This window comes from Runella sp. R5_40 (assembly GCF_057652295.1).
In genome coordinates, this window is the sequence record NZ_JBYFCH010000007.1 from 203,998 (window position 1) to 261,668 (window position 57,671).

Annotated in this window: 57 protein-coding genes (2 of these 57 only partly in view); 53 read left to right on the forward strand and 4 right to left on the reverse strand. The window is 45.3% G+C overall.

Translation table 11 applies throughout. The annotated features are described in order from the left end of the window. The 10 genes from AC23N5_RS15085 to coaE all read left to right on the forward strand — a co-directional run. Nucleotides 1-326, forward strand: partial view of a BT_3928 family protein gene (locus AC23N5_RS15085; protein WP_487756230.1) — the end only. 763 nt of this gene lie to the left of the window's left edge; the window shows 326 of its 1,089 coding nt (coding positions 764-1,089); its start codon lies beyond the left edge, outside the window; it ends in the stop codon at nucleotides 324-326. Between the two features lie 90 nt (nucleotides 327-416). After that, nucleotides 417-926: a shikimate kinase gene (locus AC23N5_RS15090; protein ID WP_183979052.1), complete on the forward strand. Its 510-nt coding sequence runs from the start codon at nucleotides 417-419 to the stop codon at nucleotides 924-926. After that, nucleotides 923-2,194 (forward strand): hypothetical protein, encoded by a 1,272-nt coding sequence (locus AC23N5_RS15095; RefSeq protein WP_487756231.1) that lies wholly within the window; start codon nucleotides 923-925, stop codon nucleotides 2,192-2,194. Before AC23N5_RS15090 ends, AC23N5_RS15095 begins: the two co-directional genes overlap by 4 nt. Nucleotide 2,195: 1 nt before the next feature. After that, complete coding sequence (locus AC23N5_RS15100) at nucleotides 2,196-3,440, forward strand: hypothetical protein (protein ID WP_487756232.1); 1,245 nt, start codon at nucleotides 2,196-2,198, stop codon at nucleotides 3,438-3,440. Nucleotides 3,441-3,511: 71 nt separating this feature from the next. Continuing rightward, nucleotides 3,512-4,681, forward strand: coding sequence for a transcription antitermination factor NusB (gene nusB / locus AC23N5_RS15105; protein WP_183979057.1), 1,170 nt, complete (start codon nucleotides 3,512-3,514; stop codon nucleotides 4,679-4,681). Nucleotides 4,682-4,692: 11 nt separating this feature from the next. Then, a complete protein-coding gene (locus tag AC23N5_RS15110; RefSeq protein ID WP_028526765.1) occupies nucleotides 4,693-4,995 on the forward strand; it encodes a YtxH domain-containing protein in 303 nt (100 codons plus the stop codon). A gap of 24 nt (nucleotides 4,996-5,019) precedes the next feature. After that, nucleotides 5,020-5,463 (forward strand): DUF1573 domain-containing protein, encoded by a 444-nt coding sequence (locus AC23N5_RS15115; RefSeq protein WP_028526766.1) that lies wholly within the window; start codon nucleotides 5,020-5,022, stop codon nucleotides 5,461-5,463. 46 nt (nucleotides 5,464-5,509) lie between these two features. After that, nucleotides 5,510-5,815, forward strand: coding sequence for a preprotein translocase subunit YajC (yajC, locus tag AC23N5_RS15120; RefSeq protein WP_183979058.1), 306 nt, complete (start codon nucleotides 5,510-5,512; stop codon nucleotides 5,813-5,815). A gap of 2 nt (nucleotides 5,816-5,817) precedes the next feature. After that, a complete protein-coding gene (locus tag AC23N5_RS15125) occupies nucleotides 5,818-6,588 on the forward strand; it encodes a YbbR-like domain-containing protein (protein WP_183979059.1) in 771 nt (256 codons plus the stop codon). 37 nt (nucleotides 6,589-6,625) lie between these two features. Further along, nucleotides 6,626-7,222, forward strand: coding sequence for a dephospho-CoA kinase (gene coaE / locus AC23N5_RS15130; RefSeq protein WP_487756233.1), 597 nt, complete (start codon nucleotides 6,626-6,628; stop codon nucleotides 7,220-7,222). 14 nt (nucleotides 7,223-7,236) lie between these two features. Here the strand turns inward: coaE and AC23N5_RS15135 are convergent, their stop codons facing one another. Continuing rightward, nucleotides 7,237-7,647, reverse strand: coding sequence for a helix-turn-helix domain-containing protein (locus AC23N5_RS15135; protein WP_183979061.1), 411 nt, complete (start codon nucleotides 7,645-7,647; stop codon nucleotides 7,237-7,239). A gap of 394 nt (nucleotides 7,648-8,041) precedes the next feature. Between AC23N5_RS15135 and AC23N5_RS15140 the strand changes: the two genes are divergently transcribed. From AC23N5_RS15140 to AC23N5_RS15150, 3 genes are all read left to right on the forward strand, one after another. Further along, nucleotides 8,042-8,278: a hypothetical protein gene (locus AC23N5_RS15140; protein ID WP_183979062.1), complete on the forward strand. Its 237-nt coding sequence runs from the start codon at nucleotides 8,042-8,044 to the stop codon at nucleotides 8,276-8,278. 72 nt (nucleotides 8,279-8,350) lie between these two features. Then, a complete protein-coding gene (locus tag AC23N5_RS15145; protein WP_487756234.1) occupies nucleotides 8,351-9,520 on the forward strand; it encodes an HlyD family secretion protein in 1,170 nt (389 codons plus the stop codon). After that, nucleotides 9,504-11,732: a peptidase domain-containing ABC transporter gene (locus tag AC23N5_RS15150; RefSeq protein ID WP_487756235.1), complete on the forward strand. Its 2,229-nt coding sequence runs from the start codon at nucleotides 9,504-9,506 to the stop codon at nucleotides 11,730-11,732. The genes AC23N5_RS15145 and AC23N5_RS15150 overlap by 17 nt, the downstream gene beginning before the upstream one ends. Nucleotides 11,733-11,742: 10 nt before the next feature. Here the strand turns inward: AC23N5_RS15150 and AC23N5_RS15155 are convergent, their stop codons facing one another. Next, nucleotides 11,743-13,398, reverse strand: a complete 1,656-nt coding sequence (locus AC23N5_RS15155) for a sodium/sugar symporter (protein ID WP_487756236.1) — start codon at nucleotides 13,396-13,398, stop codon at nucleotides 11,743-11,745. 257 nt (nucleotides 13,399-13,655) lie between these two features. Here AC23N5_RS15155 and AC23N5_RS15160 point away from each other — a divergent pair, with 257 nt between their 5' ends. From AC23N5_RS15160 to AC23N5_RS15345, 38 genes are all read left to right on the forward strand, one after another. Continuing rightward, nucleotides 13,656-14,111: a DUF5004 domain-containing protein gene (locus AC23N5_RS15160; RefSeq protein WP_183979068.1), complete on the forward strand. Its 456-nt coding sequence runs from the start codon at nucleotides 13,656-13,658 to the stop codon at nucleotides 14,109-14,111. Nucleotides 14,112-14,114: 3 nt separating this feature from the next. Then, a complete protein-coding gene (gene miaA, locus AC23N5_RS15165) occupies nucleotides 14,115-15,029 on the forward strand; it encodes a tRNA (adenosine(37)-N6)-dimethylallyltransferase MiaA (RefSeq protein ID WP_487756237.1) in 915 nt (304 codons plus the stop codon). A 45-nt stretch (nucleotides 15,030-15,074) separates the two neighbouring features. Then, nucleotides 15,075-16,844, forward strand: a complete 1,770-nt coding sequence (locus tag AC23N5_RS15170) for a helix-hairpin-helix domain-containing protein (RefSeq protein WP_487756238.1) — start codon at nucleotides 15,075-15,077, stop codon at nucleotides 16,842-16,844. 242 nt (nucleotides 16,845-17,086) lie between these two features. Next, the gene (locus tag AC23N5_RS15175) at nucleotides 17,087-17,887 is read left to right on the forward strand and encodes an MbnP family protein (protein ID WP_487756239.1); all 801 of its coding nucleotides are present in this window, start codon (nucleotides 17,087-17,089) and stop codon (nucleotides 17,885-17,887) included. 6 nt (nucleotides 17,888-17,893) lie between these two features. After that, on the forward strand, nucleotides 17,894-18,973 hold the full coding sequence (locus AC23N5_RS15180; RefSeq protein ID WP_487756240.1) for a cytochrome-c peroxidase: 1,080 nt from the start codon (nucleotides 17,894-17,896) through the stop codon (nucleotides 18,971-18,973). 245 nt (nucleotides 18,974-19,218) lie between these two features. Further along, nucleotides 19,219-19,617, forward strand: a complete 399-nt coding sequence (locus tag AC23N5_RS15185) for a hypothetical protein (protein ID WP_487756241.1) — start codon at nucleotides 19,219-19,221, stop codon at nucleotides 19,615-19,617. A 128-nt stretch (nucleotides 19,618-19,745) separates the two neighbouring features. Next, nucleotides 19,746-20,546, forward strand: coding sequence for an MbnP family protein (locus tag AC23N5_RS15190; protein WP_183979101.1), 801 nt, complete (start codon nucleotides 19,746-19,748; stop codon nucleotides 20,544-20,546). A gap of 4 nt (nucleotides 20,547-20,550) precedes the next feature. After that, entirely contained in the window at nucleotides 20,551-21,594 is a 1,044-nt protein-coding gene (locus tag AC23N5_RS15195) for a cytochrome-c peroxidase (RefSeq protein WP_487756242.1), read from the forward strand. Continuing rightward, the gene (locus AC23N5_RS15200; RefSeq protein ID WP_487756243.1) at nucleotides 21,591-22,598 is read left to right on the forward strand and encodes a hypothetical protein; all 1,008 of its coding nucleotides are present in this window, start codon (nucleotides 21,591-21,593) and stop codon (nucleotides 22,596-22,598) included. Before AC23N5_RS15195 ends, AC23N5_RS15200 begins: the two co-directional genes overlap by 4 nt. Nucleotide 22,599: 1 nt before the next feature. After that, nucleotides 22,600-23,121, forward strand: a complete 522-nt coding sequence (locus AC23N5_RS15205; RefSeq protein ID WP_183979105.1) for a DinB family protein — start codon at nucleotides 22,600-22,602, stop codon at nucleotides 23,119-23,121. Nucleotides 23,122-23,154: 33 nt separating this feature from the next. After that, nucleotides 23,155-23,586, forward strand: coding sequence for a hypothetical protein (locus AC23N5_RS15210; RefSeq protein WP_487756244.1), 432 nt, complete (start codon nucleotides 23,155-23,157; stop codon nucleotides 23,584-23,586). A gap of 116 nt (nucleotides 23,587-23,702) precedes the next feature. Further along, nucleotides 23,703-25,139 (forward strand): c-type cytochrome, encoded by a 1,437-nt coding sequence (locus AC23N5_RS15215; protein ID WP_487756245.1) that lies wholly within the window; start codon nucleotides 23,703-23,705, stop codon nucleotides 25,137-25,139. A gap of 28 nt (nucleotides 25,140-25,167) precedes the next feature. Further along, nucleotides 25,168-26,499, forward strand: a complete 1,332-nt coding sequence (locus tag AC23N5_RS15220) for a c-type cytochrome (protein WP_487756246.1) — start codon at nucleotides 25,168-25,170, stop codon at nucleotides 26,497-26,499. A 326-nt stretch (nucleotides 26,500-26,825) separates the two neighbouring features. Further along, the gene (locus tag AC23N5_RS15225) at nucleotides 26,826-27,215 is read left to right on the forward strand and encodes a hypothetical protein (protein ID WP_183979115.1); all 390 of its coding nucleotides are present in this window, start codon (nucleotides 26,826-26,828) and stop codon (nucleotides 27,213-27,215) included. 610 nt (nucleotides 27,216-27,825) lie between these two features. After that, on the forward strand, nucleotides 27,826-30,210 hold the full coding sequence (locus AC23N5_RS15230; protein WP_487756247.1) for a TonB-dependent receptor: 2,385 nt from the start codon (nucleotides 27,826-27,828) through the stop codon (nucleotides 30,208-30,210). A gap of 11 nt (nucleotides 30,211-30,221) precedes the next feature. After that, complete coding sequence (locus tag AC23N5_RS15235; protein ID WP_487756248.1) at nucleotides 30,222-30,869, forward strand: SCO family protein; 648 nt, start codon at nucleotides 30,222-30,224, stop codon at nucleotides 30,867-30,869. A gap of 85 nt (nucleotides 30,870-30,954) precedes the next feature. Then, nucleotides 30,955-32,343 carry an alkaline phosphatase gene (locus tag AC23N5_RS15240; protein ID WP_487756249.1) on the forward strand — a complete coding sequence of 463 codons (1,389 nt, stop codon included), beginning with the start codon at nucleotides 30,955-30,957 and terminating at the stop codon, nucleotides 32,341-32,343. A gap of 234 nt (nucleotides 32,344-32,577) precedes the next feature. Then, nucleotides 32,578-32,904: a hypothetical protein gene (locus tag AC23N5_RS15245; RefSeq protein WP_487756316.1), complete on the forward strand. Its 327-nt coding sequence runs from the start codon at nucleotides 32,578-32,580 to the stop codon at nucleotides 32,902-32,904. Between the two features lie 208 nt (nucleotides 32,905-33,112). Next, a complete protein-coding gene (locus AC23N5_RS15250) occupies nucleotides 33,113-35,431 on the forward strand; it encodes a TonB-dependent receptor (protein WP_487756250.1) in 2,319 nt (772 codons plus the stop codon). Between the two features lie 133 nt (nucleotides 35,432-35,564). Next, entirely contained in the window at nucleotides 35,565-36,713 is a 1,149-nt protein-coding gene (locus AC23N5_RS15255) for a DJ-1/PfpI family protein (RefSeq protein WP_487756251.1), read from the forward strand. A 14-nt stretch (nucleotides 36,714-36,727) separates the two neighbouring features. Continuing rightward, complete coding sequence (locus tag AC23N5_RS15260; protein WP_487756252.1) at nucleotides 36,728-37,525, forward strand: DUF4198 domain-containing protein; 798 nt, start codon at nucleotides 36,728-36,730, stop codon at nucleotides 37,523-37,525. Then, nucleotides 37,522-38,655 (forward strand): PepSY-associated TM helix domain-containing protein, encoded by a 1,134-nt coding sequence (locus AC23N5_RS15265; protein ID WP_487756253.1) that lies wholly within the window; start codon nucleotides 37,522-37,524, stop codon nucleotides 38,653-38,655. The genes AC23N5_RS15260 and AC23N5_RS15265 overlap by 4 nt, the downstream gene beginning before the upstream one ends. After that, a complete protein-coding gene (locus AC23N5_RS15270; protein WP_487756254.1) occupies nucleotides 38,652-39,431 on the forward strand; it encodes an MbnP family protein in 780 nt (259 codons plus the stop codon). The genes AC23N5_RS15265 and AC23N5_RS15270 overlap by 4 nt, the downstream gene beginning before the upstream one ends. Before the next feature lies 1 nt (nucleotide 39,432). Beyond that, nucleotides 39,433-40,977 carry a cytochrome c peroxidase gene (locus tag AC23N5_RS15275; protein ID WP_487756255.1) on the forward strand — a complete coding sequence of 515 codons (1,545 nt, stop codon included), beginning with the start codon at nucleotides 39,433-39,435 and terminating at the stop codon, nucleotides 40,975-40,977. A 72-nt stretch (nucleotides 40,978-41,049) separates the two neighbouring features. Further along, entirely contained in the window at nucleotides 41,050-41,649 is a 600-nt protein-coding gene (locus AC23N5_RS15280; RefSeq protein WP_487756256.1) for a Crp/Fnr family transcriptional regulator, read from the forward strand. A gap of 161 nt (nucleotides 41,650-41,810) precedes the next feature. Beyond that, entirely contained in the window at nucleotides 41,811-42,275 is a 465-nt protein-coding gene (locus AC23N5_RS15285) for a c-type cytochrome (protein WP_487756257.1), read from the forward strand. A gap of 110 nt (nucleotides 42,276-42,385) precedes the next feature. Next, nucleotides 42,386-44,422: a Sec-dependent nitrous-oxide reductase gene (nosZ, locus tag AC23N5_RS15290; protein ID WP_487756258.1), complete on the forward strand. Its 2,037-nt coding sequence runs from the start codon at nucleotides 42,386-42,388 to the stop codon at nucleotides 44,420-44,422. Between the two features lie 70 nt (nucleotides 44,423-44,492). Further along, a complete protein-coding gene (locus AC23N5_RS15295) occupies nucleotides 44,493-45,533 on the forward strand; it encodes a nitrous oxide reductase accessory protein NosL (protein WP_487756259.1) in 1,041 nt (346 codons plus the stop codon). 40 nt (nucleotides 45,534-45,573) lie between these two features. Further along, the gene (locus AC23N5_RS15300; RefSeq protein ID WP_487756260.1) at nucleotides 45,574-46,839 is read left to right on the forward strand and encodes a nitrous oxide reductase family maturation protein NosD; all 1,266 of its coding nucleotides are present in this window, start codon (nucleotides 45,574-45,576) and stop codon (nucleotides 46,837-46,839) included. A 4-nt stretch (nucleotides 46,840-46,843) separates the two neighbouring features. Next, nucleotides 46,844-47,596 carry an ABC transporter ATP-binding protein gene (locus AC23N5_RS15305; protein WP_487756261.1) on the forward strand — a complete coding sequence of 251 codons (753 nt, stop codon included), beginning with the start codon at nucleotides 46,844-46,846 and terminating at the stop codon, nucleotides 47,594-47,596. A gap of 53 nt (nucleotides 47,597-47,649) precedes the next feature. Beyond that, a complete protein-coding gene (locus AC23N5_RS15310; protein ID WP_487756262.1) occupies nucleotides 47,650-48,717 on the forward strand; it encodes a hypothetical protein in 1,068 nt (355 codons plus the stop codon). Next, the gene (locus AC23N5_RS15315; RefSeq protein WP_487756263.1) at nucleotides 48,710-49,477 is read left to right on the forward strand and encodes an ABC transporter permease; all 768 of its coding nucleotides are present in this window, start codon (nucleotides 48,710-48,712) and stop codon (nucleotides 49,475-49,477) included. The genes AC23N5_RS15310 and AC23N5_RS15315 overlap by 8 nt, the downstream gene beginning before the upstream one ends. Before the next feature lie 95 nt (nucleotides 49,478-49,572). Beyond that, complete coding sequence (locus AC23N5_RS15320; protein ID WP_487756264.1) at nucleotides 49,573-50,124, forward strand: fasciclin domain-containing protein; 552 nt, start codon at nucleotides 49,573-49,575, stop codon at nucleotides 50,122-50,124. Between the two features lie 8 nt (nucleotides 50,125-50,132). Beyond that, nucleotides 50,133-50,423, forward strand: a complete 291-nt coding sequence (locus tag AC23N5_RS15325; RefSeq protein ID WP_487756265.1) for a cupin domain-containing protein — start codon at nucleotides 50,133-50,135, stop codon at nucleotides 50,421-50,423. 34 nt (nucleotides 50,424-50,457) lie between these two features. Then, on the forward strand, nucleotides 50,458-50,847 hold the full coding sequence (locus AC23N5_RS15330) for a hypothetical protein (protein ID WP_487756266.1): 390 nt from the start codon (nucleotides 50,458-50,460) through the stop codon (nucleotides 50,845-50,847). 88 nt (nucleotides 50,848-50,935) lie between these two features. After that, nucleotides 50,936-51,376, forward strand: a complete 441-nt coding sequence (locus AC23N5_RS15335) for a hypothetical protein (RefSeq protein ID WP_487756267.1) — start codon at nucleotides 50,936-50,938, stop codon at nucleotides 51,374-51,376. After that, nucleotides 51,373-53,739 carry a TonB-dependent receptor gene (locus tag AC23N5_RS15340; RefSeq protein ID WP_183979150.1) on the forward strand — a complete coding sequence of 789 codons (2,367 nt, stop codon included), beginning with the start codon at nucleotides 51,373-51,375 and terminating at the stop codon, nucleotides 53,737-53,739. Before AC23N5_RS15335 ends, AC23N5_RS15340 begins: the two co-directional genes overlap by 4 nt. Nucleotides 53,740-53,768: 29 nt before the next feature. Then, the gene (locus AC23N5_RS15345) at nucleotides 53,769-54,956 is read left to right on the forward strand and encodes an exo-alpha-sialidase (protein WP_487756268.1); all 1,188 of its coding nucleotides are present in this window, start codon (nucleotides 53,769-53,771) and stop codon (nucleotides 54,954-54,956) included. Between the two features lie 36 nt (nucleotides 54,957-54,992). Here AC23N5_RS15345 and AC23N5_RS15350 read toward each other — a convergent pair whose 3' ends face one another. Further along, nucleotides 54,993-55,334 (reverse strand): L-rhamnose mutarotase, encoded by a 342-nt coding sequence (locus tag AC23N5_RS15350; protein ID WP_183979154.1) that lies wholly within the window; start codon nucleotides 55,332-55,334, stop codon nucleotides 54,993-54,995. 15 nt (nucleotides 55,335-55,349) lie between these two features. Continuing rightward, nucleotides 55,350-55,946 (reverse strand): hypothetical protein, encoded by a 597-nt coding sequence (locus AC23N5_RS15355; RefSeq protein WP_183979155.1) that lies wholly within the window; start codon nucleotides 55,944-55,946, stop codon nucleotides 55,350-55,352. A gap of 49 nt (nucleotides 55,947-55,995) precedes the next feature. Here AC23N5_RS15355 and AC23N5_RS15360 point away from each other — a divergent pair, with 49 nt between their 5' ends. Both AC23N5_RS15360 and AC23N5_RS15365 read left to right on the forward strand, forming a co-directional pair. Further along, on the forward strand, nucleotides 55,996-56,451 hold the full coding sequence (locus AC23N5_RS15360) for a nuclease A inhibitor family protein (protein ID WP_487756269.1): 456 nt from the start codon (nucleotides 55,996-55,998) through the stop codon (nucleotides 56,449-56,451). Between the two features lie 37 nt (nucleotides 56,452-56,488). Beyond that, nucleotides 56,489-57,671, forward strand: the 5' portion of a protein-coding gene (locus AC23N5_RS15365) for an aldehyde dehydrogenase (NADP(+)) (protein WP_487756270.1). It continues 293 nt past the right edge of the window; the window shows 1,183 of its 1,476 coding nt (coding positions 1-1,183); it begins with the start codon at nucleotides 56,489-56,491; its stop codon lies beyond the right edge, outside the window.

Sequence of the window (57,671 nt, forward strand, 5' to 3'; positions counted from 1 at the left end):
CGTTCACGGGCAAAAAGCTCATCATCATCATCAAAAACGGCCCTGACTTGAACGTAGCAAGTTTGGCAGAAATCCGTTCGTTGATTAATTCTTTGAAAGGTACGGGGGTTGAATCCTTGATTTTAACTTCAAATAGCGACGCCGAAATTCAAGAGATTCGGAAAGCTTACGCCCTTGATATCCCTTATTACTCGGCCGATGGTACCGTTTTAAAAACCATTTCGCGTTCAAACCCAGGCATTTGGCTTATGAATAATGGTACTGTCAAAGGCAAATGGCACTACAATACCACGCCTGATAAAGAAGAAGTGTTGGGTAAATTATAATGGTTTCCGCCAACTTCCCGAAAGTTTGAAACGAACTTCCCGAAAGTTCAAAACTTTCGGGAAGTTCGCGGAAGTTCTGAAATTCGATAAATGAAAAATATTTTTTTAATAGGCCTCCCCTCTTCGGGCAAAACGACGCTCGGCAAGCAACTTGCCCGCCATGTGCGTTATCGTTTTGTGGATACGGATGTACTCATTGTCAAGGAAGAAGGAATGCCTATTCCCGATATTTTTGCCCAAAAAGGTGAAGCCTATTTTCGAGAAGCTGAAGCCCGCATTTTGCGCGCCATTCGGCCCGACTCCAAATTAGTGATTGCAACAGGCGGTGGAATGCCCTGTTTTCATGACAACATGGACTACATCAAAGCCAACGGCCTCAGTGTATTTTTAGATGTAAGCCCCGAACAAATCGTCGAACGGATTTTACGCCACTCGACCGACGACCGTCCGTTGTACCAGAAAAACGATGGTCAGTTGCTCAACAACCTACGTGAAAAATACGAATCACGCCTTGGTTTTTATTCACAGGCCGATTTTACCCTTCATGGCGATAATATTCACATTAGACAACTCCTTGACACGATTCAGCAGTATATATGATGTCAACTCTCACGGTATTTTATGTCAAATTAGTACTCGTCGTAGTATCCTCAGTCGTTATTTGGTTAGGAGCTAAAAACGACACTTTTTGGCAAAAAATCCAACAAAAACGCCAAGAGAATCGGGCCATTCTGATTGGTCTTTTGGCTTTTCGTCTTCTTCCGTTTGTCATCATTTACATATTTCTTGACCAATCGCCGCGTGGCGATGTGCCTTTTTTTTGGGGAAAAGCCACCCAAGCTTATCAGTGGAAGCTGGTTTACCGCGATTTTATTTCGTTTCACGCGCCCGTTTTTGCCTACATCATCACCTTGCCTCTTTTCCTTTGGTATAGTTCCAAAGCCATCGTGCTGTTAATGGTACTTATCGAAGCGCTCATCATTTGGCTAACTTACCTCGCCTACCAACGCCGCTCTCAGCCCGATGCCTTGAAGTCCACCTTGCTTTATATGTTGCTTTCGGGACCGATGATTATGGTACTACTGGGCGGACAAGAAGACATTTGGATGTGGGGAGTTGCCGCCTGGATGATGTTGTCTTATTTGCGGAGTCAAAACGACGGCTTCGGGCTAGGTGTGCGCTTTTCGACGGGGCTGATTGTCATCAAAGCTACGTTTGTTTTTTGGTTTTTTCCTCTGTGGTTTTTGCTCAAAAAACGTTGGGGTTTTCTACTCGGCATGATTGCCGTAGGCGTCCCATCCTTGGCGGTTCTCTATGCCGTTATGCAGCTTGATTTTTTGATGCCCGTACAAATGGGCACCACCAACTTGCTCACTCCCAACCTATTCACCATCTCACGACCGTGGCTGACGTATCTGTTTGGAAGCCTCCCTACCCTCACCGTTTTTAGCTGGGCGGGCATGGTCATTACGCTATCGGTATCGGTATTGGCGGTATATCGTTTTAGAAACCTTGCCCTCGAATATACCCTGCCCCTCGCCTATTTGGCAACTTACTTGGCCATGAGTATTTTTCAGCCTACATCGGTGGGATATTACGCTTTTGCGTACTTACTTCCGTTGATGATGGAGCTGGTGGACTGGAAAAAACAACGCGATGTTGTCGTTTTGCTATTTTTAAACTTGTTGCTTGTGGTACAACCCTTTATTTTTACCCACATCAATAGTCCAACTTACGACGACTTAACAGTCTTTTCTCAACCACTTTTTGTCCTCGAATACACCCTTCAAGTGCTCAATGTTGCTTGTTTTGGTTGGTATTTGTGGCAAGTGTATCGTAAAAACGTATCGTCTCCCCAACTCGCCTAACATGTTTGTCATTGTCGGAAAAACCATCATTTCATTGTTGTGCGCAGGACTTGCGGGTGGGCTTATTGCGTTTCGTGCAAAAATAGAAAAGCACCTACAAAACTACGACGACCGACTTGTACTACTGCTCGCTTGGGTATTGACACGTCTGGTTCCCTTTCTCCTTATTTTTGTGGTGTTCAATCAAACCCCCTTTTCTGACCTCGATGGTTTTTTTGGGCAAGCCCGCGAAGCCGTTCAGCTAAAGCTCGTTTACCGCGATTTTTATTGCATGTATTCGCCCTTCTTTCCCTACGTCAATGCCCTTGGTTTGTGGTTTTGGCTAGACAAAAAAGCCATTATTTTGGTAATGATTCTCATGGAAGGCGGTGCACTTTGGACAACAAATCGTTTTTACGCCAATACCATTTCACCTTCCGAACGACTTTTCCGAAGCCTTTTGTACCTTTTATTGCCAGGCTCATTGGTTTTATGCGTTTTGGGAGGACAAGAAGACGTCTGGATGTGGCTCATGTTTATCGGTGCATACCTCGTTTGGCAACGCACCCAACGCGTCGAATGGTTGGGCGTTGGGCTGGTCGTTGGGTTTTTATTTACCAAAGCCGTCTTTATTTTGGTAGGGCCTGCGTTGTTATTTCTCGTTCCCAAGCCCATTCGTTGGATTTCAGCAGCGGCAGTGGCAGGGGCTGTTTCGTTGGCCGTTCTGTACCATACCACCGAGTGGCTTTGGCTCGAACAACCCATGAACGAAGCCGCCACCCTACGCGCCCCCAACTGGCTGTCGGTGGCGAATCCCCTCACTTTTGATGTGCTGGGAGCAGGAGCCAAACGCTGGAATTGGGTAGGACTTTTGCTCACCACGGGGCTTGGCACAATCCTAGCCTACCGACTCAGGCAGCAGCCGTTTCCCCGTGCTTTCTCGGCGGTCTATATTGTGATTTACGGTACGATGATGATTGCGCAACAGAGTGCCTACAGCAATTATATCTTTCTGTTCCTTTTACCCTACGTTTTTCAGTGGCTCAACTTCTCTAATCGCAAGGAAGTAGGTTTATTCCTACTTTTTAACTGCCTGTGTGTGATTCACCCTTCGCTGTGGTGGCGGCTAAAAAGCCCTTATTATCACACTATTTCGGAGGTTTTCGCACAGCCTATCTATATACTCGACTATGCCCTTCAACTAGGAATTGTACTACTTACTTTCTATTTTCTTCGCCAAGTTTGGCAGAAAGCAACAGATTTTTAAGTACCTTTGCGGCTGGAAACACAAGCAAGTTCTTTTCCTTGCTGCTTATTTGCACAAACTCTCAGGACTGAATGTTAAGTCGAAGACATCTACGCATTAAGGTTTTGCAAAGCCTCTATGCTCTTCAGGCTGCCCGCGAGGCAGACTACCAATTGGCCATAGATTTCATCACGGAGTCGTTTAAGCCTGATCTCAACTCCATGACCCCTCAAGACCCCGTCAAACTAGAGGGAATGCGAAAAATAACCACGCTCTTACTCGAAGAAAATTACCGCAAAGGCACCATCCCTGACGACGACGACACGCCCGCAACGGCTGTTGTAACGGCGCGGAATGCCCTCAAGTATTACGAGGATTTGTACAAAAAAGATAAACAACGCCTTTCTCGCCAACTTACGCCCGAAGTTGAGGCCATTTATTCGGCCTATTTACTTCTTTTACAGCTATTTGTTGAGTTAAGTTTTCTTTCACAAAGCGAGCGTGAGCGTCAATACGATGACCCAGATAGCAACCCGATTGCAAAATTGTCAGGGTTTGATACCAACCAAGTGGTAATTGCTTTGTCGGAAAGCAAAAAGCTCGAAAGCGAATTTATTCGTCACGGTATTTCGTGGGGAGAAGAGGTAACGGGTCTGATTCGTAAGATGTTCCGTGAAGTTTTTCGTCAAGACGAAACCTACCGTGCCTATTGCGCCCAAAAAACCCATACGCCCGAAGAAGACCAACAACTGGTGCTGTATGCGTTGAAAGAGGTGATTCTCAAAAACGAAGACGTCATCAATTTCTTTGAATTGAGAGACCTTTATTGGGGTGAAAACGGTGATTTGGCCCGTAAAATGACCAATAAAACCCTCAAGTCGGCGACAGAAGGTGGTGTGCAGATTGTCCCCCTAACCGACGACTGGGAAGAAGACCGCTCTTTTATGCAAGAATTGTTTGACGAAACCGTTAACCGTAATGATGAGTTTGAAGCGATTATCGCCGAACCACTCAAAAATTGGGACTTAGAACGTCTTTCGGCCATGGATTACTTGATTCTGAAAATGAGCGTGTCCGAAATGATTACCTTCCCTGGCATTCCAGTGAAAGTATCCATCAACGAGGCCATTGAGATTGCAAAAGATTATAGTACGCCAAAAAGTGGTAAATTTGTCAATGGAATTTTAGATACCCTCTCAAAAAACCTCATCAAAGAAGGTAAAATCCGTAAGAGCGGAAGAGGACTTTTAGACAACAAGTAAGTACAACTACCATGAATAATTCAACAAAAACATTAATTGCTTTCTTAGCGGGAGTAGCTACTGGAGCAACCATCGGAATCTTATACGCACCTGCTGAAGGACAAGTAACCCGCGACAAACTTTCGTTCCGTCTTTCAAAATACCGTGAGCAGCTTCAAGGACTTATTACTGACTTGCTCGAAGGCAAAGACTTACCCGAAAGTTTGGCCAAAGCAGAAGGTCAAAAAGTAGTGGCAGACACCCGCGAAAAAGCAGAACGCCTACTCGAAGATGTCGATCGTTTGATGGCACAAATCAAAGGACAAGCGTCTTAAATTTATCCCATTATTCACAAATCCATGAGACGTTCACTTTTTATTGTTTTGACGCTTTGGGGATTATGGAGCTGCGGCAGTACCCAAGACCAATCGGCCTCAAGTAGCCTCGACGATAAACTCCCGAAAATTGAATTTGCCGACGATATTAAAAACGTTGATTTTGGTACTATTGCCGAAGGACAGCAAGTAGAGCGTAAATTCAAGTTTAAAAACACAGGCGATTTTCCTTTGATTATCAACAACGTGAGTGCTTCTTGTGGTTGTACCATTCCCGAATGGCCCCGCGACCCCATCGGCCCCGACGAAGAAGGAACAATCTTGGTACGTTTTAATAGCAAAGGAAAGCAAGGTCCTCAGTTTAAAACGGTGACTATTTTTGCCAATACCAATCCTGCTACCAACGATATTCAGTTTAAAGCAGACGTAACTCCCGCCCCAACGGCGGACTCAACGGCCGCCAAGTAAGACGAAAAACTTCTTAGACTTAACTTCTAACATATCACCTACGAGAATGAACAGTATTTTTTTACAAGCCGCATCTGGCCAAACTAGCATGATTTATCAGCTTGTGATGTGGGCAGGTATCATTGGAGTATTTTATTTCTTCATGATTCGTCCGCAACAAAAAAAGCAAAAAGATCAAAAGAAATTTTTGGAAGAACTTAAAAAAGGCGACGAAGTAGTTACCATTGGTGGTTTGCACGCAACGGTTATTTCAGTATATGAAACAACCGTTACCCTTGACGTGGACGGCAAAGGCACTAAAATGAAATTCGAGAAATCTTCTATTTCGCGCAAAGCTGGAACAACTGCTTAATCGTGGCACAATTACCTGTCTCTTCAAAGCCTGCTCGTAGCCGCACCCTGATTCTTAGTCTGGTTGCGGCTACGATTATTTGGCTTTTCAACGAACTCAACAAAGACGGCTATACGCTGCGGGTTCCGTATCCTGTTAAAATTTCTTACAACGACTCGTTGTATATTCCCATTCACCCACTTCCCCAAAGTGCCAACGCCATCATTAAAGGCAGTGGCTGGACACTTCTGCGTAAATCAATCGCCTTTACCGTTCCGCCTGTTACGTACGTCATCGAAAACCCCTTAGCAACCAACTCAATCAATACCAGCGCATTAGCTGCTGCTATGAATGAGCAAGTAAAGGATGTGGACATTACACACGTAGAGCTCGACAAAAATCGAATTGATTTTGAAGAACGCGTCGTCAAAACATCTATCCTTAAAGTAGATAGCTTGGGGCTCAATCTGTTTCCCAAATTTGTCGTGTCAAGTCTCATCAACCTTCGCCCCAATAAGGTGACGTTCGAGGGACCAGCGTCGTTGGTGAACGATATTGCAGATACGTTGATTGTGAAAGTTCCTGCCCAAAAAATCAGGGGGAATTACGACGAAGAGCTTCCCATTCGCTATCCACAATCGCCCCTGCTAAAAACCAGCGCGGAGCGCGTTTTTGTCAGCTTTGAAGTTGCCGAATTTTTGGGAACGCCTCCTCCCGCACCCCAACCCAAAGAGCAAGAACCCGTCAAAAAGGCCACAACAAAAAAAGCCAACAAAGGGAAGAAAAAGAAATAATTGCAAAATTGTCGTCATTTGTACTTCGGCATTCATCATGGCTTTACAAATCGGAATAACAGGAGGAATAGGTTCGGGAAAAAGTATGGTATGCCGTATTTTTGAAGCACTTGGTGCGCCTTTTTACTCGGCCGATGAACGTGCCAAGTGGCTCCTCAATAACGACGAAAAGCTCAAAAAAACGGTAGAAGCGCTGTTGGGGAAAGACGCCTACCTAGCCGACGGAAGTTACAACCGCAGGTGGGTAGCGCAAGAAGTTTTTTCAAAACCCGCCCTGCTTCAGCAACTCAATGCCATTGTGCATCCAAGGGTAGGAGAAGATACCGAGGCTTGGGTAAAAAAGCATAAAAAAGCACCCTATTTGGTCAAAGAAGCAGCCATTATGGCTCGCGCAGGCCAACGCAATTCACTCGACAAAATCATCGTTGTTGAAGCCCCTGTTGCGCTTCGCATCGCTCGGGTTTTGCAGCGAGACACCCAACGTTCCGAAGCCGAAATCAGGGATATTATTGCTCGACAACTACCTGATGATGAGCGACTTCAACTAGCTGATTTTGTAATCAAAAACGATGAAAGTCAACTTCTGACTCCGCAAGTGTGGGAACTCCACCAGCTATTTTGCAAAAAGCGCTAAAGGACCCATTTTTTTCAACAATTTTTGTCTCGAACTAAGCTTCTCAAAAACAAGATTTCGTCTTGCATTGATTGAATCTTACGTTCGTACAGTTCGCGCTCACGATCCGATATTCCCAATTGCACCATCACATTACTTACTTCTTTGGCAGTAGTAGATGCCGTCTCTTTATTGGCGATAAACGAACTCCCGTCGAAGGTCAATAATTGCATAACGTCAATTTCCAGAATCTCAGCAATACGAGTGAGGTTCGAAAACGATACATCGACTTCGCCTCGTTCCAGTTTGCTGTAAGCCGTCTGTGATTTACCTAATTGAGAGGCCATGAATTCCTGTGTAAAATCACGCAATTCGCGAACTTTACGAATTTTTGTACCCACAAGTTTCATGTGAGGTACCGTTGGATGGTTTTTTAACGATATCATTTTTGGATTAGGATAGAGTTTTCCTTGGTTATATACGGTTGTGTCAATTAAAAAGATTTACATGCTTAAAAAAAATTTTGGTACGTAAAAAAGTTTTCATTGGTATATAATCTATCTAATTGAACATTATTTAGCATTCTTTATTTTCTTGGTATAATACAACAAATACCTCCAACATTTTTCTATATTTTCTACAAATAACCCAAAAGAATGGTATGCGCTTATTGGGCGTATTCGTAAAATAGTCGCCAAACGACTAAAGTAAAACCTGCGAAATTTGAATTGATACCCAAGGGCAACCATATTTGCCTTACCAATCTTCCTCTGAATATCGGCCGAATTCGCAAGGGCGTTGGTGTTTAAATCAAATAACAACCCATAAATTCAATTCAAAATGAAAACGTTAGACTTAAACTCGTACGGCGTATCCGAAATGAACAATTTCGAAATGGTAAACACCGACGGACAAACTTGCATCCCTGTTCCTACATGCGTAAACCCTGGCGCAACAGTTGGTGTGGCCATTGGCGTAGCAGTAGGTGTTACAGCTACTGTAACTGGCATCGTTGGTGGTGTAAAAGGCTCTCTTCTTGGCAAAGTGGGCAATCTCCTCGGTGGTTGCGGCTGCTAATATTTAACTTCTAAGCGAATTCCTCTTTGACTTACCCTTGGTTTGCTGAAGAGGAATTCCTCTTTTATACCCATGGCCCAGCTCCTACCCGATAGCTTTATTGACAACACAACGCACTTGTATTTACCAAAAGTAAAAGCAAGGTCGATGCTGCTGTATGCCCTTGTACTTGGCGCAGTTATAGTCCTCGGTGTTGCCGCGTTTTTTATTAAAATCGACGTTTCGTTTACATCCAGCGGTACCATTCGGTCGGTAGCCGAAAAGACGGAAGTGCGCTCGCTCGTCAGTGGTCGCGTATTGACAGCCCATGTTCGAGAAAATCAATTGGTGAAAGTCGGTGATATTCTGCTGACCCTTGCCCCCGACGCCCTTGAAGAAAAACTACGACTCAGCCATTTTCAACAATCTGAGCAACAACAACTTATCAATGACTTAATCTTCCTCACCAGTCCAAAGTACGACCTAACAGATGCCTTGGGCAATCGGATGTTTAAAACATCGCTGTATGCCCAGCAGTACAATCAGCTCCAAGCCCAATTGAAGGAAAACGAAGTGCGGCGCAACAAAGTAGAAAAAGAACTCAAAGCAGATAAATATTTACACAGCGAAAAAGTGCTTGCCACCCGCGATTTAGATGCAAAACAGGCTGAATATGACCAACTTTACGAAGAATACCGTCTTTTGATTGAACGCCAAGTAAGCCAATGGGAAGCCGAGCTGAACACCGCCAAACTACTATCGGCCCAACTTAAATCCGAAGAAGGTCAGCTGGCCAAAGAGCGCCAGTTATATACCATTAAAGCGGCGGTGGCAGGCACTGTTCAACAATGGGCGGGCAAGTACGAAGGTAGCGTCGTTCAGTCGGGCGAAACGTTGGGCATCATCTCTCCCGACTCAAGCCTGCTGGTCGAATGTTACGTCAAACCATCTGACATGGGACTTTTAAAGCTCAAGCAGACTGTGCTTCTTCAGTTGGACGCCCTTAACTACCGCGAATGGGGTCTTGCCCGTGGTAGCGTGATTGACATTGCACGTGATTTTACTTTGATCAACAACCAACCCGTTTTCAAAGTAAAATGCCGTCTCGATACTCCCTCCTTAAAATTACAAAATGGCTACGAAGCTCGCCTCCAAAAGGGAATGACGCTCCAAGCCCGCTTTGTGATTGTACAACGTACACTCGCGCAATTGGTATTTGATAAAATGGAAGATTGGCTAAATCCGAATGCGAAAAGGGATTGAAATAAAACAGCACGATACCACCGACTGCGGCGCGGCTTGCCTTGCCTCAGCGGCAGCGTATTATAAATTACGAATGCCGATTGCGCGCATCCGTCAGTTTGCCCATACCGATACCCGTGGCACCAACGTCGTGGGTATGATTGAAGCCGCTAACCGCCTTGGTTTTCAGGCCAAAGGAGTCAAAGGTACGCCCGAAAGCCTCTCCAAAATCCCCAAACCGTCGATTGCCCACGTGAGCGTTCCGTTAGTTTCTGACAGCGACGCTGGTCGTGAGGAAGCACGGGGATTACACTACGTAGTCATCTACGAAGTGACCGACAAAAAAGTCACCTACATGGACCCTGCGGTGGGAAAAATGGTCAAAAAACCGCTGAACGAATTTGTGTCGATGTGGACGGGCGTATTGGTACTTTTGTTGCCCAACGAACAGTTTCAACAAGGCAACGAATCAGTAACCATCACGACCCGCTTTTGGCAACTGATTCGTCCGCACCAAACTGTGATGATTGAAGCGCTTTTTGGCGCCATTATTTATACCATTTTAGGGTTAGGCACGTCGATTTACGTCCAAAAAATCGTGGATAACGTGCTCGTTGAAGGCAATCGCAACTTGCTCAACTTGATGAGCATCGGAATGCTTTTACTTATGGTACTCCAACTTTTTATTGGTTCTACCAAAACAATTTTTGCCCTAAAAACAGGCCAACAGATTGATGCCCAGTTGATTTTAGGCTATTACAAACACCTGCTAAAACTTCCTCAAACGTTTTTTGATACAATGCGGGTGGGCGAAATCATTTCACGCGTTAATGATGCCGTCAAAATCAGGGCCTTTATCAATGATGTTGCCCTCAATCTGATTGTCGATATTTTCATCGTCTTTTTTTCCTTTGGGTTAATGTTTACTTACGACGCCAAATTGGCATTGATGATGGCGGGTATCATTCCATTGTACGCTCTTACGTATTGGATTGCCAACCGAATCAACCGAACTACCCAGCGAAAACTCATGGAAAACAGTGCCGATTTGGAAGCACAGCTTGTCGAATCGCTCAACAACGTGGCCACCATCAAGCGTTTTGGGCTGGAAGAATACGCCAATCTAAAGACCGAAAACCGATTTGTGACGTTGCTCCGCTCGGTATATCATACTTCTACCCGCACGCTCTACCTTGGCAATGCGGCGGCGTTGATTACCAACATTTTTACCATTTTGCTCTTGTGGGTCGGGTCGGGGCTTGTGCTCGACCGCCAACTTACGCCTGGAGAACTACTCTCATTTTATGCCCTCGTTGGTTATTTTACGGGTCCCGCCGCTGGGCTTATTGGGATGAACAAAACGCTCCAAGAAGCCCTCATCGCCGCCGACCGACTGTTTGAAATCATGGATTTGGAACGAGAAACCACCGAAAACAAAGTTCCGTTGACGATTGACATGCTCGGCGACATTCGTTTTAAAGAAGTGACTTTTCGGTATGGTTCGAGAACAACGATTTTTGAGAAATTAAACCTGCTTATTCCCAAAGGAAAAATTACGGCCGTCGTGGGTGAAAGTGGCAGTGGCAAATCGACGCTGTTGTCGCTTCTACAAAACTTGTATCCACTGCAAGCTGGAAATATTTACATTGGGAATTATGACATCAAGCACCTCGACAACAACAGTTTGCGCCAAATGGTAAGCGTCGTGCCCCAACAAATTGATTTGTTTGCAGGTACAGTTGTCGAAAATATTGCCGTAGGCGAATTTGAGCCCGACATGAAAAAGCTCATTTTTTACTGTAATCTCTTAGGAATCACTGATTTTATTGAGCGGCTTCCCAATGGTTTTCAGACGACATTGGGCGAACGCGGGGCCAATTTGTCGGGTGGGCAGCGGCAACGGTTGGCCATCGCCCGTGCGCTATACCGAAACCCGCATATCCTGATTTTGGACGAAGCGACCTCTGCCTTGGATTCGGTTTCAGAACAGTATGTTCAGCGTACCATTCAGCTCTTGCGTCAAGAAGGAATCACGGTTATTTTGATTGCTCACCGCATGAGCACCATCAAAAATGCCGATAAAATTGTGGTATTATACGAAGGGACGTTGGTAGAAGAAGGCACCCATCAAACGCTATTGCAAAGCCCAGTCGGCACTTATCGTCGCCTGTGGGAACAGCAAAACGGTGCTGTAATGGCCACTCACCTCAACGGCGTTGGCCATTACAGCTAACCAAAAAGACCTACCAGAAAATCCAGTAAATCAAGCTAAAAGTTACAATAACAGCGATGGCTCCCAAGCGGAAAGATGGCGTTACGCGGAACCATTCCGAACGTACCTCAAACGCATTTTCTTGGTTTTGACCCTTCGATTGGGCAAGGCTAATCGCTACGTGAACCGCCGAGCAAATCCAGAACACAACTCCCATACGATTGAGGAACGGGAAGGATGGATAAAGATTTTCGATAACGGCCGACAACGCAATACTCAACACCGCTGCGGCTAAAGCACCATTGGCTGTGGCTTTTTTCCAGAAAAATCCGAGCAAGAAAATACTCAAAATACCTGGTGAAATATAGCCCGTATAAACCTGAATGTATTCAAAAGCCTGACCGAAATTAGCCAACAACGGACTGACAATCAAGGCAATGATAAAGGCAATCACAATTGCCACTCGCCCCGTCCACACGGTTTGTTTTTCAGTTAAGTTTTTGTTGAAAAACTTCTGGTGAATGTCTAACACATAAATGGTTGAAATACTGTTTGCTTTCCCCGCCAAACTTGCCACAATCGCCGCCGTCAAAGCTGCAAAAGCGAGTCCTTTCAAGCCTACTGGCAATAAATTGAGCAACACAGGGTACGCATTATCGGGCTTAACGATACCGTTTTGCGTAATTCCGTTTACAATCGACGTATCGGCATTTTCTTGGAATAATACATACGCTGCAAGTCCTGGCAATACCACGATGAAAGGCATCATCATTTTCAAAAAAGCCGCAAACAACACGCCGCTACGTGCCGTATTGAGGTCGGCCCCGAGGGCGCGCTGCGTCATGTATTGGTTACAGCCAAAATAATTAAGGTTGTTTACCCATTGACCACCAATGATAAACATCATAATACCTGGAAGCTGGTTGTAGGCATCGATAAACCCACCACGCCCGTCGTGAACTTGGTATTGGCCTGGGGTAAAAATCATGTGCAAGTGGCTATCTGCTTTTTCACGAATGAGGCCAAGCCCTTCCATAATGCCCGCGCCCGTTCCCACCTTGACAGAAAGCAAATCTAACGCCAAGTAGGTCGTAGCCAATCCACCAAAAATTAAACAAACGACCTGAATCACGTCGGTGTAGCCAATCACTTTCATCCCTCCCAAGGTGATAATCACCGCGAAAGTGGTCAAGAAAATTGCGCAAGGCATGAATGAAAAGCCCGTCATTTTTTCCAAGCTCAATGCCCCCAAATAAATAATAGACGTGAGGTTCACAAAAATGTAGAGGAACAACCAAAATACCGCCATAATGGTAGCCAAGCGCTCATTGTAGCGCTTCGACAAAAACTGCGGCATGGTGTAAATTTTGTTGTTGAGATACATTGGCAAGAAATAAACCGCTACAATAATGAGCGCTACTCCCCCCAATAACTCATAGACAGAAATGGCAATCCCAAGCTGGAAAGCCTGTCCGCTCATTCCGATAAACTGCTCCGCCGAAATGTTGGAAGCAATAATTGAAGCCCCAATCGCCCACCACGTAAGCGAACCTTCCGCCAAGAAAAAGTCCTTGGAATCAGCGGTTTGCTTGCCTTTGTGTTTATATACCCAATAGCCGTAGCTGGATACAATGACGAAATAAATGAGGAAAATTACGTAGTCAAGGGTTTCTAGTCCTAGCGTCATAAAAAGTCAGATTGTAAGAACGGGTTCTTGATAAATGATAGGTTTACTTTTTGATTTATGTCAAAAAGACACAATTCGTTTTTTCGTACTCATTTTTCTTAAAATCATTTCAATCAGCTTTTATACTATTGTGCTTTCACACATTTCTCGGCAAACTTCGGCAATATTTTTGCATGACAAAATCCATAAACCGACCTGTGTCTTATTATTCCCAAAAATAAAAGCATTAACTTTGACCATTCTTAACTTTTTTGGCTATGAAACTTGTTCGTTTGTGGATATTTTTAGCGATGACCGTGTTGGGACTCAGTCAATGCAACGTTACTAGCACTGGCGGCGGTGATCCAACTCCCGACCCTAACATTACCAAAACGGAGCTTTTGGCAGGCAAATCCTCAAAAGCCTGGGTGTTGACAGTTTCTAAAATCAACGGAAATGATGTCTTCAATCAGACTGTTGCCTGTGTGCGTGACAACAACATGGTGTTTCGTACCGACAAAAACTATGAGTGGAACGAAGGCGCAACCAAGTGCCGTACGCAAGACGACCAAGTCTTTGAAAAAGGAACGTGGGCGTTTAACACCGCCGAAACTGAGCTTGTGCTAAACAACGAGACGAACTATAAAATCGTCAAACTCACCGAAAATACCCTCCAAGTTTCCTATACAAACGTGTTTGGAGAAACGTTGGAAATGACCTTTAAGCCTAATTAATTCTTGCAAAAACTTCTTATCGTCATTGCTGGCCCCACGGCAGTGGGAAAGACTGACTTATGCGTTCGACTAGCCCAAACGCTCGAAACAGAAGTCATTTCGGCAGATTCTCGGCAATTTTACCGCGAACTTTCCATTGGTACTGCCAAACCTTCACTAGAAGAATTGAAGGGTGTTCCGCATCATTTTATCGACTCTCACTCCATTGAAACCTTGTACAGCGCGGGTTCGTTTGAACGCGATGCGCTGGCACTTTTGGAACAATTGTTTCAAACAAAAGACGTGGTGCTCCTCACGGGCGGGTCGGGTTTGTACATCAAAGCAGTGTGTGAAGGACTGGATAATTTGCCAGAAACGCCTCCCGAACTGCGCACCCAACTCATGTCCCGCCTCGAAACCGAAGGCTTGGCTGTGCTACAAGCGGAACTCCAACAACTTGACCCCGTTTACTGCGCTACCAACGACCTTCAAAATACCCAACGGGTGATTCGGGCACTGGAAGTGTGTTTGCTGACGAGGAAACCTTATTCATCGTTTCGGGAAAAACAGGTGGCTCAGCGCCCTTTCCGAATCATCCAGATTGCCTTAGAACGCGACCGCGACGAATTGTACCAACGCATCGACGCCCGCATGGACCAAATGCTCGCCGCTGGCTTGGTCGAAGAAGCCCGCTCAGTCATCGCTTTTCGTGAGCACAATGCCCTGCAAACCGTTGGCTATAAAGAGATTTACGATTATTTTGACGAAGCCTACGACTACGCCGAAATGGTGCGATTGCTCAAACGCAATACCCGACGCTACGCCAAACGCCAACTGACGTGGTTTAAGCACCAAGGCGATTTTCGGTGGTTTCATGCCTCCGATTTTGAAGGCATTTTGTCGTATATTAGCGAGCAGCGAAATGCAGATAACGGTTAACAGATAACAATTACACGGATAACAAATCAAAGAACAAACCCTGCCATGTCAAACGAAGAAATTGTTGAAGTACTTGAACTTACCGTCAAATTAATGGAACTTCACAATGCCGATGCGTTCAAAACGCGGGCATTTGGTTCTGCCGCCTTTAACCTCGACCGCTTCAAAGACGCCGAGCTTGCCAGTCTTTCGGCCGATGAACTCACAAAAATTCAGGGAGTTAGTAAAAACATGGCGGGGAAACTCGTGCAGCTTATTGACACGGGTCACTTGGCCGAACTCGACGAATTGTTGGCCCAAACTCCCGTCGGCGTCTTGGAAATGTTCAAAATCAAAGGCATTGGCCCCAAGAAAATTGGTACCATTTGGCGCGATTTGGGCATCGAAACCCTCGAAGGCTTGCAAGCAGCTTGCGAAAGTGGTCAAATTGCCAAATTGAAAGGCTTCGGCGAAGGGACGCAACAAAAGATTTTGGACTCGATGGCCTTCTTACGGAGTCAAGCGGGGAAACTTCGCATGGACAAAGGAGAAGCTCTTGCCAACCTTATTTTGGAAGAATTGCAGCCTCATTTTGCCCAAGTGGCCATTACGGGTGAAGTAGCTCGTAAGTGCGAAATTGTGGAAACGATTCAGCTAGTAGTAGGTACCGAATCGCCCGTAGCTGCGGCCCAAATCATTGGTTCGGTGGGTTGGTTGGTACAAAATCCCAAAGAATCGTCGCCGTTTGTGTGGCGTGGCAAAATCCAAGACCGCAGCCAAGCCACTGACCTTCCGCCCCAAGGCGAAGAAATTGAGGTAAAAAAGACGCTAGAAGTAAACGTTGAAATTCAATTTGTTCAGCCCGAACGCTTTGAGAACGAGCGTTTTATTTCGGACAGCGCCCACGCCCACCTTTTTGCCAAAACCCCGTCGGGGCATACATTATTATCGTTGGCCAACACCGCCCAAGCGTTTGTGTCGGCCGAAGAAATTTACCAAAGTGCAGGACTTCCGTACATCGTTCCCGAAATGCGCGAAGGCTTGGGAGAATTTGACTGGCGCAGCACCCACGCCAACGAAGACTTGGTAGAATGGCCGCACTTGCGCGGAATTTTGCACAACCACAGCACTTATTCCGACGGAAAACACAGCCTCGAACAAATGGCGCGTTTTTGTCAAGAACTTGGTTTTGAATACCTTGGTATTGCCGACCACTCCCAAACCGCCACCTATGCCCAAGGACTCAACGAAGAACGCGTAGAACAACAACACGCCGAAATCGACCGCCTCAACCAAACTTTTGCCCAAGAATTTTCGACTCCTTTTAAAATCTTGAAAGGCATCGAATCCGATATTTTGGGCGATGGCTCGCTCGACTACCCCGAAAGTATTTTGAAAACGTTCGATTTTGTGGTAGCGTCCGTTCACAGCAATCTCAACATGAACCTCGAAAAAGCCACAACGCGCCTACTTCGAGCCATCGAAAACCCTTATACAACCATTTTGGGACACCCAACAGGGCGTTTGCTGTTGGCACGGGCAGGCTATCCCATTGACTACAAATTGATTATCGACGCTTGCGCCCAAAACGGAGTCGTTATCGAAATCAATGCCAGTCCGTGGCGGTTGGATTTGGATTGGCGCTGGATTCGGTACTGCATGGAAAAAGGTGTGATGCTTTCTATCAACCCCGATGCCCACGAAAAAAATGGCTATTACGACATGCACTACGGCGTGGCCGTGGGACGAAAAGGTGGTTTGACCAAAGACATGACCTTCAATGCCTTGTCATTGACCGACCTTGAAGCCCATTTAGCCAAACGTAAGAGCCGCTAAGTACTTTACTTTGATACTTTTAAAACACATAGAGCACAATTAGAATAAACACATAGTAAACAAAGAAAGCCACAACATCGACCTTTAGATTTGTTTTCTATGTGAAAATTCTATGTGGCCTATGTGTTTAAAAATGGATACGTAACACCTTCCCCACAACAATTTTATTTTTCTCGCATCATTTTCGCCCGATAACGCGTTACTACTAAAAGAAAACTATCTTTACGTAAACTCCTGGCACAATGAAAAAGCTATTCTTCGGGCTTTTGATTTTCGCAACTGCGCTACAGTCTTGCAAAACCGACCCAGACCCCAATGAAAAAAATACGCTTACCCTGTCTTTTACCAATAAAGTAGGCACGCAAGACGTGGTGTTGGGCAAAGAGTCGTACCAAAATGCCATGGGCGAAACGTTCGGCGTAACTACCTACAATTATTTTATCAGCAACATTTCGCTCAAAAAATCGGACGGAACGCTCTATACTGTTCCGCAAGATTCGAGTTATTTTCTTATCAAAGAGTCTAATCCTGCCTCCAAAAAAGTAACCCTGCGAGGCATTCCAGCGGGCGACTATACCGAACTTCGCTTTATGATTGGGGTCGATAGCCTTCGCAACACCATGGACATCAGCCGCCGCACGGGCGTACTCGACCCAGGTGATGCTACCCACGACGGCGACGGGATGTATTGGTCCTGGAACTCAGGTTATATTTTCCTCAAAATGGAAGGAACTTCACCTCAAGTGACTGCCGATGCCGCAGGAAACCGCAAATACCGCTACCACATTGGGGGATTTGGGGGCTATAATGCCAAAACATTTAACAACCTCCGTACCGTAACGCTGCCGTTGGGAAGCGTAGCCGCTACCGTTGGGCCCAACCAACAGCCAGTGATTGAGGTAGTGAGCGATATTTCTAAAATTTTTAATGGTACGCAAAAAGTAAGCCTCGCCCAGTACCCCACGGTGATGTTTGCCGATTATTCCAGTACAGTTGCCAACAACTACGCCAGCATGTTTAGCATTGGCAGTGTAAAAGATTAACCACGCATGAACAAGTCGTTTCTCGTTGTCGTTGCTATGGCTTTGTTTGGATGGGCGGCGTGTCGGCAATCGTCGTCACCCACTCCCGACCCCACTACGCCCACGACCGAGACGCTGGAACTGACTCAGCCTAGCTACTTCCCGCCACTGGTGTATGACCTCAAGTCTAACCCGCTTACTTATGACGGGTTTCAACTAGGGCGCTCATTATTTTACGATGGACTTTTATCAAGAAATGGCACCATTGCCTGTGGCACTTGTCACCAACAAGCCGTGGCTTTTACCCACCACGGGCACGATTTGAGCCACGGGATTGACGACAAAATTGGCATGAGAAACGCCCCGCCCATTCAAAACATGGCGTGGGCTAAAGAGTTTTTCTGGGACGGAGGCGTCCATCAATTGGATTTGTTTCCAATTGCGCCCATTGAAAACCCCGTTGAAATGGACGAAAAGCTACCGAATGTCCTCCAAAAACTCCGCGATAGTAAAAATCCCAATTACCCCGAACTGTTCAAAAAAGCCTTTGGCAGCACCGAAATTACCACCGAGCGGTTTACCAAAGCCTTGTCGCAGTTTATGGTCTTTTTGGTGTCCAACAATTCCCGTTACGACCTTTACCTGCGCGGTACAACCAACGCCCTCACGGCGACCGAAAAAGAAGGATTGGCCTTGTTTAAACAAAAATGTGCGACTTGCCACGCGGGTGAATTGTTTACCGACCAATCGTTTCGTAACAATGGCCTCGACAACAGCCGCACCAGCGACCAAGGGCGTTTTCGCATCACTCAAAACCCCGACGACCTCTACAAATTTAAGGTTCCTAGCTTGCGCAACGTCGGCTATACATCTCCTTACATGCACGACGGGCGCTTTAGTACTCTCGAACAAGTACTAAACCACTACACCACCAACGTCCAAAAAACCGCTACCTTAGACCCAACGCTGCAAGCCAACGGCCAACTCGGCATTGCGATGACCGACGACGAAAAGGCCAAAATCATTGCCTTCTTAAAAACCCTCTCCGACGAACAATTTGTAAAAGACTACCGCTTTGCCGACCCAGGTTTTGGAAAGGCTTTTTAGCTATAATCAGCTATATGTAGGTATTTTGTACACGATTTAGCTGATTATAGAGTTATACTGAGCTAAATCCTATTAATTTTACCTACTTATAGCTCCGTATAACTACTATGAAAACACTTACGCCTTGGGCTTAGTACAACACCTACTTGGACTTGATGATTTGTTCAAATTAAAATTTGTGTGACATTTATCATACAATGTTGGAGGATGTGGGCGTATCTTTGTGACGTTTTCAACATCAATCCATGAACGGTAAGAGGATAATCGCCTACTTTTTATTCGCTCTCCTCAGCATCAAAATGCTGTTGGTGCCGTTTGTGTATCTTGATTTTGAGCTGCGTAAAGAGTTCATTATCAAAAACCTCTGCGAAAATCGCTTCAAACCTGAGCTGCATTGCGACGGGAAATGTTACCTCGCCAAGCAGCTCACCAAAGTAGCCGAAGGCCACGCCCGCGAAGAAGCCCAAAAACAACAAGATGCCTTCAAAAAAATCACCCAAGAGGTGTTTGATGAGCTTACGTTTGTGTTTTTACCCGTTCAGATGACAAATGCTGAACGGGTGTTTTATATGCACTACCTACCTCCTACCCCTACTGAATTCGTCACCTCGCTGCTGCGCCCACCCGCATTTGTTTTGTCATAATTTCTGAACCAATGGCACTTGTCCATTGTGGCCGTCCGTGCTAAACTAGCCACTTGGTTAGTCCTAGAGATTGTACGCGCCATTTTCACTATCGTTCAATATTTCGCAAAACAAATCATTCATTTCCAATGAAAAAGTCTTTCTTATTTTCAGCGCTTATGGCGTTGACAGTGTCTTTTATTTTTGTTTCATGTACCAAAGAAGAAGAAATCGGGCCTAATGATAAAAATTCCCTCAGCATCGAGTTTGACAACTACGTAGGAGGTGAAAAACTGGTGTTAGGCAGCAAAAGCTATAAAAATTCGTTGGGTGAAGACTTTACCGTATCAACCCTCAACTATTTTGTCAGCAACTTTTCGCTCAAAAAAGCCGACGGAACTGAAGTTAAATTCCCCAATCAATACTTTTTGATTCGCCAAGCCGATACCAAAACCTTGACAGTGACTTTGCCCGACGTGCCTGCGGGAGACTATACCTCAATGAGCTACATGATTGGGGTTGACAGCTTAAAAAGCATTTCGGACGTGGCGCAACGCACGGGCGTGCTTGACCCTGCTTCTTACGGCACCGACAACATGTACTGGTCGTGGAACTCTGGTTATATTTTCTTCAAAATGGAAGGAATTTCTTCGGCGGCTACGACAGCTACGAAGTTGTTTCAATTCCACATCGGAGGCTTTGGCGGACGCACGTCGGTGACGGCCAACAACCTCCGCACCGTAACGACTTCGTTTGGCACAACCACTGCGCAGGTTCGCAAAAACATTGCACCCACGGTTCACGTGGTGACGGACGTGCTGCAAACGTTCAGCCAAGGAACGAGTATTGCCAAAACAAGCGTGATGATGAACCCTGCGGCGTCTAAACCTTTTGCCGACGGGTACGCTAAAATGTTCAAGGTAGAGCACATTCACAACGACAAAATGTAATCGAATGAACAGCACACGCTGGCGGCTTTTGGCCGTATCGTTGAGTTTTATGGGTTGGCTTGCTTCTTGTTCCCTTTTGGGAGGGGAAGCAAGCCCCGAAACCCTTTTTTCGGTGCCCGCCACTTTTCCGCAACCGACTTACGACTTGAGTAAAAATCCCATCACCAGCGACGGCGTTGCGTTGGGAAAACAGTTGTTTTTCGACGGTATCCTGTCGCGCGATGGCAGCATTTCGTGCGGCGAATGTCACAACCAAAGTCACGCTTTTACGCACCACGGACACGGGTTTAGCCACGGCATCAACAACCAAGAAGGCACCCGCAACGCCCCTCCGCTGATTAACTTAGCTTGGCAAGATTCGTTCTTTTGGGATGGCGGAGTATTCGATTTGGATTTATTTTCGATTGCCCCCATCGAAAATCCACTCGAAATGGATGACAAAATTGGCAACGTTCTCCAAAAATTACGGGGGTCGAAAGAGTATCCCAAGCTCTTCAAAAAAGCCTACGGCACCGAAGAAATTACGACCGAACGCTTTTTGAAGGCATTGTCTCAGTTTATGTTGACCTTGGTTTCGGCCAATTCCAAATACGACCAGTTTTTGGCAGGAAAAGCCCAACTTACCGCCGACGAAACGGCTGGATTTCAACTCTTTAAAGACAAAGGTTGCGCCAAATGCCACAGCGGCGCGCTTTTTACCGACCATAGTTTCCGTAGCAATGGCCTGCTTCCCGAATACACGGGCGATTTGGGCCGTTACCGCATTACCGAAAACGACGCCGACAAAAACAAATTCAAAGTACCGACCCTCCGCAACATCGAAGTAACGTACCCGTACATGCACGATGCGCGTTTTTTGAACCTTGAGGCCGTTCTCAAATTTTATGCCGAAGGAGTCAAAGAAACGGGCAGCCTCGACCCGCTGTTGAAACAAAACGGCCGTTTGGGCATCCCGATGACCGCCGATGAACAACAAAAAATCATTGCTTTTCTCAAAACACTCACCGACCAAGAGTTTTTGACCAACCCCCGATTTGCTGCACCATGAAAAAGTCATTTTACGCATTTTTACTGCTAAGTGCTGAAGCACAAGTTAACCGTTATTTGTTAACTGTTAATCGTTCAAAATCAACGAACTACATCAAAGCAACTACCCTAAAGCTTTTACTTTACTACTTACTAGCTACTTCCCCAAGTCACGCTTGCGATATTTGTGGCTGTGGCAATGGTGGCTCATTTTTTGGCATTTTGCCACAGTCACATTTACGTTTTGCAGGGGTTCGTTACCGCGTTAAAAATTACGAATCGCACCTCAATAGCACGTTTTTTCGCGCCCGAGAAAACTTCCAAACGGCCGAACTTTGGGCGCGTTTTTATCCCTTGAAACGCACGCAGCTCATGGTATTCGTCCCGTACAACTGGAATACCCAAACACTTTATCGCACCGAAACTCCTCAGAAAATCAGCGGATTGGGCGACGTATCGGCTCTTTTCCACTACAACATTGTGAATACCTTTTGGGATTCAACCACCCACAAAATTGACCAAACCCTGCTCATCGGAGGCGGCATTAAGGCCCCAACGGGCAAGTTTCGGTACGTGGAAGATGGCACCGAAGTAGCCAATGCCAACTTTCAACTCGGCACGGGTAGTGTTGACTTTGTGGTGAACGCGATTTATAACCTACGTTACCAAAAATGGGGTTCCAACGTGGACGTTTCCTACAAAATCAACACCACCAACCCCAATCATTATCGGTTTGCCAACCGCCTCAGTGGGTCGGTTTCGGTTTTTCGTACCTTGTCGCTTTCATCGCTTACCCTCATGCCCAACGTAGGAGTATATGTAGAACATTTTGGGTACGACATCAAGAACGGCCAAAAGAACACTTTTACGGGAGGAACGCTAAGTACGGCAAATGCAGGATTAGAAGTTTACTTCAAACGAACTTCGGCAGGAATTACTTATCAATCTCCTCTTTATCAGCAGCTTTCGGGCGGAGATTTAAAGCTAAAAAATACCCTTTCAACGCATTTAACTTTTTTATTTTAACATGAAACGTTACCTATTTTTAGTCCTTTTGTGCGCGTCGGTAGTGGCAAATGCTCAAAACCGAACGGCCGAACTTCGCCAAGAACTCATCGACGCATTTGACATGTCGGAAAAGTACAGCCTTAAAATTTGCGACCAAATGCCCGCCGAATTTTATCAATTTAAGGCCACAGATTCAGTTATGACCTTTGCCGAACAATGGCGTCACTGTGTCATTTTTTCAATCAACCAACTTGCGGGGCGTACGGGCGTGGTGAACCCACTCAAAGAGCGAAAGTTGCCCAAAGTCATGAACAAAGAGCAGGTGGTCAGCGAAGTAAAAGCCATGTATGCGTTTATCCGAAAAACCGTTCGAGAACTTCCTGAAGCGAAACTGTACGAAAAAACAGGCTTCACCAACGGCGAAATCCCCATGTGGCGCCTGATTTATGCCGTTGAAAACCACATCATTCACCACCGTGGACAAGTCATTGTGTATTTACGCTTAAAAAATATTGTTCCCGAGGGTTATGTTGGCTGGTAATTTGTATTTTTGTTACAACCTTTCCGCAACCCCATGCTGTTCCGTTTGCGAATAGATATTTCCAAATTAACCCGTCGTCAGATTCTTCGTCTGCGGGGGTGGTTGCTTGTCGCCATTGTGGGGGTCATGTTCATGCAAAGTGTTCTCACCGCTTTGCTCGTGTTTTCCATTGACAATCCGCTTACTTTTCAGGAATCTTATGCCCAATCGGAACAAACAGTTAGCCAATCCCACGAACGCGCCAAACAACAGCTCTTGTCGTTGTTGGATTTTGGACAAGAACCCACCAAGAAAAAACAGGCTTCGCTGAACCTCTACGTTTTTAATCTTTTTGTAGAAGAAGTTGCCATCGAAGTCCCCCCCTGCCTTCCAACGGACGTTGCTTCCAACGCCGATTTTGCCTATTTGGCAGGAAAAGGGCTATTATTTCACCAAAAAATTCCGCACCCTCCACGTACCGTTTAATGTCCATTTGATACGCTGCTCCGTCGTTCGGGGTAGCGCTTCATCGTTTCTCTCTGCCGCATCTCAGCAGGGAAGAAGCCCCGTATCCCTATGGTTTCATTAAACACTTTATTCTCGTGGATTTTCCAATCTTTCACCTCGATTTTATTGGCAATCGGGCTTTGATTGCCATTATCGCCGTCCTCCATGCCGTCATCAACCACGCCTTGGCGGTTGGACTTATGCCCGTAGTCGCCATGCTCGAAATCAAAGGGTTCAGGCTTCTAAAAACCAACCCCGAGCTAGCCGAAAAGTGGGACGCGCTCGCATACCGAATTTTGTTTGTGGCCTTTCTCATCACGACCACCATTGGTGCCATGACGGGCGTTGGTATTTGGTTTTCGGCCTCGTTGGTTAACCCCGCCTCCATCGCCAGTCTCATCCGCGTTTTCTTTGGCGCATGGTTTGTCGAATGGCTCGTTTTTGTGACCGAAGTCGTGCTTATATTGTTTTATTTCTTAACGTGGAAAAAACTAAAAGCCAACCTGTTACAAAAATTTAAACACGTCAAATACGGGCTATTTTTGAGCTTTTTTTCTTGGATTACGATGGCGATTATCGTGTCCATTTTGTCGTTTATGATGGATACGGGCAACTGGAACAACGACCGCACCTTTTTGTACGGTTTCTTAAATCCCGTGTATTTGCCTCAATTGTTTTTCCGCACACCCCTCGCCATGACCATGGGCGGTATGATTGCCATGTTTTTAACGCTGATTTACACCCGCAAAGACCTCGAATTTCGTAAAATAGCCCTCCGTTCCATCAGCAAATGGGTATTGATTTGGGGGCCGTTGGCGGCCGCAGGAGCCATGTTGTACTACTACATGATTCCAAAAAGCTTGGTCGGTAACTTGCCCGTGGCGATGGGAACGCTTGAGTTTCAAAACTGGTACAGCCAAATCGTGGTCATTGTCATCGTCGCCATCGGATTGGTGATTGGCATGGCCAATTGGTCGTATTTTCGTCCACAAACTGCTCCTGCTTGGTTGGCAGGAGTGAGTATTTTGCTCGTTGTGGGCTTGATGGGTCACTTTGAACGCCTGCGCGAGTTTATCCGCAAGCCTTACGTCATCGGCGAATACATGTATTCCAATGGCTTACGGGTCGAAGACTATCCCCTTCTACAGCGCGACGGCGTACTGAAACACGCCAATTTTGTGGCAAACAAAGAAGTGACCGATGACAATATGTTAGAGGCAGGTCGAGACGTATTTATCCTGACTTGTAGCCGTTGCCACACCACCAATGGCGCGGTGAACCCCATGACGGGAAAATTTACGGACATGTTTGGCACCAAACCTTGGGAAACGGCGCAATTGAAAGGGTACATCAAAAACATGCACTCTGCGCGGTATTTCATGCCGCCTTTCCCTGGCAACGACCGCGAGTTGGACGCCCTTTGTGCCTACATCAAAGAGCTGCAAACCAACCCGCAGCCCGTTTCGGGGGCGCAAGATGGCCTTGGTTTTAACAAACCCAAGCCTTCGCAACCCGTAGCTGCTGTCCGTTAATCAACCTTCCATTCTAACGATATTCATCATGTTTTTAAACATTCTTCTGCAAACCCAAACCATTGTCCAAAAGGACATTCCGCTTCCCTTGCCCGTGCCCGAGTGGGTGTTGGTTGTGGTATTGGTATCTATGTTTTTGGTACATATTTTATTTATCAACTTCATGGTTGGTGGTTCTATTCTGACGTTGGTGTATCAATTACTCGGTCTTCGCAAGCCCGATTACGACAAACTTGCCTACGAAGTGGCCCAAACCATTACGGTCAATAAATCCATGGCGGTGGTGATGGGAATCGCGCCGCTGTTGGCCATCAATACGCTCTATACCACGTACTTCTACACGGCCAATGCCCTCACGGGTTTGATGTGGATTTTGATAATTCCGCTGGTGACGATTGCCTTTTTGTTGCTCTACGCCCACAAGTTTTTGTGGCACAAGCTCGACAACAACAAGTTTTTGCACATCAGCATTTTGGCAACGGCCGTGGCCATTTTCTTGTTTGTCCCCCTCATTTTTTTGACCAACGTCAATTTGATGATGTTCCCCGACAAATGGTCGGTGGTAGAAGGGTTTTTGTCGGCGTTGGTATTGCCCAACGTTTTTCCCCGTTACCTCCATTTTCTGAATGCCTGCATGGCCGCGTCGGGGTTGTTGTTGGTTTGGTATTTTGGTCGAAAAGACTTCGATTTTGAAGAAAAATTCCCCACGTTAAGCCGCTACAATGTCCGCAAAAACCTCTACACCGTCACGTTTTATGGGTCGGTTGTGCAGTTTTTGGTGGGTCCGATTGTCCTCGTTACCCTTCCCAGTCAAGGCTTGGGCTGGAATGTCTTGCTGGTTATTTTCACGGGAGCGTCCATTGCCATTGTGGCGATGGTTTGGTTGTGGAAAGAAATCACGGGGCCAGCGGCTCAGTTTGGGCGTCATTTCACCAAAATTGCCCTGACGATGGGCGTCGTTGTACTTTTCATGGGCTCGGGGCGGCAATTGTACCGTTCCAACGTCATTGACCCTCACCGTAAGTTGGTAGCCAAAAAAACGGCTGAATACGAAAAACTGGTCAAAGAAGCCCAAGCGGAGGCACTCAAGCCCAAAACCACCGAAACCGCCACCGCTACCCACCCTGGGGAAGCCATTTTTCAGATGAACTGCGTGGCCTGTCATCAGGTAAACGACAAACTCGTAGGGCCTAGCATGATAGAAGCCGCAGGGATTTACAAAGGCAATCTCAATGGGTTGATGGGCTGGATTCGTCAGCCTGGCAAAAAACGAGACGGGCCCGCCATGCCTGCCCAAGCGCATCTGGGCGACGACAAAATCAAACAGGTAGCAGAGTGGGTTTTGACGCTGAATAAATAGTTAGTAAGTTTATTTTTTAACCACATAGGACACAGTAGAATATACACATAGAGGACATGGGAGTGCTATGCGTCTATTGTGTTCTATGTGGTTACCTGCAAACCAAAAAAGATGCTGTTATGGCTAAAAAACAAAGTAAATCGAAGCTAAGTCGCAGCAAAGCACCTCGCTGGAAACAGTGGAGTACCATGTTGCTTTTGCTGTTGCTTTTGCTAAGTATGATTCTTGTCTTGAATCGCTTATAGTAAGCTCATTTTCACCCATTCATGTCTGGTTTTATCATCATTTGACACGATTTATCTACCTTTGTGTCGGCCGTTATCAATATGTTCAAAAAACAACACATAGCACTTTTGTTATTTGCCCTTGTAAGCATCAAGACCTTACTTGTGCCTGTGGTGTATTTGGATTTTGAACTACGTAAAGAATACATTATCAAGAACCTTTGCGAAAACCGTTTCAAGCCTCAGCTTCACTGCGACGGGAAGTGTTACTTAGCCAAACGACTGCAAAAAATTGCCGAAGACAACGCCACCAAAGAAACCCAAAAACACGCTTCTCACCTCAAAAAAATGGTGGAAGATTCGTTTGAAGAATTGTCTATTTCCTTCAATATTCCTTACCAAACTACCTTTATTACGGTCATTGTGAGTGCTTGTGCGCACTTCCTTCTTCCAAAGCACACCCAAGTACCTATCAAACCTCCCATCGGTTAAGCCCTTTTTTGCAGTTGTGATTGCCTTCCCTCTCCTCCTGAGTGGAAGTAAGCACTTATTTTCCAAGTTTTCATTCTTGACACATTTTTCTATGTTGACCGACGATCAACTTGGCGAATTGTTGCGCGGTACTGGCGTAACACGAGCAAACCATTCACCCTTTGAATTTTCCCCTCAAAGCCGATTTTACGTGGCACTTGGTATCATTTTTATCCCATCCCTCGTACTCATATCTCTCTTAACTTTTTGATTATGAACGACAATAGTAAATTTTCAAACATTCCGCCAAAGCAACTCAATCGGGTAGTTCAGTTGGTGGCTTACAGCATTATTGCCGCATTAGTAGGAGTTATTTTCACGGCAATAGTCCTCCTGATAGGTCTTGTTCTACATGCCTAGCGGGAGTTTATTAATCAAGATGAACTAATACTAACAGCCTCGCTTCTTTGAGGCGAGGCATTGTTTAAAATCTTGGGTTTTCAGCCTATTCAGATTTGGGCTGATTTGGATTGTACTTGTTTTTATTTTCTTTTTTGCCGTAGTGGCCATCTCGATACAAAAATAATACAACCCACTAATTTTCAATTATTTACAAATAAAAATCCAACACATGCACCCAATAAAAGTAACTATACAAGTACTTCTGTTTTGCATTTTCGGTAGTTATGCTATCGCTCAAACCCTCAAAGGAACTGTCAAAAGTACCACGGGTGAAAACGTTGCCTTTGCTACAATAACACTGCTCAATAGCCCCAAAGGCACCGTAGCCGACAAAAACGGCAGCTACCAACTCACCCTAACCCGTGGGAAATACGAAGTGTCGGTTAGTGCCGTAGGTTACGCTACTCAAATTCAGCAGGTAACGATGACCGATAAAAATACCGAACTAAATTTCAGCCTTAACCCAAGTACGCAAGACTTAGGCGAGGTAGTGGTGACGGCTCAAAAGACTGAGCAAAATTTACTCAATATCCCCGTGGCAGTTACGTCGCTGTCGGCCAAGAAAGTGGAGGACGCTCGGGTGTGGGAACTAGCAAACCTAACCGCGATTGTCCCCAATTATCTCTACTCCGAATTGGGCGTGGCATTCCAGCAAATCCAGTCCATCAGAGGCGTGCAGGTGTTCAGCGAAAACCCTGCCGTGGCTACTTACATTGACGACGTAAACGCCTTAGATATCATCGGAGGGGGCTTTCAAATGGCTGACATCGAACGCGTTGAGGTACTTCGTGGGCCACAAGGAACGCTTTTCGGTCGCAATGCCATGGGAGGTGTGGTCAATATCATCACCAAAAAACCTACCAACCGCACCAATGGTTTTGCTGAACTAAGCCTCGGCAACTTGGGGTTACAACGCTACAATGCAGGTTTTAAAACCCCGATTGTGAAAGACAAATTGTTCTTTGGTATCAATGGAGTATATAGCAAACGCAATGGATTCTTAAAAAATGATACGACTGGACTCGGAAAAACCGACAAAAACATTCAGGGCGCACGGGTAGGCGATGAAGAAAGCCTCTACGGCAACGCCTATTTGCGCTGGTTTCCAAGCAGTAAATTCAGCGCGACCCTCAACGTAAAAGCACAAATGGATAAGTCGGACGCCACGGGTTTTATGCTGAGTGTGGGCAATGAAAAATTAGCGTTTGCCAACCCTGATAAGATTTACCTGACGCGTATCGGCACTCACCAACGCAACATCGTCAATACGTCTTTGAACCTAAAATACTACGGTTCGGGCTATACGCTCACGTCGGTTTCGGCTACCCAAGCCATCGGCATGGCTTACAAAGACGTTGATTTTCCTGGCTATTATCACACGTTCAGAGAAAAAGAAATTGGCGAAATGTTACCTCCGCAAAAGGTATTTACCCAAGAGTTCCGAATCAACTCCAACGCGGTTGACTCCAAACTGAGCTATTCGGCAGGAGTTTTCTATTTTAACCAAACGGGCTACGAACCCACCACCAATTTAGCCTACGAACTAGCGCCAGGGATGTACGCGGCTTTCCGCAACAAAACAGTCAACAACGGTTTGGCGGTATTTGGACAAATGGGTTACAAAATCACGCCATCGCTCGAACTCACCGCAGGGTTGCGTTACGACAACGAAAACCGCAAAGCTATCTTCAATGGAGTCGGCGATGCAGTTTTCATGAATAATGTGTTGACGTTCGTTCGGCCCGACTCAACCGTCACGGGCAAATATACTGCCGTTTCACCAAAGGTCGCCATCAACTATATTATCAGCTCAAAATCAAGCGTTTATATAAGCTATACGCGCGGCTTTAGAGCAGGTGGTGTCAATTCACAACGTTTGCCCAAAGGCATCTCTCAAACCTTCCAACCTGAGTTTTCGGACAACTTCGAAGCAGGCTTGAAGGCCACGGGCATGGAAAACAAACTACGAGTAGGGCTTACGGCCTTCTTAATCAATTGGAAAGACTTGCAGTTTTACAATTTGGTCGCTCCTTTCACTTACGCCCGCGAGAACTTAGGCGATGTCCAAACCCGAGGACTTGAGTTTGATGCCACCATGATTCCAGTTAAGAACCTTGAGTTGGACGCAAGCCTTGGCCTCAACAGCGGCAAATACCAAGATTTCAAACTGACACGGGTGGATTTTGCCACTATGGCCGAAACCAAAATTGACGTGACGGGTAAAAAATTAGCCAACGCCCCAAATCATACCTTTTATTTGGCGGCTCAATACGGTATCCCATTAGCCAAAACGGCTAAATTGAGTTTACGCGGTGAATACCGTTCGGTAGGGCAATTTTATACCGACTTGCAGAATACCCTAAAACAACCCACTTACAGCCTCATCAATACCCGAATAAACCTCCAAGTAGGCAAATTAAATGCGGCTTTCTGGGTACAAAACTTGGCTAACACTCGCTATCTGATTTATGGTTCGGGCGATACCAGCTTTGGACGCAGCGTTCGGATGGCTTCCCCTCGCACGTTGGGCATTACCCTTAATTATGGTTTTTAATGATGTCTATTATGTCCTCGAAACTAATCACCAAGTCCATAACAGCGATGCTGTTATGGACTTGCCTCAGTTGTAACTTCAACTCCAAACCACTGCCCATCTTGGGCGAACCTGAGATTGTTCAAAAAGTAGTCGATGATAAAACCATTGAAGAGAAAGTCTATCCGACCATTCCTGAGTTTGCGTTTAGGAGTCAATACGGCGATACCATTACCTCCAAAAACTTCAAAGACAAAATCTACGTGGCTGATTTTTTCTTTGTGACTTGCCCCACGATTTGCCCCGTGATGAAGAAAAATATGCTTAAAGTCTATGAGGCTTTCAAAGACGACCCGCGCGTCGGCATTCTCTCCCACACCATTGACCCCGACCACGATAGCGTGCAGGTCTTGAAAACCTACGCCGATGATTTGGGTTTAAAAGGTCGAACGTGGTTATTTGTGACGGGCAATCGCGAAAAAATCTATGAAATTGGAGAAAAGCATTATCTGGTAACAGCCCAAGCCGACGACCAAGCGCCTGGCGGCTATATCCACAGTGGGGCTTTTGTGCTGATTGATAAAAACAAACACATTCGCGGCATGTACGACGGAACTGAAGAAAAAGAAGTGCAGCTGATGATACGCGACATGAAGACGTTGCTGGAGGAAAGCAAATAATTTTGCTATTTCTTAACCTAGCATAGTTCTATTGAATTCTTTCGACGTATTACCTTTGGTATAATCAATCAACAATACACCAACCATGCGAAGAAGAGATTTTTTCAAGAATGGCTCATTGGCCGCTATCGGAACCCAACTTTTCAACCCATTTATCCCCGCGGATACCATCAAGAAAAAACGGGGCAAAGTAAAAAATATCATCTTTATGGTGAGCGACGGCATGAGTACGGGCACGCTCAACATGGCCGACCTCATGCTACAACGCCAACAAGGCCGCCATAGCCTTTGGATTCAATTGATGCACGAAAACCGCATCAAACGGTCTTTTATGGATACAGCTTCGGCCAGTTCGCTCGTCACCGACTCGGCAGCGGCAAGCTCGTCGTGGGGAGGGGGAGTTCGGGTTAAAAATGGCGTTCTCAACATTGGCCCCAACGGCGAAAAGTACAAACCCATTTTGCACAAATTTAAAGACGCCCGCAAAGCCGTCGGGTGCGTCACTACGGTTCCGATTACCCACGCTACTCCCGCTGGATTTTGTGTCAACTCCGACAGCCGCAGCATGGAACCCATTGCGGTTCAGTATTTGGACCTAAAGTTTGACGTTTTGATGGGCGGTGGTACCAATACTTTTTCCAAAGAAGGCCGCAGCGACAAACGCGATTTGTTGCAGGATTTCAGAACGGCAGGTTATCAAGTGGCGCTTAACCGCAATGAAATGGCTGCTTTGACCGCCGAAAAACCCATTTTAGGGGTATTTCACGACGACGGGCTTCCCTACGCCGTTGACCGCGCGCAAAGCGAAACGCTCAAAGCTACGACGCCGACATTGGCCGAAATGACCCAAAAAGCAATTGAGATTATGCAAAAAAATCCGAACGGTTTTGTTCTACAAATCGAGTCGGGGAAAGTGGACTGGGCCGCCCACGCCAACGACGTAAGCGCGCTCATTGGCGAACAAATTCAGTTTGACGACGCCTTAAAAGTAGCCATTGATTTTGCCGAAAAAGACAAAAATACCCTCGTTATCTTTACGACCGACCACGGAAATGCTGCGCCTGCCCTACTGTCGGGGTCAAAAGCCAACGCTAATTTTGATAAAATAGCGACCTACAAACAATCCAACGAGTGGATTTTGAACGGTATTACCAAAGATTTTACGCCCGCCCAAATCATCGAGCGCATTGAGGCAGCCCAAGGAATTGTTATCAAACCCGAGGAAGCATTGACGATTTTAAGTAATTATTATTTGTTGGGAGAAGGCGGCATTTACAACGCCCGCAAGTTACCTTTCCAAAAATTAGCCCAAATCCAAACGCCTTTTTCTTCCGTAGGATGGGCAGGAACAGACCACACGGCAGAGTTTGTAGAATTATCGATGTTTGGTCCAGGCAGTGAATTACTCAATCCGTTTGTAAAAAACACCGACCTCCATAATTTTATGCTGGATGTAACCGAAGTAAAAGCTTAATTCACAAGCATTTATTTACAAAGCACGGTATCGTTTAGCATCAAACAGCGTTCATCGATACGATTGGCATTCAGCCGTATGCGTTATGCCTCCCGTAAAACAACGTTTTTCAGCGATACGCATACGGCTTGCTTTTTTTCCTTACTTTTGCGCCGTCATTTTACTGATTCTATGATTTTTAAACGGTACATAGCGCTATTTTTATTGGTTTTGGTCAGCATCAAAACCTTGCTAGTGCCATTTGTTTATTTGGATTTTGAACTACGTAAAGAATACATTATCAAGAACCTTTGCGAAAACCGCTTCAAGCCTGAGCTTCATTGCGACGGAAAATGTTATTTAGCCAAACAACTCCACAAAGTAGCCGAAAATAACGCCTCCAAAGAAGCCCAAAAACACGCTTCTTTTCTCAAAAAAATCGTAGAAGATACTTTCGTGGAGCAGAGCTTTACGTTGGAGCTTCCTACTTATGTGGTCGCTGACACTTTTCTGTTGCGTATTTCCTTCGATTTTCTTCTACCCAAGCACGCCCGAGTGCTCATTAAGCCCCCTATTGGGTAATTTCTTCTTGTTGCGGATACTCTTTACCAATCCCTCTTTCTGAGCGATTGGAAGCCTTTTTTATCCATTTTTTTCCTGACACATCCCCTATGTTGCCCAACAAACAACGTAGCGAATTACTGCACTTGTAAGAGTTATTTTCACCGCGATAGTCCTCCTTCACCATTTCAGCTGAATTACAACATAAAGTCACAAACAATCTTTTAAAATGATCAAATACACCTTATTATTTTTAAGTCTTTTCATGGCGGGCAACCTATTGGCTCAAAACCTCAAAGGAACCGTCAAAAACCAAGCAGGAGTAGGCCTTAGTGGTGCTAGTATCCTGTTGTTAAATAGCAGTCAAGGAAGTACTGCCGATAAGGATGGCACTTTCTCCCTCAACTTAAAAGCAGGAAAATATCAAGTACAGTTTAGTGCCGTTGGGTACGCTACTAAAATTCAGCAAGTAGAAATAACCAACACAACCATCGCCTTAGAGGTAACTTTATCGGACAATACCCAAACACTGGGCGAGGTAGTCATTACAGCCGACAAGGTCGAGGCAAATTTACAAAAAACGCCATTGGCCGTTACCTCCTTAAATGCCAAACAATTAGAAGAATACAGGGTCTGGACAATCAATGACCTGACGGCCTTGGCTCCGAGCACCTTCACCGTAGAACACGGAAATAGTACAGGTTCTAGCTTTTTGAACATCAGGGGCTCAATGGGTTTTTCAAATGACCAAGCCGTGGCTACTTATGTCGATGGCGTTTACCAATTTGACTACTTCTCGGCGCCACTCAATTTCAGTAATATCGAACGAGTTGAAATTTTGAGGGGACCTCAAGGCACGCTCTACGGCCGAAATGCCTTTGGCGGTGTACTCAATGTGATTACCAAAAGACCAAACAACAAGACCAGCGGGTTTGCCGAAATAGACCTGGGAAACTACGGGCAGCAGCGTTATAGCGTGGGTTTCAATACACCTTTGATAAAAGATAAGCTATTTATCAATGCAGGTTTCCAATCAAACGGTCGCGGAGCAATTTATGACAATCCGACTTTGAATACGAAGGATTTTGACAAGCATAACGCTTACATCGGCAATGTAAACCTAAAGTACATTGTATCAGACAGATGGACTATTGACTTGAATACAAGATACGAAAACGACAAAGACAAAGGCGCCTATCCTTGGTCGGCGACAGATAGTATCGCCAGAGCTAATCCTTATACTGTTTATGGGAATTGGGATAACACCGAACGAAGAACTAATTTCAACACTTCTGCCGCCGTAAAATATTTTGGCAACAACTTCAATTTTACCTCCATTACCTCTTTTGTAGATTACCACATTTGGCTTCCAGGACGATTTGATTTTGATTTTAGTCCTGCCGAGTTGATTAGCTTCACGACTTGGTCGAAACAAAACCAATGGACGCAAGAATTGCGCTTTTCTTCTCCCGCCAATACCAGTGCATTAAAATGGACGGTGGGTTCTTTTTTGTTTGGTGAAAAAAGCAAGAATAGTAGTACGACTTACTTCGACAAAGATTACGCCTTGTTTGACCCAAATGCACCTTATTCTTCTATTGGTAACGGAAAGCGAAATGCTTTTGGCGTGGCATTCTTTGGACAAGCTACGTATGCCATTACGCCCAAATTTGATATAACTGTCGGAACAAGGTATGACATTGAACGCCGTGAGCTTACCCAAAACTCAGCGTTTGAAACAGGCGGAGTTGTCATGCCCTTGACCACCGATAGCACTGCCAAAAGAACGTTCAATGCCTTTACTCCTAAGGTGATTTTAAGTCAAAAATTGACAGAAAATTCGATGATTTATGGTTCTTATGCCAAAGGATTCAGGGTCGGAGGTTTCAATTTTGGAAATGCAGCAAACCCTACTTACAATCCTGAAAAATCAGATAACTATGAGGTGGGCGTTAAAAATACCTTCCTAAACAACCGACTTAAAATCAACCTTACCGCATTTTACTTTCAACAAAAAGACCAGCAGGTTTCTACTTCTCAAGACGGCATAAACTACGCTACGCTCAATGTAGGTGACATGGATAATTATGGATTGGAATTGGAGGCTTCGGCACTTCCTGTCAAAAACTTACAAATTGATTGGACGGCCAGCACGTCGCATAGTGAGTATAAAAAATTAGAACTTTTTGATGCCATATCCAATAAGGTCATCAACTATAAAGGCAACAAAGCAATTAATAATCCCGCTTTGCAATCGATGCTGGCGGTTCAGTATGGTTTGCCTTTATCAAAATCTGCCCAAAACCTCAAAGCTTTCGTCAGAGGAGAATTGAGATACATTGGGGAATATCAATTGGATTTTGTGAATGCTTATCATCAGGATGCTTACAGTATGATCAACGCCAGAGCAGGTGTAACCAGCAATCATTTTGATGTGGCTATTTGGGCACGCAACCTCAGTGACGTACGCTACATGGCATTTGGGTATGGCTCCTACATGATGGGTACACCAAGAATGTGGGGAATAACATTAACTGGTAAATTATAGGTCAGACGATAGTCAGACCGGGGCGCGCAGACCGAGTCGCGCAGACTGGGTCGCGCAGACTAGGTAATTTTTGGGGTCTGACTGTCGTCTGACCTTGTGCACGACTCTATTACATTTCAACAAATCTGTCACAATGAAACACTTAACAATTATTCTTATACTGATGTATGCTGCTTGCATCAGTGCAATTGCTCAAACCTCCGAAGCCGATTCAACTGCCAAACGTCACGATGAACTCATGCAAATCATTATGACCAAGCCTAAAGTCCCCATCAAAACCATTGGGGTCTATGTGTATGACGGCTACAATACCCTCGATGCCATAGGGCCGTATCAGGTGCTGTCGGAACTGATGAGCGTCAACATTTTTTTTGTAGCCAAAAACAAAGGCTTCGTCAAAAATCAACGTGGGCTCGAAGTGAAGGTAGATAAGTCAATCGCCGAGGTGGAGCAATTAGACATTCTCATCATTCCAGGGGGTGCCAAAGAGACATTTTTCCAAACCCAAGACCAAGAAGTACTAGATTGGATTCGAAAGATAGACCAGAAGTCTGTTTATACGGCTAGCGTCTGTACTGGGGCGTGGATTTTGGGGGCAACGGGGCTGCTCGAAGGCAAAAACGTTTCGTCCAACTGGTACCGAGCCAGTGAAATCATGGGCATGTACGGTGCCAAATACCAACCCGAACGCTTCGTGCGAGACGGCAAGTATTGGACTTCGGCAGGCGTAACGGCAGGTATGGACATGGCGCTGGGGATGATTAACGAGCTCATGGGCGACAAGTACACCAAAGCCGCTCTGCTTGACCTCGAATACGACCCCAAGCCTATCTATCCTGATGGCAACGCCACCAAAACCGAACCCATCGTCAAAGAAATGTTGATGCAGATGTACGACATGGACCTGAAACCGCTGATTGATGCCGAAAAAAGCAAAAAAGAAGAATTGGCCTTAGAGAAGAAAAAACAGGAAAGTTGGCCCGAACTCGACGACTATCATGCTGTCATGGCCCAGACCTTCCACCCTGCCGAAGAAGGCAATTTGAAGCCACTTTACGCCAACGCCGAACAATTAGCGGCCAAAGCGAGCATCCTAAAAAAATCGGTTGTTCCTGCAAAATACCAAAAACCTGGCGTCAAAGAAAGTGTAGAAGCGCTTGAGAAAGAATCGGTTGCTTTGGCTAAAATGGTCAAGAAAAAGAAATCGGAAGATGAACTTAAAAAGGCGATATTTGCCTTACACGACCGTTTCCACGAAGTCATGGAAAAGTGCCATCATTAACAAACTATACCAAAATGAAAAAACTGTTTTCGTTGCTCTTGCTTTGTATCACTTCCAGTTTGTTTGCCCATGAGTTTTGGCTCATGCCAAGTAAGTTCAAATTAAAAATTGGCGAACTTTTTGATTTGCAGCTATTTGTAGGCGAAGATTTTATGGGAGACATTTGGGCCAATCGTAAAAAACGGTTGTTAAAACTGACTCATTTAACAGAGCAAAATAAGCAAGATTTAACTTCCATTGCCCTCAAAAGCGATTCGTTGCCAATTCCGTTAAAATTCAATTCCGAAGGCACTCACTTATTGACCATGGAGTCTAAAAACTCCTTCATTGCCCTCGAAGCCGACAAATTCAACGATTATCTGAAGGAAGATGGCATTGAAAACATCTATGAATTGCGCAAAAAACAGGGGCAACTTACCCAGCCTTCCAAGGAGTTGTACCGTCGTTGTGCCAAAACGTTGATTCAAGTGGGGAACAAATACAGCGATACATTTAAGAAAAACACCCAAATGCCGCTGGAAATTATTCCCCTCAACAACCCTTATCAAATGAAGGCTGGGGAAGCAATAACAGTCAAGGTTTTGTTTAAAAATCAACCACTTAGCAACAAAATGGTGGTGGCTTGGCACAAAACAGCCACCCAAAAAACGACCCACCGTAAGCTTACCACCAACGCCGATGGTTCGTTGAAAATCCCCCTTGACAAAGCGGGCTATTGGATGATTAGTACCGTTCACATGGTGGAAGTCAAAAATAACCCTGAGGCCAATTACCAAAGTTACTGGGGCAATCTAACCTTTCAATTGCCATGATAAAAAACGTGAGTCGCGTTCTTTTTCGCCTCCATAGTTGGTTTGGCCTCATTACGGGAGTATTTCTACTTTTGCTAGGACTGAGCGGGTCTATTTTGGTATTTATGGAAGAACTTGACCCCATTATTTACCGCCACTCCCTGACCGTCAAACCTACGGGTGCGCCTTTGCCGATCGATAGTTTGTATCGAATCATCACGGCCGAATACCCCAACCTCGACGGAATCGCTTGGCTTAACCCCGAAGCCACTCCCGAGCAATCGTACCATTTTCGGCTGTACATGAACGATACTCGCCTGATTTCGTACGATTTGGGTGCCATCAATCTCAACCAATACACGGGTCAAATTCTTCGCAAAGGCCGCAGCGACGACCTCGAAGTGGGCTGGATTGAGTGGATTTTTCAATTCCATTTTTCGTTTCACCTCGGGATGCCTGGCGCGGCATTTACCGCCATTTTTGGCCTAACCATGCTCGTTTCTATTCTTACGGGCTTGGTCGTCTATCGTAAGTTTATTTGGAAAGTGCTGGCCTTTAAGGTGAAAATCAACCGTAAAAACTGGCGAACCATTTCCTCTGATCTACACCGCATCGTGGGGGTTTGGTCGCTGGCGCTCAATGTCATTGTCTTCTTCACGGGCTTTTGGATGAATCTTTTTGCCTTTGAGAAGAAAACGTGGGACAACGAAGTCGTACCGACTCCCGCCAATACATTGGCCAAGGTTTCGCTCCAAAGCTTGTACCAACAAGCCCTTAAAAAAGCGCCAAATTTTACGCCCAACTACGTTTATTTGCCCACCCAACCCCATCGTAAGTTCAACGTAAGGGGGTATTACAACGATGAAAACAGGCTGTTTTCGAGCCGAAATGCCATTGTTTTTGATGCTTATACAGGGCAATTTGTAGGAATAACCCGTTATGCCGATTTATCGACTTGGGAAAAAATCGAAGCAACTTTTCACCCCCTCCACGTCGGGAATTTTGGAGGAATTTTTGTCAAAATCTTGTACGTCATCCTTGGGCTTACCCCTGGCGTTTTGTCAGTAACGGGCTTTTTGCTCTGGTGGCGTCGAAATCGTAAAAAAACAAACGCCCATAAACAGGCCAATCAAACTACATTTGCACAATGAAAAATCTTCTTTTCGTGGTAGGACTTCTAATGTGTTCGCCACTCTTTGCCCAAAAAACAGGCTCGCTTACCCTCCAATTTCACAATAAAGTGGGTACGGAAGAGGTCGTTCTGAAAGACAAACAATACACCAATGCCTTGGGTGAGTCGTTCAACATCACCTTTTTGCAATACTATGTTAGCAACCTTCGCTTGCTTCGCAAAGATGGCAGCGAATACGTGGTTCCCCAAGACGAAAGTTACTTTTTGATTCGCCAACAACATCCAGAATCACAGAAAATCACCCTCAACAACGTCCCAAAAGGTGACTACGTTGGGCTGAGCTTTGTGATTGGTGTTGACAGTCTTCGCAGTGCTTCCGAAGTAAGCAAACGCAAAGGTTGCTTAGACGTGGGCGGCGATGGCAAAGACATGTACTGGGCGTGGAATTCGGGCTATATTTTTGTTAAAATGGAAGGAACATCTGCTCAAATTCCGCTTACAGGCAACCGCAAAGAACCAATTTTCTTGTATCACATTGGTCTTTTTGGCGGGATGGGCGACAAGAAAACGTTGAACAATATCAAAGTAGCATCGTTGAATTTTGGCAAAGAAAAAGTAAAAATCAAAGCTGACAAAAACGTGGCGCTTGGCATTACTACCGATGTTTCTAAACTATTTACGGGCACTACAAACGTAAGTTTTGCCGCCAATCCGACGGTAATGGCGGGCCCTTATTCGGCTAAAATTGCGGATAATTACGCTTCCATGTTTTCATACGAAGGCATTCAGAAATAAGATGAACACCCGAATTACCCTTGTTGTCTCCGCTTTTGGCTTTTTGCTGTTGTCTTTTTGCGGCAACCGCCAAGAGGAACTTTTTACCAAACCAAGCCACTTTCCCGAACCTGCTTACAAGTTTCAGGAAAACCCGCTGACGCCTGCGGGAGTTGCGTTGGGAAAAACGCTTTTTTACGACGCATTGCTCTCCAAAGACAACACCGTCAGTTGTGGCAGTTGCCACCAACAATCGGCAGGTTTTACCCAACACGGGCATTCATTGAGCCACGGCATCAACGATTTACTGACCAAACGTAATTCGATGCCGTTGTTCAATTTGGCGTGGTCAACCGACTTTGGCTGGGACGGCGGCGTGCATCATTTGGATTTGTTTGCCATTTCGCCCCTGCAAAACCCCGCCGAAATGGACGAGTCGTTGCCCAATGTGTTGGAAAAACTCAGGTATTCAAAAACCTACCCCGCCCTGTTTGAAAAAGCCTTTGGCACCGACGAAATCAACACCGAACGTTTCCTCAAAGCCTTATCTCAATTTATGTTGACGATGGTTTCGGCCAATTCGCGCTACGATAAATGGATGCGGAACGAAGGCGGTGCACTAACCGAAACCGAGCAAGAAGGGCTTGCGCTGGTCGAACAAAAGTGCACACCTTGTCATTCGGGTGTCTTATTTTCTGATTTCAAGTATCGAAACAATGGTCTTCCTACGGCCGTCAATACCGACGAAGGTCGCTACGACATTACGCTGCACGATGAAGACCGTTTTAAGTTTAAAGTACCGAGTTTACGGAATTTAGCTTTTACGGCACCCTACATGCACGACGGTCGGCTGGCTACTCTCGAACAAGTGCTTGAGCATTATACGTCGGGCATCGAAAAGAATGCTACCGTGGACCCTGTTTTAGTAAAAAATGGGCAAAAAGGAATTGCGTTGACGTCGGAAGAAAAACAAAAAATCATTGCTTTTCTCCAAACCCTCAACGACGAATCGTTCGCAAAAGACCCCCGCTTTTCGGAGTCAGACACGGCACCCGCTCCTGAACTCGCCGAATTTGCCAATACCGATTGGGAAAAAGTTGACTTACGAACTGACAATCCCGTCATCAAATCAACCCTCGCCAAAGCCCTGAGTTACTACTGGGGAATCAAACAAGGGCTGTTGACAGACAATGGAAAAGAATCGTCGCGCTCGGCCAAGTTGTTACTCAATTTGCTCGAAAACATCGACCTTTCCACCGCTGCTCCCATCCAAAAAGCATTTTACCTAAAAGTATATCAAGACCTTGGGTTTGACACCGAACACGTGGCTGAAACCGAGTCGGTTGCCCACCAACGCGACCACTTTGGTGACTTGAGTAAAAACCTATTTCGACTTATCAAGTCCTTCAAAACCAACGGCCAACCACTGTACTATTACACCTGCCCCAAGGCCGCCAACGGCATCGGCGGGTTTTGGCTATCAGAAATCAACGACGAAAAGGGAAATCCGTTTTTTGGAAAAAATGACAAAAAGTGCGGTCAAATTGTTATGACGGCGTTGGAGTAAACCTGACATCTGTCATAAAATTACTCAGAAATAATACTCAATTTGTTTGGTGTTTTCAAAAACGATAAACAAATGGCAGGAATTCCGTCAGCATTATTACAAAAATATGGAGCATCGCTCAATCGCTTCGTTAAAGGTGAATACATATTTCACGAAGGCTGGCCAGCGCATTTTTATTTCCAAGTAGAAGAGGGAACTATCAAGATGCTGAATGGAGGTGAAAATAATGATTATATCCAAGGTATTTTTTCACAAGGAGAAAGTTTCGGAGAGCCGCCATTAATTGGAGACTTTCCCTATCCTGCCGATACCCGAGCAGTTTCTAATGCAAAGGTTTGGGTCTTAAAAAAAGTCGAATACCTGCGTTTGCTACGTGAAAACCCAGATATTCACTTTGAACTCACCAAAATATTGGCCAAGCGACTCTGTTATAAAACCAAGCTACTCAACGCCATGAACACCCAAAATCCAGAACAGCGAATTTTGACCATTATTGATTTTTTCAAACAAAAATCGCCCCGCACAGGAGATTGTTTTGAAGTGCCATTGACTCGCCAAACCATTGCTGATATGACGGGACTACGCGTAGAAACAGTTATTAAAAAAGTAATTCAGCTGGCAAATGCTGGCGATTTGAGTCTCAATAATCATAAAATTTTGCGACCTTGGTAGGTATATTTGTTGCCATTTAAAGCCCCAAACAGGTTTTTTTTGTGCCCCGCCTATTCTCAAATCCTGCCAAAGATTAGGGAAGTGTTATGATTCAAACCATAAGTTTTTGGCCATTCGCGGCTGTACGTTTGTGCTGTTGTTAACCAAAAACCAATTTCCTAATGAAACGTTTATTTCTCTATTTATTAATCCTCACCCCTCTCCTTTGGTATGGGTGTTCTGGCAAAGGGGCAGAACAGCGTGCTGAGGCTCCAGAAACAGATCCAAAAGAAATTTTGGAACAGCCCGAAACCCACGGTACCGAAGTAAAAGAAGTGGCACTCTCAACCCCACTCGACCCAGCAATGGTCAAACAAGGAAGTGACATTTATGACTTAAAATGTATGTCGTGCCATAAACTCACCGACGAAAAACTCGTTGGGCCAGGTTGGAAAGATGTGACCAAAAATCGTAAACCTACTTGGATTATCAACATGATTACCAACGTGGACATGATGCTTGCCGAAGATGCCGAAGCCCAAAAACTGTTGGAACAGTGTCTCGTTCGAATGCCGAATCAGAACATTACTACCGAAGAAGCCCGCAGCGTGTTAGAATTTATGCGTAAAAACGACGGTGAAAAATAACGGCTAGGTCAGACGATAGTCAGACCGACAAAAAGGCCATCAACCCTAGGTCTAACTATCGTCAGACCTAGGGGGATGAATAAACACAAATCACATTAAACCATATTTCAATGAAAACCAATATTATCGGCATCGCGGTCGCGGTGCTTGCTGGGGGCTTTTTTGCCTGCAAACCCGACAACGCAGGTAAAAACGGCGGTTCGGAAATCGCAGGAGATGCTGCCCAAAAAGTATATGTTGCCCCAGGGAAACATGACGAATTTTACAACATTGTTTCGGGAGGGTTCAATGGCCAACTTTCGGTCGTGGGCTTGCCTTCGGGACGGGTGTTTCGGATTATTCCTGTCTTTTCACAATTCGCCGAAAACGGCTGGGGTTACAGCGAAGAAACCAAACCAATGCTCAACACCTCGCACGGGTTTGTACCTTGGGATGACTCTCACCACGTAGCACTCTCGACCACCAACGGCGAACACGACGGTCGTTGGGCGTTCATCAATGGCAACAACACGCCTCGTATTGCCCGCGTCAGCCTTTCGACGTTCCGCACCGATGAAATTATCGAATTGCCTAATTCTGGTGGAAACCACTCTTCTCCCTTTATCACAGCCAACACTGAATATGCCGTAGCAGGAACCCGTTTTTCGGTACCACCCGATGCCAACGCCGATGTTCCCATCAGTAGTTTTAAACAAAATTTCAAAGGGTATATCAGTTTTGTAAGCATCGACAAAACCACTGGCCACATGGGAGTTAAGTTTCAATTAAAAACCCCTGGGGTAAGTTTTGACTTAGCACGGGCTGGAAAAGGTAAGTCAGACGGGTGGTTCTTTTTCTCATGCTACAACACCGAACAAGCGGCTTCTTTGTTAGAAGTAAATGCTTCTCAAAAAGACAAAGACTTTATTTTGGCCGTCAATTGGAAAAAGGCAGAGGAGTATTTAGCCCAAGGCAAAGGCAAAAAAGAAGCCGCCAAGTATGCCCACAATGTGTACGATGAAAAAACACATTCGGCCACCTCAACCATCTTGACGGAGGTGATGACCCTCGACCCCAAAGAGTGCCCCGATATGTTGTACTTTATGCCTTGTCCCAAATCACCCCACGGCTGCGACGTTGACCCCACAGGAAGTTACATTGTGGGTTCGGGCAAATTGGCGGCGGTTATTCCTGTATTTTCGTTTGACAAAATGCAAAAAGCGATTGCTGCCAAAGCCTTTGATGGCGATTTTGACGGCATTCCTGTCTTGAAATATGACGCAGTATTGCACGGAGAAGTAAAAAAACCAGGTTTAGGCCCTCTCCACACCGAATTTGACGGACAAGGAAATGCCATCACTTCGTTTTTTGTATCCTCAGAATTGGTCAAATGGAACATCGAAAAATTGGAAGTCCTTGACCGCGTTCCTACTTACTATTCGGTGGGTCACTTGTGTATCCCAGGCGGCCCTACAGCCAAGCCTCACGGCAAATACGTAATTGCGTACAACAAAATCACCAAGGACCGCTATTTGCCAACAGGTCCAGAATTGACTCAATCGGCACAGTTGTACGACATATCGGGCGATAAAATGACGCTCTTACTTGATTTCCCAACCATAGGAGAACCCCACTATGCCGAAGCTATACCAGCATCGTTGGTAGAGAAAAATACCAAGAAAATATTCAAACTAGAAGAAAACAATCACCCTTACGTTGCTAAAGGCGAGAAAGAAACCAAAGTAGTACGCAAAGGCAATGAGGTCCACGTCTATATGACGTCGATTCGTTCACACTTTACCCCTGACAATATTGAAGGGGTGAAAATGGGCGATGAAGTATTCTTCCACGTCACCAACCTTGAACAAGACTGGGACGTTCCGCACGGATTTGCGGTACGTGGCGCTCAAAATGCCGAAATTCTCATCATGCCAGGCGAAACTTCGACGCTTCGTTGGAAGCCTACGAAGGTCGGCGTGACTCCAATGTACTGTACTGATTTTTGTTCGGCACTTCACCAAGAAATGCAAGGCTATGTACGGGTATCTCCAGCGGGTAGTAACGTACCACTTACTTGGCATACGGGCAAAACGCCAACCGCTGAAGCTGAAAAGAAAACAGCAAGTGCAAAACCCAAATTGAATACACCTAAAGTGGCAATGAAATAAGGTTTCCACTACTGACAAGGGGGCAAGCACCTCGTTTGCTCCCCTCTGTCGGTTTTCAAAAACTATTTTTATGAAACCCCTCCGTCCGTTTACCATTGGTAGTTTGTATGTGGCGTCATTGTCGCTCATTGCTACCTATTTTCTCCCACTTTGGCGCATCGACCTGTGGGCACCACAATACCCCGAAGGACTTTCGATGCAAATCTGGATCAACAAACTTTCGGGGCAAGTCGAAATCATCAATGGCCTCAACCACTACATTGGCATGGCACACATCAAGGAAGAAATGTTTCCTGAATTTAAGTTTCTTTCTTACATCGTAGCTTTTTATATTGTTTTTGGACTGTTAACCGCCTTTCTTAAAAGCCGTAAAATGCTCATAAGTTATTTGGTACTGCTCATTTTAGCTGGCGTTGCTGCCTTATATGATTTTTGGAGCTGGGGCTACGAATACGGCCATAATCTGAGTCCAGATGCCGCTATTAAAGTACCAGGTATGTCGTACCAGCCGCCGCTATTGGGTTACAAAGAATTGCTCAATTTTGGGGCATACTCCATTCCTGATGTGGGAGGCTGGGTATTTGTGGCCGTAGGCATTACCGTTATTATTTTGGTGGCCTGCGAGACCTATTTTTGCCAGCCAAAATCCAGTTTAACGCCTAAAAGTAACGTTTCACCCTCCTTGGTGGTGTTTTTGTTGGGAACAATTGTAAGCCTCCAAAGCTGCGCCCAACAGCCCGATCCTATTCGCTACGGACAAGACGCCTGTGTGTTCTGTAAAATGACCATTATGGACAAAAAATTTGCGGCTGAAATTGTGACAGACAAAGGCAAAGCATTCAAGTTCGACGACCTGAGTTGTCTCGTAAAACACCTAAAAGTCAACAAATTACCTGAATCATCCTTGTCTTTTATCGTTGTCAATGATTTCAATAATCCAGGAGAGTTGATTGATGCCCGCACGGCTATTTTTGTCAGCAGTCGTGAGTTGCGCAGTCCGATGCGGGGCGATGTAGCAGCTTTCTCCAATAAAGCCTCTGCCGAGGCCGTAAAAGCTACATTTTCAGAAGCAAAATTACTTACGTGGAAAGAGGTCTTTGACAATTTTTAAGATGAACAATTTCGCTAATTATAGAACACGGATTGGACGGATGAAACAGATAATCACGGATTTAATCCCTTTTAATCTGTTCAATCCGTTACATCTGTGGGCCATTTTTTTCGTCTTTTCTTTGCCTATGCAGGCTAAAACGTGGGAAATCAGCCCAAAAAACTCGCTCAAACAAGTCATTATTCAAGCCCATGCCTACGATACGCTTCTGATTCAGAAAGGATTATACCGAGTCAGGAACATCATCATTGACAAACCCTTAACCCTGCTTGGGCAGCATTATCCTATTTTGGATATTCAATTTAAAAATGAGATTTTCACCGTCAAGTCAAGCGATGTTACCATCCAAGGTATTGAATTTAGAAATGTGGGTATGACCAGTATGATTGACTGGGCGGCCATCAAAGTGCTGGAATCAAGCAACGTTCAGATTTTAAATAACCGTATTCGTAACTGTTATTTCGGGATTTATTTATCAGCCTCTGACCATTGTTTGGTGCAAGGCAACGACATCGAAGGTAACCCCAAAGAAGAACAAAATACAGGCAACGGCATCCACGCGTGGAAATGCGATAGCATACTTATTCAACGCAACCATACCCAAGGCCACCGCGATGGCATTTACTTTGAGTTCGTGACCAATTCTACCATCCAACACAATGATAGTCAAGGCAATATTCGTTATGGATTGCATTTTATGTTTTCGCATAACAACGGTTATTTCTACAATCATTTTCACAAAAACGGCGCAGGAGTAGCCGTGATGTACACCAAGTTTGTGACCATGAAACACAACGTTTTTGAGCAAAATTGGGGGGGAGCAGCCTACGGGCTTTTGCTTAAAGACATTTCAGATAGCCACATCGAACAAAATATGTTCAAAACTAACACCGTCGGCGTATATATGGAAGGGTGTAGTAGATCGGTATTTACTAAAAATCAATTTACCGAAAACGGTTATGCCCTCCGCGTTCAGGCCAACTGCGACGACAATTCGCTCACATACAGCAACTTTCGAGGAAACACTTTTGACGTAGCCACCAACGGAGACGTTGTTTTGAACCACGTTTCGCACAACTATTGGGATAAATACGAGGGCTACGACCTCAACCGCGACGGCATTGGCGATGTGCCTTTTCGCCCAGTAAGCCTGTACGCCACCGTCATTGAGCGCATTCCTCAAGCCATGATGTTGCTCAGGAGTTTTACCGTTTCACTCCTCGACCGCATCGAAAAGATTATTCCTACCCTCACTCCCGAGGGAATGAAAGATGAAAAACCATTGCTGAAACCATTAAAACTATAAACCCATGATTCGCGCAGAAGCTATTTCAAAATCTTTTGGTAAACTTAACGTACTCCGCGAGGTCAGTGTGCGGCTCGATACAGGACGGGTAGTAGCGGTCATCGGGCCAAATGGTTCGGGAAAAACGACCTTTATCAAAACCCTGCTCGGGATGGTCGTGCCCGACAGCGGAACGGTATTATTTGATAATCAACCCATTGAAAAACAACACGCCTATCGTTCTCAGATTGGTTATATGCCCCAAATTGGGCATTACCCCGCCAATTTGAAAATCAGGCAGTTGTTTGAGATGATGGTGGATGTCCGCAAAAATGCCGCGACACAACTGGACGAAGATTTGGTAGAAACATTTCATTTAAAAGGATTTTTTGAAAAGCCATTAGGAACATTATCGGGTGGCACCAAACAAAAAGTGAGTGCAGCGTTGGCGTTTTTGTTTAATCCATCTGTATTGATTTTGGACGAACCTACGGCTGGTTTAGACCCGCTATCGAGTGAAATTCTAAAAGAAAAAATTCAGAAAGAACACCAAAAAGGAAAACTTATTTTGATTACGTCCCACGTGATGTCTGACTTAGACGAACTCGCTACTGATGTACTTTACCTGCAAGACGGCAGCGTTCAATTTTATAAAACTATCACCGAACTCAAACTTGAAACGGGGGAAAGCAAACTCGGCCGCGTGATTGCGCAGTTGATGTCACAGCCTCGTAAAAGCAAGCAAGATTTTAAGACATTAGAGTTTTTAAGAGTATAAATAATTCTGACCTACCCTACGATCAGACTCGCCAACACAACAAAGCCTTACTTATGAAAGTCAAGCCCATCTATTTCATGCTTCCTTTTGCCATTTTCTCACTTTTGCTGGGTGTGTATGCAGGGTGGCTGCGGTTAGGATGGAATTTTGCCATTTTTGAACCTGCAGCCACCGCTCAACACGGCGCACTGATGGTGGGTAGTTTTCTGGGAACTTTGATTGCCACCGAACGTGTCACGATGTTAAAAAATAAAATTTGGTGGATTGTTCCAGCCATTTTTGTGAGCAGTTTAGCTTTATTATTGCACATATCTCCTTCAGCAGGATATGGTGCATTAGTTATAGGAAGTATCGGTTATTTCATACTTTCAGTTCGGACCTACCAGCAATATCGTTTTACGGGCGATGCCCTATTAATGGCAGGTGCTATTTTTCAGTTTTTAGGACATTTAGCTCTTTATATTACCGCCTCCTTTGCCATGGCATTTGCGGCATGGATGGCCTTTTTTGTCTTTACCATTGTGGGTGAGCGCCTCAATCTCACACGTTTTTTACCCGTTTCCCAACACGACCGCTGGGAACTATTTGGGTGGTTGGGCGGATTTTTGGTCAGCATTTTTTTATACCACAAAGGCTACGGCATTGTACTCACCATCACGTTAATAGGCATTAGTCAATGGCTCGTCAGAAACGACATTGCCCGCCGAAATCTGAATAAAAAAGGTTCGTATCAATTTTTAGGAATTACCCTCTTGTCGGGCTATGCTTGGTTAATGCTTACAGGCGTCGTTGCTCTTATCAACAACGGCTCTCCTTGGATATACGATGCCGTTTTGCACGCATTTTTTGTGGGTTTTGTCCTTTCGATGATTATGGCACATGCCCCCATAATTTTTCCAAGTTTACTTGGACTCAACGTCAAACCTTATCATCCTTTTTTATACGTCTGGGTAGTATTGCTCCAACTAAGTCTTCTGACTCGCATCATGGGCGATTTATCCCAAAGTTTATCGCTACGCCAATGGGGTGGATTGCTCAACGGCATTGCCTTTTTAGGTTATCTAATAACGGTTATCACATTAATAATCAGACACAAACCCAACCACAAACATCATGAATAAAATTACCAAATACGTCCTATACGACATCATCCGAAACCGTTTCGTGCTGGGTTATACCTTACTGCTATTGGCCATAAGTATGAGCTTTTTTAGCTTCGAGTCCGACCCCAACAAAGGGCTTTTGAGTTTACTCAACATCATTTTGATGGTCGTGCCGTTGGTTAGTATTATTTTCTCGACCATTCATTTTTATAATTCATACGAATTTATTGAGCTGATGTCGGCACAACCACTGAGTCGAAAAGCCATTTTTTTAAGTGAATACATGGGCGTTGCTACTTCTTTGAGTTTAGCTTTTTTAGTCGGTGTCGGTCTTCCTACCCTTGCTTTCGGTGGTGGTGAAAGCAGCCTTATATTGATAATGAGTGGGTTTCTCCTCACACTTTCTTTTGTCTCTCTAGCATTTCTAGCTTCCGTCATCACCCGCGACAAAGCCAAAGGCATTGGCCTCGCACTGGTGATATGGTTTTATTTTTCTTTGGTATATGACGGACTGGTTCTCAGTATTTTATTCTCCTTCAACGACTATCCACTCGAAAAAGCCATGCTTGTACTGACTGCTCTTAATCCTACCGATTTAGCACGAATCATGGTACTGATGAAAATGGACATTTCGGCCTTGATGGGCTTTACGGGTGCTGTTTTTCAAGATTTTTTTAGCACCAATTACGGGTTACTGGTAGCCATGTTTATTCTTATGAGTTGGGTAGTACTTCCAATTACTATTGCCTGCCGAATTTTTCAAAGAAAAGACCTTTAACTAGGTCCGACGATAGTCAGACCGAAAATTCTGACGCTAATCTGGCTGTCGTCTGACCATACAAATCAATCCTTTTAAACAAACCTCTTACAACAATGAAACGTCAATTAGTATCTCTTACATTCGTAGCCCTTTTTGCGGCTTGCCAATCGTCCCAGGACTCACAAGAGCAATCAACTACCGCTACGACCGAAAGTGCGCTCGCCGCTGGGCAATCAAGCGTGGAAGACAACGACTCCCAAAAAGATGTAGTGAAAGTAGCAGTAGACTCCCCCGACCACACGACACTCGTGAAGGCCGTACAAGCGGCAGGGCTTGTAGATGCGCTTTCAAACGCGGGGCCATTTACGGTATTTGCGCCAACCAATGCAGCCTTTGACCAGCTCCCCGCAGGAACGGTAGAAGATTTATTAAAACCTGAAAACAAAGACAAACTCAAAGCCATTTTGGAGCATCACGTCATGACTTCAGCACTTGCCGCCGACTTTTTTCAAGAAGGACAAAGCATGGGTATGGTGGACGGCACCAATGCCACTTTCCACGTCAAAGGCAATGATGTCTATATCGGTGAAGCAAAAATTCTGGCTTCAATACGCGCCTCTAATGGCTATGTTCACGTAATTGATGGTGTTATTGTTCCTAAATAGAATTTGCCATGACTACTCACAATATTCCCGAATTATTGCCTTATAACGGCATTAAAACCAAGAAAATTGAAGCTAATGAGCACTTTCGGGTGGTGCTCATTAGCCTCCAACAAGGCCAACGCCTCGACGAGCATACCTCACCCACCGATGCTTTCATTTATGTGTTGGAAGGAAATGCTAATTTTAATTTGGAGGGAGTCGCCCACTTTCTTTCACCTGGCGACGGGCTTTCGTTCAAAGCCCATGCAGAACATTCAGTCAACGCGCTTACAGATTTTAAGATGCTTCTGTTTAGATAAATCCCGTACCTTTGCAAAAATTTTGGACAATCAAATGAATCCCAAACGGCACATAGCATTCTTTTTGCTCCTGCTTGTCAGCTTCAAAACGCTGGTAGTGCCGTTTGTGTATCTTGATTTTGAGTTACGCAAAGAATACATCGTTCATCACCTTTGCGAAAACCGCTTTAAACCCCAATTGCACTGCGACGGAAAATGCTATTTGGCCAAACAACTCCAGAAAGTAGCCGAAGATAACGCCCGCCAAAAAACGCAAAAACAGAGCGATACCGTCAAAAAACTCCTTCAAGAAGTTTTTGATGACACTCCTTTGACGATTCCAACCCTTTCCTTTGCTTTCATTCACAAAGAGCAGCTGTTTTTGTACCAGTGCTCTCCTCAACAAGGCTTTCTAAACAAGCTGATTCTTCCTCCTATTGCCTAGTGGTTTCGGGTACGTATTAAGTGTACTTTTTGCTCCCTCCAAGGAGCAACGTAAATTAGCTTTACACTAGTAGCATTAGTCAAACCAAATGAAAATCAAGCACATACTTTTGTGCGGATGGTGCATTACGTCTGCTTGCAGCAATCCACAAAAAGACCAAGCCGAAAAACTTGAGAAAGAAGTCATGATGATTCACGATGCAGTGATGCCCAAAATGGGAGAACTCATTTCGCTCGAATCAGCCATTAGCAAGCGCATTGCGCAGTTGGATAGCATTACCCAAAGCAACCCTACAGATTCGCTTTCTCATTCCTTACTTAAAAATGCGCTTCTACTTAGCAGTCAGCTTAAAAAAGCAGACGACGGGATGATGGATTGGATGCACCGCTACAAGGGCGATTCGCTCAAAAAACTCGCTCCCGAAGAAGCCATCAAAGCACTGACTCACGAAAAAATCAACATTGAACAAGTAAGCGATGACATGCTCAAAAGCATTGAAGACGCTCAAAAATTCCTGAAACAACAATGAAAAATTTATATATCACGCTCCTCGTTTTCTGCGGAGCGATTTCTCAACTACTTCATGCTCAATCGCTAAAAGGTAAGATTTTTGATGCGGCTACCAAAGAACCCATTATTGGAGCCTCCGTTCACATCATCAATACCAACACAGGCACTGCCAGCGACAACAACGGGTCATTTGTCTTTCAAACTATTGCCAAAGGTGCCAAAATTCGTATTTCAACGATTGGGTTTGTTTCTCAAGAAATTGAAGTTACGTCGGAGAAGTCATTGAGCATTGCGTTAGAACCCGCCATCGAAAACCTCCAAACGGTTGTCGTGACGGGGAATCGCGAGGCGGCACTTCGTACCCAAACACCCATCGCGATTTCGAAGCTATCGCCCAAAATGATTGAAGAAGCAAAACCAACAGCGATTTATGAGGTCATCAACAAAACGCCTGGGGTGATGATGGTCAACCTCAACAACGAGCAACATTCGATGTCGATTCGCCAGCCGATGACAACCAATGCCTACTACCTATACTTGGAGGATGGTGTACCAATCCGCCCAATGGGCGTGTTCAATCACAATTCGTTGCTCGAAATGAATCAGTTTACCGTGAGTTCGATTGAGGTAGTGAAAGGCCCCGTGTCTTCCATTTACGGCCCAGAAGCGGTCGGTGGAGCGGTCAATTTCATCTCACAACGACCCACCGCCGTGCCTACCGCTCGCATCGGCCTCCAAGCCGACCAATGGGGCTACCGCCGCGTTCAGTACGGGGCGGGCGCTACCTTAGGAAAATTTGGGATTTACGTAGGAGGCTTGGTTGCTGAGCAAAAAGAAGCGTGGATGACCAGTTCAGATTATACTAAAAACGCACAATACGCTCGTTTGGAGTATCATTTTACGCCAAAAACTCGCTTGATTTATACCGTTTCGTATGCCAAGTACAACTCACAAACCAGCGGGAGTGTCGATAGCGTCGCTTTTTATAATCGCCAGTACATCAGTACAACTGATTTTACGTACCGTAAATCTTACTCACTCCGTACACGATTGACCTTGGAGCACGAGTGGAAAGATGGCTCACAATCGTTCTTAACCGTCTTTGGACGTGACAACAAACACGGGCAAAATCCAAGTTACGGTATTCGTTGGACGTCGGGAGCGACTACAGCGCGGGGTGAAATTAACTCCAATGATTTTCAAAGCCTTGGGGTGATTGCTCAACACACCCAAAAATTCAATTTTCTGAACTCAAAACTGATTGCAGGTGGAACCCTTGATTTCTCTCCCAATAAGTACTGGTCGTACCAAATCGACTTAGCGGCTCAACTTCGTGCCGACAAAAAATCGGTTGAAAAATACACCATTATTAAAGAACGACCTGATATTCAAATTGCCAACTACAATGCTGACATTTTAAATACAGCATTTTACGTTCAATACGATTTTGAGCCAATTAAAAACCTTCGACTTTCGGCAGGTTTACGGTACGATAATATGTCGTTTGACTTTGTCAACAACTTAGACATCGACAAAACTACCAGCCAAGCGGTTGGAGGGAGTAAATCATACAAACAAACTACGCCAAAATTAGGATTGACGTACGATTTGGGCCAAGGAAAAGGGGTTTATGCCAATTTCTCTAAAGGTTTTGCACCCTCAGGGCTGACCGCTATTTTTCGTAAACGCCCTACTCCTGCTGCCAATGGCGACTTGTTCTATTATAACTTGATTCCAGCCACGTTCACCAACGCTGAAGTGGGGGGATGGGTGTCTTTGTTGAAAAACAAAATATACATTGATGCGTCTTTGTACCAAATGAACGGCAGCAACGAGCTCCTCAATATTCGCCAGCCAGACAACTCAACAGATTATCAGGCGGCAGGTAAGACGTTGCATAAAGGAATAGAATTAGGGATTACTTACAAACCCTCTAAACAAATTTTTGCCCGTATTGGCGGCACTTATTCGATTCACCGTTTTGTGGAGTTTATTCTTAGTCAAAAAGCCTCAGATGCTCTTAAAGACGTAAATGGCAAAGATATGCCTTCGGCTCCTCGATGGGTATGGAACGGCGAAATTAGCTATTATCCAAAATGGTTTAGGAATTTCCGCACCTCTGTTGAATGGCAGCACGTAAGTAAATGGTACCAAAATCAAGTAAATACCATCGCTTACAACGGCTATGATTTGGTTAATTTCCGCGCAGGTTATCAGTGGAAAGGCATCGAGTTGTTTACCAACATTATGAACCTCACCGACGCCCTCTACGCCACCAATGCTACCCGTGGTAATGCCTCAACTGACCGTACTACGTTTACCCCTGCTGCTCCTCGAACCTTTGTACTTGGGGTACATTACAACGTTGCTGGGAAGAAATAAGAAATCTTATAAACAACCATTTATCCCCTATGAAATACCTTGCATTGCTTCTTGTAATAATCAGCGGCTTAGAACGAATTATTTCCAAAACGATTCCGCTTTCTGACCCTAGTAAAACGGGTGCTACCCCACGTTTTACTACCGACCAGCGTGGCCGACCTGTATTAAGTTGGGTAGAAAAAGAAGGCGAAAAAAATCAGTTCTTTTTTTCGGTGTCAAACGATAATGGAAAAACGTTTGGAGACAAAGTAGCCATCGGTGCGCCAAGTAACTGCTCGGTTCACGCCGAAGGGATGCCTCGTATCGCCTTCAAGTCAGACGGAACCATTTACGCCACTTTTGAGCTAAAAAAACCGACCAAGGAAGCTGCTAGGGCTTCTGATTTGATGTATATTACATCCAAAGACAATGGGCAAACGTGGTCGTCCCCAAAAGCACTTCACCGCGATACCACGCCAGGAAAAGGGCATTCGTTTAGTGATGTGGCACGTTTACCCAACGGAGAATTAGGATTTGTATGGTTGGATGATAAACTGGGAAAGTACGAAGGAAGAAGTGTAAAATTTGTGCAAACTCTTCCCAACGGCGGGTTTTCGGAAGAAGTGGTGGTCGATTCAAACGCCTGTCAATGCTGCCGAACAGTCGTATTTGTTGATCATTCGGGGCACATTCATCTCACTTACCGCGACCTAAATGCCGATGGCACCAGAGACATGAGCCATTGTGTCTCCAACGATGGTGGTCATACATTTTCTATTCCAAAACTAGTTCACTCCGACTTGTGGAAAATTAATGCTTGTCCGCACACAGGCCCCAGTATGACACAAGTAGGAAAAGACATATTTGTTTCTTGGTTTAGTGGAACCTCTGCCAACCACGAAGCAGGCATTCGGATAGCCAAACTTGGGCAAGAAAAATTGTATTCTTCGGAGTTAAGCGTCCGCGCCAAGCACCCACAATCAGCGGCCTATCAAGGAAGCTTAGCCGTTGTCTGGGACGAGTCGATGGAGAAAAATGACCGCTATTTTTCCAAAATTGCCCTTCGTTTTATTCATAAAAACGGAGCAGAAAAAACGACCTACCTCACAACTGACTTTGATAATGCTTCGTATCCTGTGCTTCTATCCACATCGCAGGGATTATTGGTAGCGTACGAATTACAGAAACCAAACCAAGAACCTATTATCGTCGTCAGTAAAATTGACCCCGCACTGTAAACAAAAAAGCCCTCGTTCATCACGAGGGCTTTTTAATTAGTCGTTGGTTTCCAACTTAAATATATGTTTCATCAGCACCCATTTTTCGCCTTCTTTGGCCATGGGCAACGCTTGCTGATAGTTCCACATCAATGCTTCCCACGCTTGTACCGCAGGATTTGCGGCATCGGCTGCCCCTTTTGCTTCAAATGAAAAATCCTCGGTGGTTTCCATTATCATAAAAAGTCGATTTCCGACCCGATAAATCTCCATGTCCGTTATTCCCGACGAGACGATACTCTCAGTAATAGCAGGTTGGATTTTTTCGTGGTACTTTTCGTATTCAGCGATGAGTGCGGGGTCATCCTTTAAATCAAGGGCGAGGCAATACCGTGGCATCTGAGCTTCTGTGGTTTATTTTCCAAAAAGACCACCTAACAAGCCACCAAGGCCACCGCCTGCACCACCAGCATTACCTGAGTTTCCACCCAAAAGGCTACCGCCAATGCGCATCACATCGTTCATGTCAAGTTTACCGTCAGCAAGGGCATAGCCAATTTGGTTAAAATCAAAACCACCTTGTTGCTGCTGCTGAGGAGCTTGTCCGCCCAACAGCGACCCCATGATACCACCAAAGTCCATGCTGTTATCGTTAGGATTACTTGTTTTTGAAATCATTGAGCTAAGCACTCCTGGAAGAACTTGTGCGATGATATTTCCTGCTGCGCTGTTCGATAAGCCAAATTTTTCCATCAAGCTACCAATCGCGTTTTGAGCAATTCCAGCCACAATTGGATTGTTCATTAGGCTTCCACCTTGTCCGCCTTGACCTGACAAAAGGCCCATCAAGCCGCTCAAATTTCCGCCTTGAGCTTCGTTTTGCAAGCCTCCCACGACCGATTGGAACACTGTTTGCATGGCAGCATTGTTGTTCTGATTAGGGATAGCAGGGTTATTAACGATGGCGTCCTGAGAATTGTCTTGAATAAGACTCATTAATTGCTCTAACATTGTCTTGAAAAAGTTTTAAGTTTGGCTCAAATTTAGAGATAATTTTAAAATGGAAAACATCCAAAAAGAGAATCTTGAGAATATCCCTCCTGTTGTTTCCGATGTTGAGACGCAATGGCAGGCAGAAGTCACTAATTTATTGCCTAATTTGTTGTATCCTAGCGAATCGGATGAACCTTTGGAATGGATTGATATTGCACAGACGCAACCATCTCCGTTGACAATCAACAACTTATTGGTATATCTTTCCATCCCATTAGATACCTTTGTGGAGGAGATGGCTGTCGAAAATTTTTGGACTCCCGTCACCACAATAGAAGAATGGTACGAAGAAGAAGAGCGCCAAACGGTAGCACAATTTTTACAACTTAAAAGTTTATTGGAAACCCATTTAAAAAATTTCCAGGCTTTTAGAGTAGGACAAACTGAAATTGACCTGTATTTACTAGGACAGACTGCCAACGACCAATGGGCAGGTTTAAAAACCAAAGTAATCGAAACATAAATCAAACCACCGTAACATTTATTATTTTTTGAATACCATGTACCAAGACGCCACAATTTCAGAAATTAACGAAGCGATGCAGCGCGCCTACGCGGCTTTTTTGGAATACCGCCACAAAAGCGGTAAAGAAAAAGCCACGTTTATTCGGGCCGTTGCCGACGAAATAGAAGCCCTCGGAGAGGCTGTTATTGAAGTAGCCATGCGCGAAACGCACCTGCCGTCGGTTCGCCTTACGGGCGAGCGCGGACGTACCTGCAACCAGCTTCGGAACATTGCCGATGTGGTTGCGGAGGGTTCGTGGGTGGACGCCACCATCGACACAGCCATCCCTGACCGCCAGCCTTTACCCAAACCTGACATCCGCAATATGCTCGTTCCCATCGGGCCAGTTGTCGTATTTGGGGCAAGTAATTTTCCATTTGCTTATTCAACAGCGGGTGTTGACCCCGCAGCGGCTTGGGGTGCAGGTTGTCCCGTAGTCCTAAAAGCCCACCCTGCTCACCCCGAAACTTCGGAGATGGTTGCGGGTGCGGTTCGTAAAGCGATTGAAAGAACGGGGATGCCACAAGGGCTTTTTGAGCACTTGCAAGGAGCGGGTTTTGAAGTAGGCAAAGCGCTTGTATTGCACCCCAAAACGGCAGCAGTGGGTTTCACAGGCTCTTACGTGGGAGGAAAAGCCTTGTTCGATTTGGCCAACCAACGTCCTGTGCCCATTCCTGTTTTTGCCGAAATGGGCAGTACTAACCCTGTTTTCCTTTTACCCGATGCGCTTGAGAAAGAAGCGACCAAGTACGCTAAAATGTACGCAGGTTCTATCACGGGAGGCATGGGGCAGTTTTGTACCAAACCAGGTTTAATTATTGGAGTAGAAGGCGAAGGACTCGATACGTTTAGCAAAACCCTTGCCAACGAAATCCGTCAAATCGCTCCTGTGCCTATGTTACACGCGGGGATTGCGAAAGCCTTCCGTACCAAACGCAGCGAAGTCATTGGCCACGAAGCCGTGACAATAGACGCTGAAACCGAAGGAACTTACCAAGATTTAGACGGTATCCCGTCGGTGGCTTCGGTAAATGGCGGTGACTTTTTACAAAACACGACCCTTCACCAAGAAGTATTTGGTCCTTTTTCATTGATTATCAAGTGCAAGGACACGGCCGAAATGAACGACATTATCGAACATTTGGAAGGGCAGCTTACTTGCACCGTCATCGGAACTG

Bases quoted from the DNA above. Each gene is read 5' to 3' on its own strand.
- AC23N5_RS15090 (WP_183979052.1), top strand. From the start codon at position 417: ATGAAAAATATTTTTTTAATAGGCCTCCCCTCTTCGGGCAAAACGACG.
- AC23N5_RS15095 (WP_487756231.1), top strand. From the start codon at position 923: ATGATGTCAACTCTCACGGTATTTTATGTCAAATTAGTACTCGTCGTA.
- AC23N5_RS15100 (WP_487756232.1), top strand. From the start codon at position 2,196: ATGTTTGTCATTGTCGGAAAAACCATCATTTCATTGTTGTGCGCAGGA.
- nusB (WP_183979057.1), top strand. From the start codon at position 3,512: ATGTTAAGTCGAAGACATCTACGCATTAAGGTTTTGCAAAGCCTCTAT.
- AC23N5_RS15110 (WP_028526765.1), top strand. From the start codon at position 4,693: ATGAATAATTCAACAAAAACATTAATTGCTTTCTTAGCGGGAGTAGCT.
- AC23N5_RS15115 (WP_028526766.1), top strand. From the start codon at position 5,020: ATGAGACGTTCACTTTTTATTGTTTTGACGCTTTGGGGATTATGGAGC.
- yajC (WP_183979058.1), top strand. From the start codon at position 5,510: ATGAACAGTATTTTTTTACAAGCCGCATCTGGCCAAACTAGCATGATT.
- coaE (WP_487756233.1), top strand. From the start codon at position 6,626: ATGGCTTTACAAATCGGAATAACAGGAGGAATAGGTTCGGGAAAAAGT.
- AC23N5_RS15135 (WP_183979061.1), bottom strand. From the start codon at position 7,647: ATGATATCGTTAAAAAACCATCCAACGGTACCTCACATGAAACTTGTG.
- AC23N5_RS15140 (WP_183979062.1), top strand. From the start codon at position 8,042: ATGAAAACGTTAGACTTAAACTCGTACGGCGTATCCGAAATGAACAAT.
- AC23N5_RS15145 (WP_487756234.1), top strand. From the start codon at position 8,351: ATGGCCCAGCTCCTACCCGATAGCTTTATTGACAACACAACGCACTTG.
- AC23N5_RS15150 (WP_487756235.1), top strand. From the start codon at position 9,504: ATGCGAAAAGGGATTGAAATAAAACAGCACGATACCACCGACTGCGGC.
- AC23N5_RS15155 (WP_487756236.1), bottom strand. From the start codon at position 13,398: ATGACGCTAGGACTAGAAACCCTTGACTACGTAATTTTCCTCATTTAT.
- AC23N5_RS15160 (WP_183979068.1), top strand. From the start codon at position 13,656: ATGAAACTTGTTCGTTTGTGGATATTTTTAGCGATGACCGTGTTGGGA.
- AC23N5_RS15170 (WP_487756238.1), top strand. From the start codon at position 15,075: ATGTCAAACGAAGAAATTGTTGAAGTACTTGAACTTACCGTCAAATTA.
- AC23N5_RS15175 (WP_487756239.1), top strand. From the start codon at position 17,087: ATGAAAAAGCTATTCTTCGGGCTTTTGATTTTCGCAACTGCGCTACAG.
- AC23N5_RS15180 (WP_487756240.1), top strand. From the start codon at position 17,894: ATGAACAAGTCGTTTCTCGTTGTCGTTGCTATGGCTTTGTTTGGATGG.
- AC23N5_RS15185 (WP_487756241.1), top strand. From the start codon at position 19,219: ATGAACGGTAAGAGGATAATCGCCTACTTTTTATTCGCTCTCCTCAGC.
- AC23N5_RS15190 (WP_183979101.1), top strand. From the start codon at position 19,746: ATGAAAAAGTCTTTCTTATTTTCAGCGCTTATGGCGTTGACAGTGTCT.
- AC23N5_RS15195 (WP_487756242.1), top strand. From the start codon at position 20,551: ATGAACAGCACACGCTGGCGGCTTTTGGCCGTATCGTTGAGTTTTATG.
- AC23N5_RS15200 (WP_487756243.1), top strand. From the start codon at position 21,591: ATGAAAAAGTCATTTTACGCATTTTTACTGCTAAGTGCTGAAGCACAA.
- AC23N5_RS15205 (WP_183979105.1), top strand. From the start codon at position 22,600: ATGAAACGTTACCTATTTTTAGTCCTTTTGTGCGCGTCGGTAGTGGCA.
- AC23N5_RS15210 (WP_487756244.1), top strand. From the start codon at position 23,155: ATGCTGTTCCGTTTGCGAATAGATATTTCCAAATTAACCCGTCGTCAG.
- AC23N5_RS15220 (WP_487756246.1), top strand. From the start codon at position 25,168: ATGTTTTTAAACATTCTTCTGCAAACCCAAACCATTGTCCAAAAGGAC.
- AC23N5_RS15225 (WP_183979115.1), top strand. From the start codon at position 26,826: ATGTTCAAAAAACAACACATAGCACTTTTGTTATTTGCCCTTGTAAGC.
- AC23N5_RS15230 (WP_487756247.1), top strand. From the start codon at position 27,826: ATGCACCCAATAAAAGTAACTATACAAGTACTTCTGTTTTGCATTTTC.
- AC23N5_RS15235 (WP_487756248.1), top strand. From the start codon at position 30,222: ATGTCCTCGAAACTAATCACCAAGTCCATAACAGCGATGCTGTTATGG.
- AC23N5_RS15240 (WP_487756249.1), top strand. From the start codon at position 30,955: ATGCGAAGAAGAGATTTTTTCAAGAATGGCTCATTGGCCGCTATCGGA.
- AC23N5_RS15250 (WP_487756250.1), top strand. From the start codon at position 33,113: ATGATCAAATACACCTTATTATTTTTAAGTCTTTTCATGGCGGGCAAC.
- AC23N5_RS15255 (WP_487756251.1), top strand. From the start codon at position 35,565: ATGAAACACTTAACAATTATTCTTATACTGATGTATGCTGCTTGCATC.
- AC23N5_RS15260 (WP_487756252.1), top strand. From the start codon at position 36,728: ATGAAAAAACTGTTTTCGTTGCTCTTGCTTTGTATCACTTCCAGTTTG.
- AC23N5_RS15265 (WP_487756253.1), top strand. From the start codon at position 37,522: ATGATAAAAAACGTGAGTCGCGTTCTTTTTCGCCTCCATAGTTGGTTT.
- AC23N5_RS15270 (WP_487756254.1), top strand. From the start codon at position 38,652: ATGAAAAATCTTCTTTTCGTGGTAGGACTTCTAATGTGTTCGCCACTC.
- AC23N5_RS15275 (WP_487756255.1), top strand. From the start codon at position 39,433: ATGAACACCCGAATTACCCTTGTTGTCTCCGCTTTTGGCTTTTTGCTG.
- AC23N5_RS15280 (WP_487756256.1), top strand. From the start codon at position 41,050: ATGGCAGGAATTCCGTCAGCATTATTACAAAAATATGGAGCATCGCTC.
- AC23N5_RS15285 (WP_487756257.1), top strand. From the start codon at position 41,811: ATGAAACGTTTATTTCTCTATTTATTAATCCTCACCCCTCTCCTTTGG.
- nosZ (WP_487756258.1), top strand. From the start codon at position 42,386: ATGAAAACCAATATTATCGGCATCGCGGTCGCGGTGCTTGCTGGGGGC.
- AC23N5_RS15295 (WP_487756259.1), top strand. From the start codon at position 44,493: ATGAAACCCCTCCGTCCGTTTACCATTGGTAGTTTGTATGTGGCGTCA.
- AC23N5_RS15300 (WP_487756260.1), top strand. From the start codon at position 45,574: ATGAAACAGATAATCACGGATTTAATCCCTTTTAATCTGTTCAATCCG.
- AC23N5_RS15305 (WP_487756261.1), top strand. From the start codon at position 46,844: ATGATTCGCGCAGAAGCTATTTCAAAATCTTTTGGTAAACTTAACGTA.
- AC23N5_RS15310 (WP_487756262.1), top strand. From the start codon at position 47,650: ATGAAAGTCAAGCCCATCTATTTCATGCTTCCTTTTGCCATTTTCTCA.
- AC23N5_RS15315 (WP_487756263.1), top strand. From the start codon at position 48,710: ATGAATAAAATTACCAAATACGTCCTATACGACATCATCCGAAACCGT.
- AC23N5_RS15320 (WP_487756264.1), top strand. From the start codon at position 49,573: ATGAAACGTCAATTAGTATCTCTTACATTCGTAGCCCTTTTTGCGGCT.
- AC23N5_RS15325 (WP_487756265.1), top strand. From the start codon at position 50,133: ATGACTACTCACAATATTCCCGAATTATTGCCTTATAACGGCATTAAA.
- AC23N5_RS15330 (WP_487756266.1), top strand. From the start codon at position 50,458: ATGAATCCCAAACGGCACATAGCATTCTTTTTGCTCCTGCTTGTCAGC.
- AC23N5_RS15335 (WP_487756267.1), top strand. From the start codon at position 50,936: ATGAAAATCAAGCACATACTTTTGTGCGGATGGTGCATTACGTCTGCT.
- AC23N5_RS15340 (WP_183979150.1), top strand. From the start codon at position 51,373: ATGAAAAATTTATATATCACGCTCCTCGTTTTCTGCGGAGCGATTTCT.
- AC23N5_RS15345 (WP_487756268.1), top strand. From the start codon at position 53,769: ATGAAATACCTTGCATTGCTTCTTGTAATAATCAGCGGCTTAGAACGA.
- AC23N5_RS15350 (WP_183979154.1), bottom strand. From the start codon at position 55,334: ATGCCACGGTATTGCCTCGCCCTTGATTTAAAGGATGACCCCGCACTC.
- AC23N5_RS15355 (WP_183979155.1), bottom strand. From the start codon at position 55,946: ATGTTAGAGCAATTAATGAGTCTTATTCAAGACAATTCTCAGGACGCC.
- AC23N5_RS15360 (WP_487756269.1), top strand. From the start codon at position 55,996: ATGGAAAACATCCAAAAAGAGAATCTTGAGAATATCCCTCCTGTTGTT.